This is a genomic window from Actinomadura sp. RB99, from assembly GCF_014706005.1.
Taxonomy (GTDB): Bacteria; Actinomycetota; Actinomycetes; order Streptosporangiales; family Streptosporangiaceae; genus Spirillospora.
On record NZ_JABMCA010000049.1, the window covers coordinates 1 to 55,520 of the forward strand.

Here is a 55,520-nt window from a genome sequence, read left to right on the forward strand (position 1 = left end):
CTGGTGGGCGCCGCCGCCGGGCTCGTCCTGCTGGCCGGCGCGCTCGGCACCGGGTACACCGTCGGCGCCGACCGGTCCCCCACTCCCGCGCGCGCGTCGGGGGCGGCCGACGGCGCCGCCGCGCTGCTGCGCGACGGGCACCGCACGGCCGCCTCCGACGCGGGGACGGGGGCGTCCGGGACCGTCGCGACGCAGGGGACCCCGTGGGGCAGCCGGGTCGCGCTGCAGCTCAGCAAGGTCCGCGGGCCGCTGGAGTGCGAGCTCGTCGCGGTGGACGGCGCGGGCCGCGCCCACACCGTCGCCGGCTGGTCCGTCCCCGCCAAGGGGTACGGCCTGCCCGGCTCGCCGCAGCCGCGGCTGACCGTGCAGGGCGGCGCCGCGGTCAAGCCCGCCGACATCAGGCGCTTCGAGGTCCGCACGATCGGCCCCGGCGGGCGGACGCTGCTCACCGTCCCCGCCTGACCCCGGCCCGCCCGGCCTGGGGCGGCGTGACGGGGACCACGGAGGCGCGTCCCCTAGGCTGGTCGGATGAGCAGGACCCGACCGTCCCCCGGCCCGCGGCTGATGCTTCCCGGCCTCCGCGAGGTCTACGCGGCGTTCGTCCGGGAGGCGGACGCGCTGCCCGCGCTGCCCGGCGCACTGCAGGCCGAGGTGTGGACGTCCGCGCAGCTCGGGACGCTGGAGGCCGCCGCCCCGCACGAGGCGGGCCGGCGCGCCGCGCTCGGCGACCTGATCATGTCGCTGCGGGCCGCGGCGACGCCCGGCGCCCGGACGTTCCTGCGCGCGCTCGCCGCGATCGGCCCGTCCGTCGGGCGCACCGCCGCGGGCAAGGCGGCGGACGCGCTGCGCGATCTCCCGGCGCCGCCGTGGGAGGGCTCGCTCGGCCGCGTCGTCCCCGGGCAGGCGTGGCTGATCCAGGAGGGCCCGCTGGACGGCGACCGGCTGGTGTGCGAGTTCCGCTACGAGGACGCGGGCACGGCGGGCATGCACGCGCTGGCGGTCCGGCTGTCCTACGGCGACTCCCCCACCGAGGTCGTGATCGTCGGTGACGTCCCGGCGCTGATGACGGCGGCGCGGCAGGCGATGCAGGCCGAGTTGTGCGTCGTCCAGCCCTACGACGCGGCGGCCGTGGGCGAGCGGCTCCGCACCGCGCTGAACGACGCGGAACCGCTGCCCGAGGCGTGCTACCCCGCCCTGGCCCTGGCCCGGCACCGCGCCGAACTGCTCGGCCGCGCCCGCTAAAGCGCGCTGGAGGCAGCGCGTTGGAGGCGGCGCGCCCAAGGCAGGGAGCCGGGGGGCGCTAGCGGCCGAGCGCGCGGTGGCGGCGGACGGCCAGCGGGAAGAACACCGCCGTGATCGCCAGCGGCCACGCGACCGCGAGCAGCGCGCTGTGCCCGGCCGCCCACGAGCCGCTCGCCAGCGCGTCCCGCGACGGGTCGCCGAACAGGTCGCGGCACGCGGTGACGGTCGCCGACATCGGGTTCCACTCGGCGACCGCGCCGAGCCAGGCCGGCATGGTGCTCGGCGCGACGAGCGCGCTGGACAGGAACCCGACCGGCCACACCAGGATCTGGATCATCATGACCGACTCGGGGCCCTTGGCGACCAGGCCGAGGTAGATCCCGACCCAGACCAGCGCGAACCGCAGGAGCAGCAGCAGGCCGAGGCCCGCGAGCGCCGCGCCGGCCCCGCCGTGCACGCGCCAGCCGATCAGCACGCCGCACACCGCCATGACCGCGAGCACGAGGAGCGCGTCGACCAGGTCGGCGGCGCCGCGCCCGACGACGACGGCCGACGGCGCCATCGGCATGGCCCGGAACCGGTCGGAGACGCCCCGGGCGGCGTCGACGGCGATCGCGGTGAAGGTGCTCTCGACGCCGAACACCATCGTCATGGCGAACATGCCGGGGACGATGAACGCCCGGTAGTCCCCGCCGGGGACGTCCATCTGGCCGCCGAACAGGTAGCCCATCATCAGCACGACCATCACCGGGAACAGCAGGCTCATCGCGAGCTGCTCGGGGCGCTTCGCCCAGTGCGCGAGGGCACGCAGGGTGAGCGTCCAGCCGTCGGCGGCCGCCCAGCGCAGCCGCCCGAGTGGGGTGCGCGGGACCTGCGGGACGTACGTGGGCGCGGTCACGCGGAGACCTCCTCGTCGTCGTGCGCCGGCTCGTCGCGGGCCGGCCCTTCGGATCCTGCGGCGGGGCCGCCGGTGAGGTGCAGGAACACCTCGTCCAGGGTGGGGCGGCGCACGCCGATGTCGGCGACCCGCACGCCCGCCTCGTCCAGCGCGCGGACGGCGCCGGTGAGCGCGGCGACCGGGTCGGTGACGGGCGCGCCGACCGCCAGGGCGCCGGCGTCCACCTCCGGTTCGGCGCCGGACACCCGGCCGGCGATCGCGGCGGCGGCGCCGAGCGCGCCGGGGTCCTCGACGACGATCCGCAGCCGGTCGCCGCCGAGCCGGGACTTCAGCCGGTCCGGCGCGCCCTCGGCGATCACCCGGCCGCGGTCGATCACCGACACGGCGTCGGCGAGCCGGTCGGCCTCCTCCAGGTACTGCGTGGTGAGGACGACGGTGGTGCCGCCGCCCGCGAGCGCGCGGACCGCGTCCCACACCTCGATGCGGCTGCGCGGGTCGAGGCCGGTGGTGGGCTCGTCGAGGAACAGCACGGCGGGCGCGAGGATCATCCCGGCGGCGAGGTCGAGGCGCCGCCGCATGCCGCCGGAGTACGTCCCGGCGGGGCGGTCGGCGGCGTCGGCGAGCCGGAACCGCTCCAGCAGCTCGTCCGCCCGCCGCCGCGCCCCGCGGACGCCGAGGTGGTGGAGGCGGCCGAACATGACGAGGTTCTGCCGGCCGGTGAGCACCTCGTCGACGGCGGCGTGCTGCCCGACGAGGCCGATCCGGGTCCGGACCAGCTCGGGGGCCCGGACGACGTCGTGCCCGGCGACGGCGGCGCGGCCCCCGTCCGGGCGGGCGAGCGTGGTGAGGACGCGCACGCAGGTGGTCTTGCCCGCGCCGTTGGGGCCGAGCAGGCCGTGCACGGTGCCGGCGGGCACCCGCAGGTCCAGCCCGTCCAGGGCGGCGGTCCCGCCGTAGGTCTTGCGCAGTCCGGCCGCGTCGACCGCGGCCCGTGGCTCTGTCATGGGTCTCCCGAAACTCCGTACGCAATACGGATTAACCATCGCGGAGACTATAACGTACGTCGTACAGAGTTTCATCCCTGGGAGGATGCGGGCGTGACGACCGAGTACAGCGGGGGCGGTGACCCGCGGCGCAGCCTGGAGCTCCTGTGGGGCGTGCCCGACCGGCCCAAGCGCGGCCCCAAGCCCAAGCTCAGCGCCGAGCGCATCGTCCGCACCGCGATCGCCCTGGCCGACGCCGAGGGGCTGGACGCGCTGTCCATGCGCCGCATCGCCGACGAGCTCGGCGTCGCGCCGATGTCGATCTACACCTACGTCCCCGGGAAGGCCGAGCTGATCGACGTCATGCTCGACCGCGCCATGGCCGAGCTCACCCCCGCCGACGGCGTGCCGGGCGGCTGGCGGGCCAGGCTCGAGCACATCGCCCGCGACAACTGGGACCTCTACCACCGCCACCCCTGGCTGCTGCACGTCGCCGCCGTCCGCCCGCCCATGGGCCCCGCCGTGTTCGCCAAGTACGAGGCCGAGCTGCGCGCCGTCGACGGCATCGGCCTCACCGACCTGGAGATGGACTCCGTCGTCGCGCTCGTCACCGGCTTCGCCGAGAGCTCGGCGCGCGTCTCGGTCAACGCCGCCGAGGCCGAGCGGCGCAGCGGCATGACCGACGCCCAGTGGTGGGAGGCCCTCGCGCCGCTGCTGGAGGAGATCGACACCGGCGGCCAGGACTATCCGCTCAGCTCCCGCGTCGGCACCGCCGCCGGCATGGAGCACAACGCCGCCGTCGCCCCCGCGCACGCCTTCGAGTTCGGCCTCGCGCGCATCCTCGACGGCATCGAGGTCCTCGTCGCCTCCCGCGCCTGACACCGGCGGCGCAGCCGGGGTCCCCGGCGGCGGGCGCGGGGGTCAGCGGCGGGGGTTGGTACGGCGGGTCGGCGCCGCCGTGGTGGGGTCTTCGGGCCAGGGGTGCTTCGGGTAGCGGCCGCGCAGCTCCGCCCGGACGGCCTTGTAGCCCTCGCGCCAGAACGTCGCGAGGTCCGCGGTGACGGCCGCCGGCCGGCCCGCCGGCGACAGCAGGTGCACCACCAGCGGCACCCGCCCGCCCGCGAGCCGGGGCGCCGCGTCCCAGCCGAACAGCTCCTGCAGCTTGACCGCCAGCACCGGGCGCTCGCCGCCGTAGTCCACCCGGATCCGCGACCCCGACGGCACCTCGATCCGCTCCGGCGCGTACTCGTCCAGCCGCGACGCCGCCTCCCACGGCAGCAGCCCCCGCAGCATCGCCGCCACGTCGACCCGCCGCAGGTCCGACCGCCGCCGCGCGCCCGCCAGCCACTCGGGCGCGCGGTCCAGCAGCGCCGCGTCGCCGACCGCCGGCCACGGGTCGCCGAGCGCGCCGTGCAGGAACGCCAGCCGCTCCCGCAGCGCGACGGCCGCCGGCGTCCAGTCCAGCAGCCCGAGGCCCTCGGCCCGCACGCCGTCCAGCAGCGCCGCCCGCACCAGCTCCGGGTCGGGGTCGCGCAGCGGCCGCGCGTCCAGCTCGATCGCGCCGAGCCGCTCGACCCGCCGCGCCACCACGTCCCCGTCCCGCCAGGCCACCTCGTCCGCCGTCTCCAGCAGGGGCGCGGCCGCGGCCCGGGCCACGTCCTCGTCGATCACGACGGCCTGCCGCACCCGCGCCGACGCCGACCCGGCCGGGCGGTCGGCCGCCGCCACCGCCAGCCACCGCGCCCGCGCGCCGGCCAGCGCCGACCCGTCCGCGAGCACCGCCCCCGTCCCGGACGCCATCAGGTAGCCGCCGCCGCCCGGCCGCGCCCGCGCCACCCGCTCCGGGAACGCCAGCGCCACCACGCTCCCCGCCACCAGGTCGTCGCCGCCGCGCGCGGGCTCGCCGGGCCGGTCCGCCGCCGCGGGCAGGGACCTGGCGAGGCGGCGGGTCTCGTCGCGCCAGCGGGCGGCGTGGCCGTCGGCGGGACGGGACTGGCGGCGCAGCCCGCGCCAGGCCGCGGTGAGGTCGTCGCCGGCCGCGCGGGGCGGCGGCTCGGACAGCAGCGCGACGATCTGGGCCGCGTCGCGCGCGCCGACCTCGCGGGCGCCGTCGAGCAGGGCGCGGGCCAGCCGGGGGTGCAGGCCGACGCTCGCCAGCAGCCGCCCGCGCGGGGTGACCCGCCCGTCGCGGACGGCGCCGAGGGCGTGCAGGACGTCGCGGGCGGCGTCCATCGCCGCGGCGGGCGGCGGATCGGGCAGGGCGAGGCCGCTCGCGTCCGGGTCGCCCCAGCACGCGACCTGGAGCGCGAAGCCGGCGAGGTCGGCCAGCTCGATCTCCGGGCGGGGGCGGGCGGGCAGCCGGTCGTGCTCGGCTCGCGTCCAGCACCGGTAGACGGTGCCGGGCGCCTCGCGCCCGGCGCGGCCCGCGCGCTGCTCGGCGGTGGCGCGGGACGCGCGGACGGTGGTGAGCGCGCCGAGCCCGCGGGCGTGGTCGGTGCGCGGCTCGCGGGCCAGGCCCGCGTCCACGACGATCCGCACCCCGGGGACGGTGAGGCTGGACTCGGCGACGGACGTGGCGAGGACGACGCGGCGCCCCGTGCCGGGCGCGAGGACGGCGTCCTGCACCGCCTGCGGCGCCTGCCCGTGCACCTGCAGCACCTCGGCGGGGACGCCGGCGAGCTGCCCGGCGACGCGGCCGATCTCCCCCACGCCGGGCAGGAAGCACAGCAGGTCGCCGTCGTGTTCGGCGAGCGCGCGCCGGACGGTCGCGGCGACGTGCGCGAGGAGCGCGGGGTCGACGCGCATGCCGTGCGGCGGCGGGACGGGGCGCGGCGGCGGCGCCCACACGACGTCGACGGGGTGCAGCGCGGCCTCGGTCTCCACCACCGGCACGGGGCCGTCGCCGCCGCCGAGGAGCCGGGCCCACGGCCCGGTGTCGGCGGTCGCGGACGCGGCGACCAGGCGCAGGTCGGGGCGGAGGGCCGCGCGGACGTCCAGCAGGAACGCCAGCGCGGTGTCGGCGTCGAGGTGCCGCTCGTGGCACTCGTCGAGGATCACCGTGCCGACGCCGTCGAGGCCGGGATCGTCCTGCAGGCGCTGGAGCAGCACGCCCGTGGTGACGACGTCGACGCGGGAGCCGGGCCTGGACTCTCCCCGGACGATCACGCCGACGCTGCCGCCGACGCGCTCGCCGAGCAGCCAGGCCATGCGGCGGGCCGCGGCGCGGGCGGCGAGCCGGCGCGGTTCCAGCACGAGGACCTTGCCCGCCGGCCCCGGGGCCGCCCCGTGGCCGGCGGCGAGGGCGAGGCCGGCCAGCGCGAGCGGGACGAGGGTGGTCTTGCCGGTGCCGGGCGGCGCGGCGAGGACGGCGGCGCCGCGGGCGGCGAGCGCGGCGCGCAGCCCGGGGACGGCATGGCGGACCGGCAGGGCCTCGGCGGCGCTGATGTGCATCCGTCCAGTGTGGCGGCAGACGACCGTACCGGTGGCCGCGGGTGATCGTCCATGTGAGAAATGCCACCGCCCCGAAAGGCCCTCTGCGGGTTACGGTGATAGTTGCATCGCGCATTTCATAAACCACGCAGAACGCTCTAAAGTTCTGCCCGGGAATCGCCCCGGCAACCTCCGCAAACTACCAGGTAAGCAATGCTCCGGACCCGGAAGTTGCTTTACCGTTTGGTTTCCCTCACCTCGCCACGTGTGGCGGCAATCGGCCGCCTTTCGCCATAATGAGGCCGTCGTCGCTGGTGCTGGAGGTTCGGTGATGCTCGGCGAGTCCATCTATATCCGCGGCCGTGAGGCGTTCACCGGCGGATCGCCCCAGGCGGTTTACGAGGAGCTCTGGCAGCGCGGCCGAAAAGGCCGGTTGCGGACCCGCGCAATTCTGGCGCTCGCGGCGCTGCTGTTGTGCGGGCTGCTGGTGAACGCTGTTTTCGGAGTCGTGGCGGCCGTCCTGCTTGCGTCCGCCGACGCGCTGGTGCACTGGCGGCTGTACAACGCCTCCCGGGTGTGGCGGCGCGGGCGGCGCGGCGTCGAGCGGATGGACCGGACGCTGCGCCTCACGCTGGAGCGGCGCGGCCACCGGGTGCTGCACGGCCGGGTCGTGCCCGGGCACGAGACCGCGGACGAGCTGGTCGTCGGGCCGGGCGGGGTGTGGCTGGTGCACAACGAGGCGTGGGCGCCGGACGCGGAGATCTCCCATCACGGCGGCCGCCTGTTCATCGACGGCCGCACCCAGTCCAAGCTGGTGGGCGGGCTGACCGCGCGGGCCGCGGAGGCGGGGCGGCTGATCTCCGGCAGGTACGGCGCCCCGGTGACGGTGACGCCCGTCCTGGCCGTCCACGGCGGCAAGCTGGTCCGGTCGCCGTTCACCGCCGACGGGATCGTGTTCGCGCCGCCGCTGCGGCTGGTGCGCTGGATGCGCCGCAACCCGGTCGCCGAGCACTCCGCGGAGGAGGTCGAGGCGATCGCGCGGGCCGCGGTCCACGGCCTGCCGATCGGCGGCCGCATCATGACCGACGCTCCCCCGCCGCCGTCGCGGGTCGCCGCGAAACCGGCGGCCGACAGCCCCGTGACCGCCGAGCCCGCGAAGGCGGGCCCGGTGACGGCCGAGCCCGCCGGCCCGTCCCCGGCGGACGCCGCTCCCGCGGAGGTCGCCGCGGGTGACGCCGGTGGCGGCGACGCGGTCACCACGGCGGCCTGACCCGCCCCGCCGACGACGGGACGAGGACCGATGATCGTGTTGGAGACGAACGAGCTCCGCGCGCCCCCCGGGACCGGCGCGGGACCGGCGGGCGCGCGGTTCCAGACCGTCCGGCCGGGGCGGCCCGGGGGATCAGCCGCCGGCGCGGGCGCGGCGGGCGGTGCGGCGCAGCCACAGCAGCCCCACCACCGGCAGGACCAGCGGGACGAACCCGTACCCTTCGCCGTACCCGGACCAGACCGTGGCGTCCGGGAACGCCGCGCGGTCGACGAGGCTGAGGGTGCCGATCGCCAGGACGCCGGCCAGCTCCACCGAGCAGGCCGTGACGGCGACCCGGAACGACGTCCGGCCGCCGCGGGCCAGCGCGACCGTCGCCAGAACGTAGACGGCCGCGGCGAACGCCGACAGGGAGTAGGCCAGCGGCGCGTCGGAGAACTTGGTGCCGATCTGCACGCCCGCGCGCGCGCCGGCCGCGAGCGCGAAGATCGCGTAGACGGCGACGAGCAGCCGGCCGGGGCCGCTGCCGGTGCCGGTGCGGACCCGCTCGCCGTCGGGACGGGCGGCGGCCGGTTCGCCGGTGACGCCGGTGTCGGGCTCAGGCACTGCCGCTCCACAGCTGGTTCATTCGGACGATCATGACGGCGACGGCGACGCCCGCGACCACCAGCACCGCGGAGCCCCACCGGGTCCGCTCCAGCAGCCCCCACACGGCGCCCGCGACCGGGATCACCAGGACGGCCAGCAGGTAGCCGATGAACGTGGCGGGGTGCTTCGGCCCCTCGTCCCCCGACAGCTTGACGAACCCGACGGCGGCCTGCGCGATCAGCAGCACCTCCAGCACCCCGAGCCCGATCAGGTCGGGAAGCCCCATCGCCCGCCCGCGCAGCGCCGTCACCAGCGCGTACACGGCGATGAGGAGCGCCACCACGATGATCGCGGCGGCCAGGGCGGTCGTCACGCCCTAGAGAGTACTACCGGCTGTAGAGCACGCGGTCCGCGCATGGCTCCGGCCATGGCAGCATGGCGACCGTGAATTCGCTGCAGTGGCTCAACCTGACCCGGCACGGTGAGAGCACCGGCAACCTCGCCTACCAGGCGGTGGAGGGCACGGACGCGGAGGAGACGGGGATCCCCGAGCGCGACGCGGACGTCCCGCTGTCGGAGCGGGGCCGGGCACAGGCGGCGGCGCTGGGCCGCTGGCTCGCCGCGCTCCCCGAGGACGAGCGGCCGACGCTCGTCGCGGTGTCCCCGTACCTGCGGACCCTGGACACCGCGCGCCTCGCGCTCGCCGAGACGTCCTACGCCCGCCCGCAGGACCCGGGCGGCCTGCGGATGACGGTGGACGAGCGGATCCGCGACCGCGAGCAGGGCATCCTGCAGGGCCTCACCTGGATCGGGGTGCAGCGCCGGTACCCGGACGAGGCCGACCGGCTGAAGCGGCTCGGCAAGTTCTACTACCGGCCGCCCGGCGGCGAGTCCTGGGCGGACCTGGCGCTGCGGCTGCGCAGCTTCTACCGCGACCTGGAGGCCGAGGCCCCCGGCGGCCGGGCGCTGGTGGTGACCCATGACGCGATCGTGGTGATGACCCGCTACCTGGTCGAGGACCTCACCGAGCAGCAGGTGCTCGAAGTGGAGAAGGAGCCGGTCGCGAACGCGTCGGTGACGCGGTGGCGGCACGACGACGGCGGCGGGCTGCGCGCCGTCTGCTACAACGAGTGCGGGCACCTGGTCAACGCGGGCGTCGGCTCCTAGTCGTCGAGCAGGCGGGCGCGGCGCGTGGCGACGGCCGCCAGCCGCGGGTCGTCCTGCGGCAGGACCTCTCTGAGCCGCTCCAGCGCCTCCAGGTCCCCGCGGCCCTGCTCGGTCTGGGCGTAGGTCCACAGCGCGTCGGCGCCGCCCCGGTCCAGCGCGGACCGGCGGATCCGCACCGCCAGCTCGTCGCGCTCGGCGCGCACGGCGGGCGCGTCCGAGCGGGGCAGCAGCTCGCCGTCGTACAGCCGGACGGCCCCGGCGACGTCGCCCTCGTCCAGCAGCCGCCGGACGGTGAGGAAGTCGGCGTCGATCGCGCAGTCCAGCCGGTACGGCTTGGCGCGGACGATGCCGCCGAGCTGCGCCCGCAGCCGGTGGATCTCGGCGCGGACCGTCACCGGGCTGCCGTCGTCGCCGTACAGGTGCCAGGACAGCCGGTCGCCGCTGAGGCCCTCGGGGTGCAGCGCGAGCAGCGCGAGGATCTCGGCGTGCCGCAGCGTCAGCGGCAGGTGGACGCCGTCGAGCCGCGCGGACGGCTGGTCGGTGCCGAGCAGCGCGAGGGTGAGCAGCGGCCGCCGGTCCGGGACGGGCCGGTCCGCGGCGGGGCCGGGCGCGCCGCCTGCCCCGGCACCGGTCGCCGGCCGCAGCAGGTACACCTCGCCGAGCGGCTCGGCGAACGCGACGCGGCCGTCGGGCAGGGTGACGGCGCCGCCCTCGGACGGCACGGCCAGGCGCAGGCCCCGCCAGTCCTCGCGGCGGGCGGCGAGGATCCGCCCGGACGCGGTGACCAGCACCCCGGCGCCGCGCAGCTGACCGAGGAACCGCTCGCGCAGCCGCTCGTCGCGCCGCCGCATGTCGACCTCCAGCCGCGCCTCGGCGAGCCGCGCGGCGGCGGCGACCAGCGCGACCGTCGCCGGGTGCAGCGCCTCGACGGTGGCGCTGACGTCGATACAGCCGATGATCCGGCCGGTGTCGGGGTCGGTGATCGGGGCGCCGGCGCAGGACCAGCGGTGCAGGACCTGCGCGACGTGCTCGGTGGCGTAGACGTACTCGGCGCGGCCGGTGGCGAGGGCGGTGCCGATGCCGTTGGTGCCGACGGCCGCCTCCGACCAGCAGAACCCCTCCATCAGCCCGATCCGCTCGGCCTCCCGGCGGACGGCGGGCGGGCCCTGCGTCCACAGCGCGCGCCCCGCCTCGTCGGTGATCACCATCAGGTGCTCGGTCTCGTCGGCGACGTTGCGCAGCAGGTCGCGCAGCAGCGGCAGGTGCGGGTCGAGCGGGTGGACGCCGCGGGCGTCGACGACGGTGTCGCGGTCGAACACCAGCGGCGCCGCCGCGATCTCGGCGGCCACCCCGGCGGCGCGCGAGCGCCGCCACGACTCGGCGATCGGCGGGCGCGCGGCGACCACCTGGTTCTGCACCACCATCAGCGCCTTTCCCCTGCGGAGACAACGTCGACGGGTTTGAGGATCGGCCCATCGGGCGGGCCGTGCAACCGGTTCGACGGAACCCGAACGGGCCGGTTACGGCACCGTGTGTGATCGGTCGGTCGCAACGTGCATGCAACGTGGGGGCGCCTAACGTTCCGTCCGCTGGGAGCCGAGGGCCATCCTGTGGGCCCCGCCGCCCCGAGCGCGTCCGGGGGGAATGCGCACGGGGCGGCGGGCCGGGCCCGTGCGCGCCGCTCCCGCGCATGAGGGGGGAATGGAGATCTATGCTCTGCCTGACGTGTCACCGGGTGCGCCCGGCGCTCGACCGGACGGACTACACCGCCGACCGTGCCCTGCTCATCGTCCGCCGCGGCCTGTGCGCGTGCGGCACCCCGCCGGCGCGCCCGGGACGCAGACGGCGGTCGGGCGGCGCGCCCGCCGAGGCGCCCGTGAGCGCGTCCGGGACCGCGCCGGGGGCCACGACCGTTCAAACCCCGGGAACCGGTCCGAAACCGGCGAACAACACCGGAAGTACACCTCCCGTTTCCCAGCGGTTCGCCTAGAGTTTAGAGAAACACTCGACAGCCCCTGGGGGGAGCCATGACCGTGATCCCGGGTCTCGTCCGCCGCGCCGCCACCGAGGCGGAGCACCGGCTGCGCGCCGGTGCCGGTCTGCTCGTCAGACTCGGCCGGGACCTGGAACGGTCGGCGGAACTGGAACGGTTCCTGCCCGCGCACGGGGAACGGGTGCGCCGCCTGGAGGATACCGTCCGGGAGCAGGACGCGGCGCTGCGCACCCGCGAGGAGGAGGTGCGCGGGCTGCGCGCCGAGCTGGACTCGCTGGTCGCGCAGCTGAACGACCGGCTGCTGCCGCGCATCGACGAGCGCATGGACGACACCGAGCGCGACCTGGCCGCGGTCGCCACCAGCCTGATCCGCACCGGCCGCGACACCGCCGGGCACGGCACCCGGATCGAGGCGGCCGAGCGGCGGATCGGCGACCTGCGCGCCAAGCTCTCGCAGCTGGAGCAGCGCGCGGGCCTGTGGCGGGACCTCCAGGCGACCATGGCGCGGCTCGGCGAGGACGTGGACGCGCTGCGCGCCCGGACGGCGCTGCGCGCGGCCGAGCCACCCGCCGCCGAACCGGCGGTCGCGCCCGTCGCCCCGGTCGCCCCGGTCGTCACCGACCGCGTCGCCGACCGGGTCGTCGAACGGGTCACCGACCGGCCCGCCTGACCCGGGGGCCGGTGCCCGCGCCCGCGGCCTTCGGGACAATGGGGACATGACCTTCGCCATTCCCGATCCCAAGCGCGGCTTCGCCAGCGACAACCAGGCCAGCGTCCACCCCGACATCCTCGCCGCGCTGGCGGCGGTGAACGACGGGCATCAGCCCGCCTACGGCGACGACGCCGTGACCGCGCGGCTGCGCGAGGTCGTGCGGGGGCACTTCGGCGCCGCGGCGGAGGTGTTCCTGGTGTTCAACGGGACGGGCGCGAACGTGGTGTCGCTGCAGGCGATGTCGAAGCCGTGGAGCGCGGTGGTGTGCCCGGAGTCGGCGCACATCAACACCGACGAGTGCGGCGCGTCCGAGAAGATCGCCGGACTGAAGCTGATCACGGTGCCGGCGCCGGACGGGAAGCTGACGCCCGAACTGGTCGAGCGGTACGCGGCGGGGTTCGGCAACATCCAGCGCCGCCAGCCGTCCGCGGTGTCGATCACGCAGAGCACCGAGCTCGGCACCGTCTACACGCCCGAGGAGGTCGCGGCGGTCGCCGCCGCGGCGCACGAGCGGGGCCTCGGCGTGCACATGGACGGCGCCCGGATCGCCAACGCGGCCGCCGCGCTCGGGGTGCCGATGCGGGCGTTCACCACCGACGCGGGCGTGGACGTGCTGTCGTTCGGCGGCACCAAGAACGGGCTGCTGCTGGGCGAGGCGATCATCGTGCTGAACCCCGACGCCGTCGAGGGGCTGGCGTTCCTGCGCAAGTCGAGCATGCAGCTGGCGTCGAAGATGCGGTACGTGTCGGCGCAGCTCGTCGCGCTGCTGGACGGCGACCTGTGGCTGCGCAACGCCGCGCACGCCAACGCGATGGCGCGGCGGCTGGCGGACGCGGCGGGCGCGCTGCCCGGCGTGCGGATCACCCAGGACGTGCAGGCGAACACGGTGTTCGCGATCGTGCCGAAGGACGCGGCGGAGCGGCTGCGCAAGCGGTTCGCGTTCTACACCTGGGACGAGCGGACGGGCGAGGTCCGCTGGGTGTGCTCGTTCGACACCACCGAGGACGACGTGGACGCCTTCGCGGCCGCGCTCGCGGAGGAGCTGGACGGCTGACCCGCGGGGCGTCCCGGCGGCCGGGCCGGGACGTCCCGATCATCGGGAGGCAAGCGAACGCTTCGTAGGTCCGGCGGGTTATCGTGGCCCCGAACTGGATTCGGTATCAGGAGGGCGAGCCCGAGATGACCAACCGCACCTTCGTCGTGGGCGTGGGCATGACCAAGTTCGAGAAGCCGGGCTCCCGCGACTGGGACTACCCCGACATGGCCAAGGAGGCCGTCGGCAACGCGCTGCAGGACGCCGGCCTCCCCTACGACAAGATCGAGATGGCGTACGCCGGCTCGATGTACGGGTCGATGGGGCAGCGCGCCCTCTACGAGACCGGCATGACCGGCATCCCGGTGATGACCGTCATGAACGCCTGCGCCACCGGGTCCAGCGCGCTGTTCCTGGCCCGCCAGGCCGTCCGCGGCGGGCTCGCCGACTGCGCGCTCGCGCTCGGCATGGAGAAGATGAAGAAGGGCTCGCTCGGCGCGGGCGTCGGCGAGTCCAAGGTCACCATCATCGACCACCACCTGCGGTCGATGACCGCGGGCCGCGAGTGGGAGCTGGACAAGGCGCCGATGCCGCAGATGTTCGGCAACGCCGGCCGCGAGCACATGGAGAAGTACGGCTCCACCCCCGAGCACTACGCGTGGATCGGCTGGAAGAACCACAAGCACTCGGTGAACAACCCGTACGCGCAGTTCCAGACCGAGTACTCGCTCGACGACGTCAGGAACGCCACGATGATCTTCGATCCGCTGACCAAGCTGCAGTGCTCCCCGACCTCCGACGGCGCCGCCGCCGCGGTCGTGGTCAGCGAGCGGTTCGTCGACGAGCACGACCTGTGGGACCAGGCCGTCGAGATCGCCGGCCACCACATCGCCACCGACACCCCCGAGAGCTTCAACGACCACTCCTCCATCCAGGTCGTCGGGTTCGGCGTCTCGCAGCGCGCCGCGAGGAAGGCGATGGACGAGGCGCAGGTGTCGATCGAGGACGTCGACGTCATCGAGCTGCACGACTGCTTCAGCGCCAACGAGCTGATCACCTACGAGGCGCTCGGCATGGCCGGTGTCGGCGAGGGCCACAAGCTGGTCGACGACCAGGCCACCACCTACGGCGGCAAGTGGGTCGTCAACCCGTCCGGCGGCCTGATCTCCAAGGGCCACCCGCTGGGCGCGACGGGCCTCGCCCAGTGCGCGGAGCTGACCTGGCAGCTGCGCGGCAAGGCCGGCAATCGGCAGGTCGAGGGCGCCCGCGTCGCCCTGCAGCACAACATCGGCCTCGGCAGCGCCTGCGCCGTCGCCGTCTACAAGCCCGCGTCCGCCTGACCCGGCACGCCACCGCGAGGCCCCGGCGCGACGACCGCGCCGGGGCCTCCCGCGTCGCCGGGGTCAGGCGTCCGGGGCGGTGTGGACCCGGGCGCCGTCGACGTAGGTGAGGTGGACGCGGGTCTCGGCGATGGCCGCAGGGGGGCCGGCGAACGGGTCGCGGTCCAGGACGACGAGGTCGGCGCGGTTGCCGGGACGCAGCGAGCCGGTGTCGTCGAGATGGTTCACGTAAGCGGAGCCGGCGGTGTAGGCGGCGAGGGCGGTGGCCAGGTCGAGGGCCTGCTCGGGCAGGAACGGCTCATCGCCGCCGCCGGGCAGGACCCGGTTGACCGCGACGTGGATCCCCTCGATCGGATCGGCGCTGCTGACCGGCCAGTCGCTGCCGGCCGCGAGCGTCGCCCCGGCGCGCAGCAGGTCGCCGAACGGGTACTGCCAGGCGGCGCGCTCGGAGCCGAGGAACGGGATGGTCAGCTCGTCCATCTGCGGTTCGTGCGCGGCCCACAGCGGCTGCATGTTGGCGGTCGCGCCGAGCGCGCGGAACCGCCCGACGTCGCCCGGGTGGACGACCTGGAGGTGCGCCAGGTGCGGCCGGGTGTCGCGCCACCCGTTGGCGACGCGGGCGGCCTCGACCGCGTCGAGCGCCTCGCGGACGGCGCGGTCGCCGAGCGAGTGGAAGTGGACCTGGAAGCCGTGGGCGTCCAGGGCGGTGACGTACCCGCGCAGCGCGTCGGGGTCGACGAAGCTGAGGCCGCTGTTGGCGGTGGCGCAGCCGCAGGCGTCGAGGTACGGGGCGGTCATGGCGGCGGTGAAGTTCTCCGCGACCCCGTCCTGCATGATCTTCACGCTGGTACAGCGCAGCCGGCCGCGGGTGAGCCGCTCCCGCTTGTCCAGCAGGTCGGGGATCTGCTCCTCGCCGCGGGCGCGCGACCACCACAGCGCGCCGACGACCGTGGCGGTCAGCGACCCGTCGGCGGCGGCCGCCGCGTAGGCGTCGGACACGTCGGGGTAGCCGTCCGAGCCGCACACCAGGGCGTCCTGCCAGGCGGTGATGCCGAGGCCGTGCAGCATCTCCTGGGCGCGCAGCAGCCCGGCGACCCGGTCCTCGCGGGTGCGGGCGGGCAGCAGGCGGCCGACGAGGATCATCGCGCCCTCCTGCAGCATGCCGGTGGGGCGGCCCGCGCCGTCGCGCTCGATGCGCCCGTCGGACGGGTCGGGAGTGTCGGCGGTGATCCCGGCGAGCTCCAGCGCCCTGCTGTTCGCCCAGGCGCCGTGGTGGTCGCGGTTGACCAGGTAGACGGGCCGGTCGGGGACGGCCGCGTCGAGCGCCTCGCGGGTGGGGGTGCCGCCCGCGAAGCTCTCCATCGACCAGCCGCCCCCGGTGATCCACTCCCGGCCGGGGTGGGCGTCGGCGTAGGCGCGGACGCGCCGCAGGTACTCCGCCGGGTCGACGGTGCCGGTCAGGTCGCACTCGCCGAGCTCGATGCCGCCCATGACGGCGTGGACGTGCGCGTCCTGGAAGCCGGGCAGCAACGGCCGGCCGCGCAGGTCCACGACCTCGGTGCCGGGGCCGGCGAGGTCGTGGACCTCGTCGTGGCCGACGGCGGTGATCCGCCCGCCGGTGACGGCGAGCGCGGTCGCCCGGCTGCGCGCCGGGTCCATGGTCAGCATGGGGCCGCCGGTGAACAGCAGGTCGGCGGTCTGGCGGGTCATGAAGGCGGTCTCCCTCGAACGGGCGGGAACGGCGGGACGGGACGTCCCGCGTTCGTCTGCGGGACGGCGGGGCACGGTTCGGCGGGTCACGGTTCGGCGGTGCGGGCGGCGGGTCCGGGCAGCAGGTCGGGGGCGTCGGCGTCGGTGCCGCGCCCTCCGTTGAAGTACGGGGACCGGCGTCCCCACTTGGCCCAGCCCGCCGCGACGAGTCCCGAGCCGATCATCAGCGCGGGCATCGACAGCTCGAACCAGCCGTTGTCGGCGCGCAGCTCGAAGTGGTCGGTGGAGGTGGCGAAGTCCACGCACAGCAGCGTGCCCAGGACGAACAGGGTGAGCGCTCCCGCGACGGGCAGCACCACCGCCCGCACCCCCTCCCGGAAGGACGTGCGCAGCAGCCCCCGGAACCGGACCGCGGCGGCCAGCGCCGTCAGCCCGTAGTACAGCGCGACCACGATGCCGATCGCGTTGACGGCGGCCTCGATGAGCGTGCTGACCTTCGGGATGACCAGCGCGAACCCGGCGACCAGCGCGGCGATGGCGCCGATCAGCACGGTCCCGGCGGCGGGCGTGCCGTAGCGGGGGTGCACCCGCGTCCACACCCGCCCGAGCGTCCGGTCGCGGCCCATCGCGAACATGCCCCGGACGGTCGGGATGACGCCGGCCTGCAGCGACGCCACGGCGGAGAAGGTCAGCGCGACCAGCGGCAGGACGGCCAGCGGCTGCCGCGCGAGCTGCGCGCCGAAGTAGGTGAGGCCCTGCGCGCCGTGGTCGGCCATCTGGTCCGCCGACAGCACCCGCTGGAAGGAGACCGAGCCGAGCAGGAACAGCGCGAGCATGGTGAACAGCGAGATGAGCCCGGCGCGGGACGCGTCGCGGTGGTCGCGGACCTCCTCGCTGACGCTGAACACCGCGTCGAACCCCCAGTAGGTGAAGACCGACAGCACCATCCCCTGCGCGAGCGCGTGCAGGGACGGGAAGCCGAACGGGTTGAACCATTCCAGGCTGAACGGGTGGTCGCCGACGACCAGGCCGTACCCGCAGAAGCCGAGCAGCACCAGGTACTCGAAGACCAGCAGCCAGCGCTGGAACCGCGCGGCGAGGTTCACCCCGGCGACGGCCGTCAGGGTCACGGCCACGAGCACGACCATCCCGAGGAGGGTGGCCTGGAGGTTGGAGTCCGGGTCGAGCGCCAGCCCGCCGAGGCGGTGCACGTGGGCCTCGCCCGCGAGCAGGATCAGCGCCGAGCCGGTGACCGTGGTGGTGTAGGCGAGGAAGACGATCGTGCCGACGATGTTGACCCAGCCGACGAGGAAGCCGAGCCACGGGCTCAGCACGCGCCCGACCCACACGTAGGCGTTGCCGGCGTTCGGCTCCACCCGGTTGAGCCGGGCGAACGCGCCGCCGATGCACAGCACCGGCAGGAAGGCCAGCAGCGCCAGGATCGGCCCGTGCAGCCCGACGACGCCGACGATGACGCCGGTGCCGATGCCGATGCTGGTGGTCGCGGCCGTGCTGGACGCGGCGATGACGACGCCGTCGAGGACGCCCAGCGACCGTTTCAGGGACGCGCCGGGCGGGGCGGGGGTGGGGTGCATGGGCTGCCCGATCCGTGAGGGCGGGGGCACGGGCCCCGCGGGACGACGGTGGCGATGGCGACGGGTGGCGATGGCGACGGGTGGCGAGCGGGCGACGATGGTGCGCGCCGGCCGGTTCGCCCTGGTAGGCGGCCGGTGGATCCATATGAAATAGCCCGCGCGCTTTTGTGGTCAATGGTGTTGTCATAAGGTGTCGCCCGTCCCGACCCCGCCCCCAGGAGCTCCCCATGGACCGCACTCCCCCGCAGCCCGACCGCGTCATCGCCCGCAAGCGCCGCCGCCGTCCCACCAGGTCGGGCGTGGTGCTGTCGCACGAGCTGATCGTCGACACCGCGATCCGGCTGCTCGGCCAGGGCGGCGACGGCGCCCTCACCGTCCGGCGGCTCGGCACCGCGCTCGGCGCCGACCCCTCCTCGATCTACCGGTACTTCCGCGACACCGACGACCTCGTGCTCGCCGTCGCGGACGAGCTGATCGGCCGCACCCTCGCCGGCACCCGCACCGGCGGCGGCTGGCGCGACCGGTTGCGCAGCATCGGCGAGCACCTGCACGCCACCTACGTGGCGCACCCGCAGGTCGCGCTGCTCGCCGCGTCCCGCGTCACCCGCCGGCCCAACGAGATCCGCGCCGTCGAGGCGGGCCTCGGCGTCTTCCGCGAGGCCGGGTTCCCGCCGGCGCTCGCGGCCCGCCACTACCACCAGTTCGTCGACCTCACGCTCGGGTTCGCGGCGCTGGACGCGGCGGCGAACGCGCTGCCCGCCGAGGCCGCCGCCGCCGACCGCGCGGCGTGGACGGCCACCTACGCCCGGCTGGACCCGGACGCCCACCCGCACATCAGCGCCTGCGCGGGCCCGCTGGCCGCGACCATGGTCACCAGCGCCTACCCCGGCGCGCTCGCCCTGTTCCTCGACGGCCTGGAGGCGCGCCTCGCCGCGGTCACGGCGCCTGGCACAGGTCGATGAACGTCGTGCACAGGTCGAGGTCGAAGGTGTCCACTCCCCTGCCGAGCAGGGTGCCCTCCGGTCCCGGGACGCGGATCAGCCCGCCGAGGCCCCGGAACAGCTCGTTCAGCACGTCCATCAGCACCGGCAGCCGCCGGTTCTGCCAGGCCAGGACCTGCACGGCGTTCGCCGTCCCGTCGACCAGGCGGCCCATGTCCGCGCCGTGGTCGCGGAGCGTGCCGCCCACCCGGTCCGACAGCTCCCCGGCGGCGTCCAGCAACCGCGACACCTTGTCGGGGCGCTCGTAGACCACGGGCGCGAGCCGGTCGAGGTCGCCGGCCGCGCCGGTGACCGCGCCGCCGCGGTCGGCGAGCGTCCCCGACAGCCCCGCGACGTCGCCGATCAGCCGCCGGATCTCCGGCTCGCGCGCGTGGACGGCGTCGGCGAGCGCGGCCCCGTCGACGATCGTCCGGTGCAGCGCGGGCCCCTCGCCGCCCAGGCCGGACGCCAGCGTCCGCATGACCGTCGCGACGTCGGACGGGTCGATCGCGGCGGTGAGGCCGTACGCGCGGTCGGTGATCCCGGAGAGTTCCACCGGGTCGGACGTGCGGGCGATCCGCGCGCCGTCGCGCAGCGCGGGCCCGGTGCCGAGGTCGAGGGTCAGGTCCTTCGGCCCGAAGACCGACACGGGCTCGATCGCCGCCCGCGTGGTCGCGGGGACGGCGACGCCCGCCTCCACCCGCAGCCCGACGGCGACCCGGCCGTCCCGCCGCAGCCGGACGGACTCGACGCGCCCGACCGCGATTCCCCGGACCTTTACGTCCGACCTGCCGGGGTCCAGGCCCTCGCCGGCAGGCGAGAACACCGCGGTGAACCGGTGCGCCCGTCCCGGCGAGGGGGCTCCGGCCACCACCATCGCCGCCGCCGCGACCGCCAGCGCCGCGAACCCGGCCGCCGCGTACAGCAGCCGGTTGCGCGCGGACAGGTGCTCATCGCCCATGGCGAGGTCCCTTCGCGAGGTCCCTTCGTGTGGCCGCCATTGCACCCGCGCGGGCCCCGGCCGGGCTATGCGCCCGGCGACGAAGCTCGGGCGGCGCGCTGTGGCCCGGGCCACAAAAGTACGCTCACGGAGCATTTGAACATGCGACAAAAATTGACTCGTGTCTCAATCCGGGTACGCTGGATGTAAGTGAACACTGGCCAGGAGGTGCGATGCCCGCCCCAGCATCCGGCCCCGCCGTCACCGCCGCGCCCCCGCACGCCCGCGCGGCCGCCACCGCCCCGCTCGGCCCCGGCACCCTGCTCTGGCGGCACGCCGCCGACCTGCGGTCCCTGCTCCCCGGCGCCGCCGCCGGGCTGATGCAGCTCCTGCACCCCGGCATCGGCGCCGGCGTCACCGAGCACTCCGCGTTCTTCGACGCCCCCTTCGACCGCATCCACCGGTCCGTCCCGCAGATCTGGGCGACGATCCTCGCCCCCGACGGCGACGCCCGCGCCCGCGCCATCCGCGACCTGCACCGCGGCATCGGCGGCGTCGACGAGCTCGCCCGCCGCTACCACGCCCTCGAACCCGAGACGTTCTGGTGGGCGCACGCCACCTTCACCTGGGAGATCTTCAAGGCCGCCGAGCTGTTCCACCCCGGCACGCTCACCGCCGAGGACCACGAGCGCATGTACGCCGAGACCGTCACCTGGTACTCCCGCTACGGCGTCAGCATGCGCCCCGTCCCCGCCGACTACGCCGCGTTCCGGTCGAAGTTCTGGCACGTCTGCGCCGAGCGGCTGGAGCTCACCCCCGCCGCCGCCCGCGCGCTGGAGATCGCCAAGCACGGCTCCGACACCGTCACGCTGCTGCCCGTCGGCGGCCCCCGCCTCGACCGCGCCGGCCGCCTCGTCGCCGAACGCCCGCTGCGCCTGATCACCTTCGGCTGCCTGCCCGCCATCGTCCGCGACCGCTTCGACATCCCGTGGAGCGCCCTCGACCAGGCGCGGTTCACAGCACTCGCCATCGCGAACCGGCAGGGCTACCGGATGATCCCCAGCGGCGTCAACCACTGGGCGCTGCGCAGCATGCTCCGCTACATCGGCGCCCACACCCGCGACCAGCGCTACGTCTTCACCCAGGGCGGCGGCCCTCTGGAACCCCCGGCACGGCGCGGCCGCGTTCCGCGCCGCCGCGCACGGGTGTCGTGACCGCGCGGACCGCCCCGACGCGGTCCGGCTTTCAGCGGCCGCTGTTCAGCGGGCCGGGGTCCGGCGGGCCGGGGTCCGGCGGGCCAGGGTTCAGCGGGCCAGGGTTCAGCGGGCCGGGGCGGGGGCCGCGGGCCGGTCGCTCAGCTCCTTGCAGGCGCTGAGGACGCGGTCCACGTCGTCGTCGGTGAGGCCGGCGTGCACCGCCAGGCGGAGCAGGGTCCGGGACGAGGACATCCCCGAGAACAGCGCGGCACTGAAGATGTCCCGCCCGGCCAACTCGTCCCGCAGCCGCACCGCGTCGGCCTCCGCGGCGATCTCCAGCGCGATGATCTGCGTGTCGGCGTCCACCGCGCCGAACCCCAGCGCGGCCAGGCCGCCGCGCAGCCGCCCCGTGGCCGCGCGGACCCGGTCCCGCCGCCAGCCGTCGGCGTGGACGACGTCCAGCGCCGCCGCGAGCCCCGCGACCTCCTGCGCCGGCAGCGGCGGGCCGGACGCCGAGGCGCCGAGAGCGCCGGCGAACGCGGGATGGTCGCAGGCGATGAGGCCGGCGCGCGCGCAGAACGCCTTGCCGAGACCGGCGGTGCGGAAGGCGACCCGGCCCGCAAGCCCCAACTCGCCCACGAGGCCCTCGCCGCGCGCCCCCCGGACGCCGATCGCGTGCGACTCGTCCACGACCAGCAGGCACCCGTGCGTTTCGGCGATCTCCACCAGGCCGCTCAGCGGGCACACCGACCCGTCGGTGCCGTAGACCGCGTCCACGCAGATCACCCCGGGCCCGCCCGCCTCGACGCGGCGGCGCAGGTCGGCCAGGTCGTTGTGGTGGAAGCGGACCGTGCCGGCGCCGGCCGCCCGCGCGCCCGTCCACAGCGACGGGTGCGCCAGCGCGTCCAGGTAGACGGGCGTGCCGGGGCCGGCGGCGAGCTGGAGCGCGACCGTCCCCGCGTCCTTCCCCGACGGGCACAGCACACCGCGCCGCGCCGCCAGCAGCCCGGCGAAACGCGCGCCGAGCAGGACCTGCGGATGGTCGGCGGGGAGGCCGGCGCCGTGCGCGGGCGCTTCCGGTGCGGCGCGCAGCCCGGCCGCCATCGCCCTGACGACCCGCGGATGCTCGCCGATGGCCAGATAGTCGCCGCAGGTCAGCACGATGCTCCGCGCGCTCCGCCGGGCCCGGCCGACGGCCGCGAGCCGGCGCACCCTGCGGCCGTCCACGGTTCCGCGCAGATGCCTGATGCGCTCGCCCAGTCGCTGGTGGGCGCTGGTCATGGTCGTCACTCTCCCCGGTCCGCGGGACGGCCACACAACGTAGTGCTCTCTAATCATAGGGTGAAAAGAATCTATTGCGTGGACCAATGCCCGGGCCTGCCGGCAAGGAGATCTGAGTGGAACAGATCATTCCGTTCTGGTATACTCGTCCTCATGAACGAGATCACCGTCTCCGGCTGGACCGTCCTCGACACCGCCCACGAGGCCCTCCGCTCCACCGTCCGCGGCATCACCGCCGCCGACCTGGACCGCCCCACCCCCTGCTCCGAGTGGACGGTCGCCCAGGTCCTCCAGCACGCGGCCGGGGACCAGCTCGCGTTCGCCGCCTCCCTCACCGGCGGCCCCGGGCCCGACTTCGACCCGTTCGCCCCGTCCGGCAGCCTCGACGCCGAGCCGCTCGCCCTGCTGGAGCCCGCCCTCACCGCCAGCGCCGCCGCATGGGCCACCGTGGACCGCGACGCCGCCGAGGCACCGGTCCCGGTCCCGCCCGGCTCGCTCGCCCCGTGGCTGGGCGCCGGCGCCGCCGCCCTCGACGCCGCCGTGCACGCCTGGGACATCGCCCTCGCGACCGGCCAGGAGCCGCCGCTCACCGCCGGCCTCGCGCGGGACCTGCACAAGGTCGCCACCGAGATCGTCGAGCCGCTGCGCCGGTTCGGCGCGTACGCGGCCCCGATCGACGCGCCCGGCGACGAGATCGCCGACCTGCTGCACTACCTCGGCCGCGACCCCGCCTGGACGGCCTGATCCTCCGTCGCCGGACGCCGCGCCCCCGCCCCGACGCGCAGCGTCCGGCGACCATTCCCCTGCAGGGCGGGCGCCGGTCGCGCGTTCGTCAACCGCGTGGTCCACAACGGACGGTGTGGACACGATCGCCGCCGACGCCGAACGCCCGGCGTCCGCCGAGGCCCCCCGCCTACCCACCGCGCGCCCGCCCTTCGCCCGGTGGACCGCCCTCGCCGCCCTGCTCGCCGCCGGTGCCGCCACCGCTCCCGTGCTCCTGCGCTCGACGCCCCTCCCCGCGGCGCTCGCCGCCGTCGGCGACCTGCGCTGGGGGTTCCTGCCCCTGCTGCTGGTGCCCGCGGGGCTGCACTACGTCTTCGCGGCGATCGCGCTGCGCGGCGCGTCCGGCCGCGCGCTCCCGCTCCGCGAGACGACGCTCGCCCAGTTCACCGCGGCCGCCGCCAACCGCGTGACGCCCGGCGGGTTCGGCGCCGCCGCCGTCAACACCCGGTACCTCGTGTGCCGCGGCCTGCCCCTGTCGCGGGCGGCCGTCGCCGTGACCGCGCAGCAGGCCGCGCGCCCGGTAGGCGGGTTGCTGCTGATGGCGGCCGCGCTCGCGGCGGGCGGCGGGGGCGGCCGGATGCCGGACGCGATCGCGGACCACGCGGCGCGGGCGGCGGGCCGGGTGGCGGCCCTCGTCCCGCCGGTCCCGCTGCTCGCCGTCACCGGCGTGCTGCTCGCCGCGGCCGCGCCATGGGTACTCAGAGCCCTGCGGTCGCCAGCGGTGCGGCGGGCCGCCGCGGGCTTCACCGAGCTGCGCCGGCGGCCCCGCGACCTCGGGATCACCCTCGCCGCCTCAGCCGCGGGCACGTTCGTCCTCGGCGCCGCGTTCGCTCTCAGCGCGCTCGCCGTCCCCGGCACGGGAGCGGGGACGGCCGACGCGGCCGCGCTCCTCACCGCCTACCTGGCCGGCGCCACCGCGGGCGCGGCCGTGCCGGTGCCCGGCGGCATCGGCTCCACCGAGGCCGCGCTGGTGGCGGCGCTGGCCGCCGGGGGCGTCCCGCCCGGCCCGGCACTGCACGCGGTGCTGGTGTTCCGGGCGGTCACGTTCTGGGCGCCCGTCCCGGTCGGTCTGCTCGCCTGCCGGATGCTGCGCCGGTGACCGCCTTTACGTTGTAGATCACTAGATCCGGAACACGGCGCGGGCGTTGCCGGACAGGAACGCCTCCCGCGCCGCGTCGTCCAGGCCCAGCTCGTCCAGCCCCCGCAGCGCCCGCTCCGGCGTGATCATCGGGAAGTTCGTGCCGAACATGACCTTGTGGTGCCGGTCCTGCGCCATGTACCGGACGAGCTCCGGCGGGTACCGGCGGACCGTGTACGCCGAGGTGTCGATGTAGACGTTCGGGTGCTTGCGGCACACGGCGACCATCTCCTCCGTCCACGGGTACCCGACGTGGCCGCCGACGATGACCAGCTCCGGGAAGTCCAGCGCCACCTGGTCGACGTACGGGATCGGACGCCCCGTCTCGCTCGGCCGCAGCGGGCCGGTGTGCCCGACCTGCGTGCAGAACGGGACCCCGAGCTCCACGCATTCGGCGAACAGCGGGTAGAACCGCCGGTCCGTCGGCGGCAGCTCCCACAGCCACGGCACCACCCGCAGGGCCTTGAACCCCAGCTCGTTCACGCACCGCCGCAGCTCCCGCACCGCCTCCATCGGCTTGCGCAGGTCGACCGACGCCACCCCCGCCAGCCGGTCCGGCGCCTGCTCGACGAACGACGCGACCTCGTCGTTGCTCACCAGCGCGCCCTCCGGGCCGTACCAGGCGCTGATCAGCCCGACGTCCACCCCGCCGGCGTCCATCGCGCCGACCGTGACCGAGACCGGCACCTCCTCCTCCGGCGGCTTCTGCCCGGTCCACCGCCACAGCGAGTCCAGCATCTCGTGCTGGAGGAACCGGACCGTCCCATGCTGCATCCACGCGTCGACGATCATCATGTCTCCTCTCGACCAGGTGATTATCGTGTGCGGCCCGCGGGGCCGCGCTGGTACCCTCGCGATCATGTCCAGCCCGGAGGCGAACAGACGCTGACCCCCGGCGCGCCCGGCCGTGACGGCCGCCGCGCCGCGGTGCGGGCCGCCCACCGACGCGATCGCGTCGCCACGAGGGCTCCTTCCTCACGCCGCCGCCGTCGATGACGGCCGTCCGCGGCACCGCCCCCACCGGTACAGCGCACCCCTGTTCGCCGTCTCGGGAGTTCCACCTTGCCTCTCGCCGTCTACGTCCTCGGGCTCGCCGTGTTCGCCCAGGGCACCTCGGAGTTCATGCTGTCAGGCCTGCTGCCCGGCATCGCCGCGGGCCTGCACGTGTCCGTGCCCGCCGCCGGGCTGCTCACCTCCGCCTTCGCCGTCGGCATGGCGGTGGGCGCGCCCGCCATGTCGCTGCTCGCGCGCCGCTGGCCGCGCCGCCGCGCCCTGCTCGCCTTCCTGTCCGCGTTCGTCGCCGCGCACGTGCTCGGCGCCGTCACCACCAGCTACGCCGTCCTGCTCGCCACCCGCGTCGCCGCCGCGCTCGCCAACGCCGGGTTCTGGGCGGTGGCGCTCGCCGCCGCCGTCGCGCTCGTCCCGCCGGACGCGCGGGCCCGCGCCACGTCCGTCGTTGTCGGCGGCGTCACCGTCGCCTGCGTCGCGGGCGTCCCCGCCGGCGCCCTGCTCGGCGACCGCCTCGGCTGGCGCGCGGCGTTCTGGGCGGTGGCCCTCGTGTCGCTGCCCGCGCTCGCCGCCATCGCCCGGACGATCCCGGACGACCGCTCCCCCGCCACGAGCGCGGCCGGTGAGCTGCGCGTCCTGTCGTCGCGTCCGCTCCTGGTCACGCTCGCGACGAACGCGCTGTTCCAGGGCGCGACATTCTGCACCTTCACCTATCTCGCGCCGCTCGCGACGCACGTCACCGGCCTCGGAACCGCCTGGGTGCCCGCGCTGCTCGCGCTGTTCGGGCTCGGCTCCTTCGCCGGCGTCACGCTCGGCGGCCGCGTCGCCGACGCCCACCCGGGCGCCCTCATCGCGGCCGGCATGACCGCCCTCGCCGCCGGCTGGACGGTCCTCGCCCTCACCGCGGGCTCCCCCGCCGCCGTCGTGCCGCTGGTGTTCGTCCAGGGCATGCTCGCATTCGGCACCGGACCCGCGCTGATCGCCCGCGTCCTGCACCTGGCGGCGGACGCCCCGACGCTCGCCGGCGGCCTCACCACCGCCGCGTTCAACGTCGGCGCGACGATCGGCCCGTGGCTCGGCGGCCTCGCGATCGGCGGCGGGCTCGGCTACCGCGCCCCCGTCTGGGTGAGCGCCCTGCTCATGGCGGGCGCGCTCTGCCTGTCCCAGGCGAGGACCCGGGCGCTCGACCGCGCCTGAACGGGTGAGGCCGCGCCCTCCAGGCGCGGCCTCACCCGCTCGCCTAGGTCTGGTTCTGCAGCGCCGCGCTCGCCGACCCGGTGAGCGCGGGCAGGTAGCCCAGCCGGTGCCCCTTGGCGGTCGGGTGGTAGCTGGAACCGATCGGGATCGTCACCGCGTGCAGCCAGTCGTCCCCGGAGCACAGCTCGTGCCCGGCGAACTCGTCGCGGACGTCCGACCAGGTGAACCCGGCCCGCCCCGCCGCCGCCTTCACCGTTCCGTCGAGCACGTCCGCGGCGTCGTTCAGCGCCGTCCGCTTGGCGTTGCTGAGCCCCACGCACACGCTCACGATCTTGTAGAGGTGCGGGTACCCGAGCACCACCACCCGCGCGCCCGGCGCCTTCGCCCGGATCTTGCCGTACAGCGAGTCGAGCCTGCCCGGCAGCGTGTTCCTCATGAAGCTCTCCGCCGACGCCACCGCGCTCTGGCACGTCGACGCCGAATGCAGCACGCACGTCTCCATCACGTCGCTGAACCCGGCGTCGTTCCCGCCGACGGTCATGCTGACCAGCGTCGTCGCCGAGCTCAGCGCGCCGAGCTGCCCCGACGCCACCGTCGCGGTCGTCGCCCCCGAGCACGCGACGAACTGGAACGAGCTCGTCGCATGGGCCGCGGCCCACAGTTTCGGATAGGCGTTCGCACTGCGGTTGCACGACCCGCTGGCCGGGTCGTAATCCCCCGCCCCCGTGCCGGACGAGTAGGAGTCGCCAAGGGCGACGTAGTTCGTCCCGGCCGCCGAAGCGGACCCGGACCAGGTGATCATACCGGCGGCGAAGGTCACCGCACCGAAAACGGCCATACAGGGGCGGGAGAGGCGCATCTGCACTCCGGGGCGACGGACGAATGGAGTCCCCTGCAACCTACCCACCCCACCATTCCCCCAAGCCGGCAACCTGATCACCTTTCTTTGTCACTATTCGCCATTGAAATGGCAGATAACCGAGCATCCTCGCATACGCCGCAAACCTGACGACCACCCTGGTCACGCGAGCACCACGGGCACCGCCGGCAACGCGGCGCCGGCCTCCGCGAACACGCACCGCTTCGGACGCACGGAACCCGCCGTTTCCACCGAGCCGGAGAAGGCGAAACAGGAAACGCGTCCATTCCCCTTGCGAGCCGTCCGCCGCGAACGCACTCTTGCTCCCGATGACTCCCGCTGTTCGGATGGACGGCATGACGGCTCGTATGAACGACGGTCCGGCGGATTTCGGGAAAGAGCTTCGGAGAAGGCGGCTCGCGGCGGGCATGTCGCTCGCCCGCCTTGCCGCCCGCGTGCATTACAGCAAGGGGCACCTGAGCCTGGTCGAGCGCGGCGTCCGGCCTCCGGCCAGAGATCTGGCACGGCTCTGCGACACCGAACTGCGGGCGGGCGGCGCGCTCGCCGCCCTCGCGGACGGTCCCCCCGGACCCGTGCCGCGGGGAGCAGGCGATGAGGACCGCGAAACGGAGGTGTGGCTGATGCGGCTGTCGGCGGACGGACCGAGTTGGTTCCAGCCCGTAAGCCGGCGGCAGGCGGTGGCCGTCGGCGCCGCGTCCCTCGCGGGAATCGGGATCGGCCGCGCCGGCCCGGCGGCCGCCGACGACACGACGCTGCCGGACGTCTACCGGTCGATGCTCGCGCAGTACCGGCGGCTCGGCCAAGCGGTGGCTCCCGGCCTCGTCCTGCCGGTCCTCATCGCACAGACTCACACACTCCGCGAACTGGCGTCGCACGCTGGCCCGCGCACGCGCGCCGAACTGCTGCGACTGGCATCGCGCTACGCCGAATACGTCGGCTGGCTGGTGCAGGAGACCGGCAATGACGAGTCCGCGCTCTGGTGGACCCGGCACGCGGTAGAACTGGCGGCCGCCGGCGGCGACCGTGAACTCACAGCGTACGGGTTGGTTCGCCACGCGCTCATCACCCTGTACCGCGACGACGCCGAGAGCACGATCGACCTCGCCAGGCGGGCCCAGGCCGGACGGGTCTCGCCGCGCGTCTCGGGGCTGGCCGCGCAACGGGAGGCCCAAGGCCATGCCCTCGCGGGCGACCATGACGCCTGCATGCGCTGCCTCGACCGGGCTCAGGACCTGCTCGCGACCGCGTCACGAGAACAGGACGCACCGATCCTCGGCACCAGCAATGTGGCCGACCCGGCGGAGATGGGACGCGGCTGGTGCCTGTACGAGCTGGGACGTCCCCGAGCGGCCGCGGAGATCCTGGACGCCCAGCTCGCCCGCGTTCCGGCCGACGCCGTCCGCACCCGCGTCCGGTACGGAACGCGCCGAGCACTGGCGGTCGCGGCTTCCGGGGAGATCGACCGCGCCTGCGAGCAGACCCGCGAACTCCCCGGCGGGGCGACCACCGTCGCCTCCGCCACCATCGCCACGGACCTGCGCAGACTCGCGCGGACGCTGGCACGCCATCCGGGGAACCGGGCCGTGCGCGACCTGGCCCCCGAACTCGGAACGGCGCTGCGGAACTCGAGCCCATGAAAGGGGACGGAACATGCACGAGGTATTCATCAACTACCGCACCGGGGACGGCGACGAAGCCGCCTTCGCGATCGAACGCGAACTATCCCGCCGCTTCGGCGACAAGGCCGTCTTCCGGGCCTCGAAATCCATTCCGCCCGGAGGCGACTTCCCCGAGGGACTCCTGCGCGCCGTCCAGAACTGCACCGTCCTGCTCGCCGTCATCGGCCCGGAGTGGCACAACCATCCCCGCCTCCGGGACGCCGGTGACTGGGTTCGGCGCGAAATCCTCGAAGCGTACGCCAGCGCGGCGATCGTCATCCCCGTGCTCAAAGGCAGGACCACCGAACGGCTCCGCAAGGACCTCCTGCCCCCAGAGCTCGAGCGCCTCGCCGACGCCCAGTCGCTCCGGCTGGACGTCCGCGACGGCGAATCCGGCCTCGCCCGCATAGCCCAGGTCGTTGCCGGCGCGGTGCCGGCAATGGTGGACGCCACCTCAGGTGACGCGTCCGAGGACGGCACGGTGCGCAATACGTCCGGCGGCGCATCCGGAACCGTCATCCAGGCGCGTGACACCTCCGGAACCGCCGGCAACTCCGGTCCTGTCATACGCGACGCCCATGGCCCCGTCCATGCCGGATCCGGTGACATGAACAACTATTCCCAGACCTTTTCCGGCGACGGCGCCACCTACGTCCAAGGCGATCACCGCGGCGACATCTCCCACCGCTTCGGCGGAAAGAACGACGGCGGAGCCGAACGATGACCACATCCACCGGCCCCTTTGTGTTCGACAGCAGCGGGCCCGTGAACACAGGTCCAGGGGACCAGAACAACACTTTCACCACTGTTTTCCTCGAAGACGCGAAAGGACGATCTCCTCGACAGGAGGCCGCTGACCAACTGCGATGGCTCTGGCGGCGTTTCGTCGAGCCGCCGGGTTTCGGAGCGGCGGCCGACGCTTTACAGCGGAACGGCACCGTCTTCCTCGACGGTGAACCGGGGAGCGGCAGATTCGCGGCGGCGAAGATGCTGCTGTGGAGCCCTGAGCACGCCGGCCGGGCGCTTCACGAAATCGTGCTGCAGGAGGGGCGCGGCGACTATCTGGACCTCGATCACGTCGGCGACGACGACCACGTGTGGCTCGACCTGTCAGCCGTCGACCCGGACGTCTGGATCAAGGTGCACGGCGAGTTGTCCGGTCTGCGGAGCCGCGTCTGGACGCGGGGCGCCCATCTCGCGGTCGTCCTGCCTCATGCGAGCACCCCGGCGCGGCGGGCCTTGGACCTGCGGTCCGACCTCGGTCAGTTCCGCGTGCGGATCGGACGTCCCGGCGATAGGGAGGTCCTGTTGCGCCACCTGCGGTCGGAGGGCGTCCCCGTCCCACGCCCGCTTCCGCCGATCCCCTACCTGGACACCGGACTCACCCTCGACCGGATAGCGCATTACGCCCGCCTGATCGCCGAGGCGTACGAGGACGCCCGGGACGGTGAATTCGCGGCGTGGTGCCGTGTCGCCCACAAGGCGCTCGCCGGGTGGCGAGAACAGGTGGCCGAGCGCATCGACGCCTTGGAGGGAGGGAAACGTCGAGCGTTCCTCCTCGTAACGGCGATGCTCCACGGCGCCCACTCCGAGGTCGTGCACCGCGCCGCCGCCGCCTTCCTGCGAACGGCGCGTGCGGCGCCCGCCGAGGAACCGGCGATCGAGGACGCAACGCTTCGTCGGCGGCTCGAAGAGATCCACGCCGCATTGGACGAATCCGGGCACGTGCGTTTCGTCGATCTGGATTACGACGCGGCGGTCCGGGCACATTTCTGGACCCACCTGCCCGGGCTCCAGCAAGACCTGTTGGAGTGGGTGGGCGAGACCGTCCCGCAGCCCGACCTCTCCGGCGCCGAGCGGAGAGAGCTGGTCGACCGTTTCGCCGAACTGTGCCTCAACGACCGGCACCGCGAAGCGCTCCTGAAGCTGCTGGAGACATGGACGGCATCACCGCCGTCGAAATCCCGCATCGAGGCCGCGGCACGGATCCTCCAACGTGGTTTGCGGGACCGCCGCCACGGTCGCTTCTTCCGCCAGAAGATCTACGACTGGGCGCAACGAAGTGACCTTCCGGAGAGCCTCCTCACGGTGCTCGTCGTGGCCTGCCGTGATGAGATGGCGGTCGGCCACCCCGACGAGGCGATCGTCCGCCTGCATCACATGGCGCGGCGTGAGCGGGTCACGCGGGCTCGCGACGCCCTCGTCGGCCTCGTCCGGGACGATCCGCGGCTCCTGCGCCGGATGCTCGATCGGCTCGCGATGCCGAGCACGGACGAACGAAGGCAGGTCTCCGACGCACGGATCTTCCTCGCGCTCGCCGACCCGGCGCTGCTCACCGATCCCGGTGCGGGCAAGCGGCCGCTCCTGGCCGAGGCGTCCGTCCAGGAGCGACTGGCCGACGGGTGGAGTCGCGCTCTCGGGTCCCTCACCGAGGGCGAGTGGGCGCCGTCCGCACGCGACTGGCTACGCCGCGCCGCCGATGACGAGCGGCACCGGGACCTGCTGCTCGACCTTCTCCTTTTGGGATGCGCGCATCGTCCGCGCGTCCTCGCCCGCATGTACACGCTGGCGCGCGAGGCCGCGCCGCGCACCGATCTGGAGGATCTCGTGCTCCGCAAAATCAGGACGGGCAGGAGGGCCGCATCCGCATGAGCGAGTCCGAAGGGGCGGGTCCCCTGCACATGGGCCGCGTCCTTCCGATGTTCTTCCCGCTGCTGATCGGCGGGTTGCTGCTGGCCGCATTGGTGCTGCTGGCACCGGCGTTCGTCTGGGCACCCGTGCTCGCGATAGCGGCGCTCGGCGGGCTCGCGTCCTTCTTCCGCCGGACGTTCAGCCCCGCGCCGCCGCCCGAGTTCGGGTACGTGCAAGAAGCCGCGCCGTCCACGGAGGTGGGCCGCATCGCCGAAGTGCGTTTGCCGAGCAACCGCCCGGACTACTTTTTCGTCTTCTCGGCGAACGTCGTCTGGACGCACGAGGGTCTCATCGAGGGCCATCCAGCGGTGAATCTGGACGCGCTCGCCCGGAACGCGATCGTCCGGCGCGCGCGTGACCTGGTCCGGCGCTGGGATCCCGAGTACGTCTCACTGGCGGCGCACGAGCTCGCCGACGCGCTCGCCGAGATGGTCTCCGACGCCACCGGCCGCGTTCGGGCGATGGCCCAGGCGGTCAAGCTCTCCCTGCCCGAAGACGACCGCCAACGGCTCGACGAGCTCGCCACGGTGCGCAAGACGGAGGCCGTCTGGGAGCACCAGCGCAAGCAAGAGCAGAGCCTCCGACGCTACCTCGGTGACGATGTCCTCAAAGACCCTGGCAGCGCCGTGGTGTGGTGGCTCGCCCGGAACGACGAGAGCCTGGACGGCACCGTGGAGCGGATTTCCGACCTGCGCTACCTGGCCGACACCGCGAACAACGTCCCGCCTCCGCGCGAGCCGGAAAGATCCGCCACCGATCATTTCGGCGCGATGCTGGATCGCCTCGGGCTTTCCGGCGACGATCCGCAGCGCAACCTGTTCGCCCGCGAGGTCGCCGACAGCTTGGCCGAAAACGGTTTCCACGACGTGGCCGACGAGATCAAGGACCGCTTCGACCCACCGCGCGGCTCTGCCGAAGAGGCTCCCGGGCCAGAGGCCCGGCCGCCCACCGGGTCCGAACAATGACGGCGGAACTAACGGAGTATGGCGAACGCCATGGTCCTGGATCGATCGTTGCGGTTTCTCTCGCGACGTCCACAGAGGGTGAGGGATTGAGGCGATGACGGATCCCATGACTGTCGCCATAGCCACCGCGATGGCGGGCAAGACTGTTGAGGTGGCGGGCGAGCCGATCCGAGCGGCCGTGGCCGAGTTGGTGGACAAGGTCCGCAAGCGGATAGCGCGGCGTCCGGAGAGACGGGAAGCGGAACTGGCTCGTGCCGCCGCATCCGACCCGACGCCAGAGCACATCGCAGCCCTGGCCGCGGCGCTCCGGCTGCTGATGGACGACGACCCGCAGTGGGCCGCCGAACTCACCTCAGTGTGGATGCAGGCGCAGATGCATGCCGCATCTCACGACGACGGCGTGGTGAATGTCGTCAACGGTGGAGCCGGCAGAGTCGTTCAGCTCCGCGATGTCCAAGGCGATCTCACCATCGGCTAACCGGCGCCCCAGACGAAGCGAACGCTTCACCGCAAACCCACTGACCCGACTGAACAAGACACGGTCACACTTGCAAAGAAGGGCACTGAGGACGATCAGGCCCCGTTCGACGACCCGGCTGTGCGGGACGAACTCCGCAGACGGCTCAATGAGGCACCGGGCATCGACATTCCCGCCGCGAAGCTGGCCCTGTACCCCAACTTCCCGATCTCGCGTCTGGCGGACGAGGCGGTTTGGGACGTGGTGGTCGCCACTCTGGACTGGTTCGTCCACATGACCCGGAGCGGATAGCGACGGCCCGCGACTGCCCTGAGCGCCGATCGGACCCGAATGCGGGCGTGGGAGGATTCGGGGGTGGGTGGTCTGGGTGTGGTGCGGCGGGGGCTTGTTTGGGTGTGGAGGAGGTTGGGCGGGCGGGTGCAGTGGCGGCTTGCTCGGCTCCGGCATGACACGTTCCTGGTCTATGCGGCCGGGGTCGTCCGAGACGAGCAGGGGCGGATCCTGCTGCTGAGGCACCGGCTCTGGCCGGAGTACCGCGCCTGGGGGCTGCCGGGCGGTTACGTCAACGCGGGCGAGCGGCTGGAGGACGGCGTCGCCCGCGAGATACGCGAGGAGACCTCCTTGGAGGTCGAGGTGGAGGGGACTCCGCTTCGCGTCGCCAGCGGTTTTCGCCACCGGGTGGAGACGTACTACGAAGCCCGCGTCACCGGCGGGCGACTCGAACTCGATCCGGCGGAGATCCTCGAGGCACGCTGGTGCGGGCCGGGTGAGGTTCCGGACGAGATGTCGGTCAGGCTCCGCCCCCTCGTCACTTCGCTGTTCTCCTAGTGGCGGCGTCCGTCCATACGCTGGCGCCGCACCGTCGCGTTCATGACGGGCGGGCGAGTTCTGCGAGTGCGCTCTGGGCGGCCTCGGTGACGTGGCTCCAACCCGGATCCCGCAGCACCTCGGCATCGGTGGCGGCGGGAGGAACCTGATCCAGGACGGCGTCCAGAGCCGAGAGCAGGCTCGCCACCTTGGCCGATTCCCGGTGATTGCGAAAGATCTCGGAGGCGGGCGAGGTGAGTTCCCGCTCCAACTGCGGCCCCAACGGCATCAATGTCTCCGTCAGATCATCGATTGCCCCGGTCGCGATCTTCCGGACGCTGTCGACGAGTACAGCGCGCGGATCGCTGACGCTCCTGCGATGGACCGTCTCGACATCGGAGAGGGCGTCTTCGACGTAGGGCGCTATTTCAGCGTCGGCCAGTCGCTCTTGCAAGGCGCGGACGATGTCATCGACCGGCATGTCCAGATGGAGGCGGACCAGGTTTCCCATGCCACGGGCCGCGGCGCCGCGGACGTCGGGGGCCGCATGGTCGATGCACCGCATCAGCAGGCTCAGCACTCGGTCCCGGTCCTGGTCCTGGTCTTGGTTCGACAGGTAGTCGATGCCCGCGACGACGGTGCCGACATCGCCTTCCCTCAGCGCGGACTCCACGGCCTCGCGCTCAATCGGTTCCAACCTCCGATAGCGCATCTAATTCCCCTATGCACTTCCCTCGGCGATTGAACATGCCCGCCTTTATGAGCGCGTTTCGCATCGCCTGGTCAAGCCCCTCCCATGACCTGACATGGCCGTGGAATACCCCGTCGCTGGTCTTGTCCAGCACCACTATCTCTCCACTTTCCTTATCGTAGCCGACCCTGCGCGGCGAGGTATCTTTGACTTGCTACGGAATCGTCCAGCGCGGACTGGCCGTCCTCGGGTTCCTTCGAGTTCTCGCCGCCGCGGCGTGCACGGGTACTTGTGGGCTTGTTTTCCGCTCGGCTCGTAGACGCCGTTCGGGTGCTCCGTCTCGGCTTCGAGGATGCGAAGGTTCGGAGCGTTGGCGGCGCCGGTGGTAACCGAGGTGACGAGGTGTTCGGCGAGGGCACCGGTGGCGATCACGGAGACGGCCTGGAGGAGCCGGCCCGCGGCCGCCGCCATGGCGGCGCGGATCGCGGCCATTTCAACGAGGGCCGCGACGGGGTTCGGGGCGGCCCGCGCGATTCCGGCACAGAGTTGGGGCAGGGCCTCCCGCAGGGAGGGCGGAGAGCCGTCCAGCCGTCTCCAGTAGTCACCGAACGCCGCTATGTCGGGCGCGTCGCTGTGGCCGGTGACCTTCTTGACCTCGGCGGCGAGCGGACCTCGGGCGCCGCTGAGCCCGGTGTGGGCGTTTTGCCAGGCGTTGGCGGCCGCCTTGAGCGCGAAGGGATCCCCTGTCGGCCAATATTCGGAGATGTCGAAAGGGTCGAACCTGATGCCGGGAAGGCTCTCCAGCAGCGACTTGGGCGGCGATTTGCCGGGGCCGGCGGCCGACGGAGGCGGCGCCACGTTCAGTGAGCGGGGGACGCTACCGCGCAGCAGTTGGTCCAGAAGAGTTCCGCGCTGCTGGGGAACCATGGAGAAGCGGCCGTTGATCATGGAACTGTGATCGGCCTTGATGTGGTTATGACCGTCTGTGTCAGCCCCCACGACATGTCACCGACGGATCGGTGCAGTGCGGCGAATCCGTGCCATGCGGCTTCGACCGCCGGTTTGTAGGCGGCGATGAATCTGGCGGCCGCCCGGTCCTTGCCGGGATTTCCGGCCATGCCATGCGTGGGCGCCAACGCCTTTCCGAGGTCGCCCCAAACGACGCCGATCCCGTTCTGCGAGGCGGCCCGCTCCCACCGCGTGCGCCGTCTCGTAAACGTTCCTCGCGTTGCCCGATAGCGTTATCCGGCCGGATAGTAAGACCACCTGTCCAAGACGGTCAACCATTGTGTCGAGCGCGGGGAACCGGTTCCTCCGCTACCGTCGAATGCCGCACGCCAAGGAAAGCGCTGCGCGCGGGACGTGACCTGGATCTCGAGCTGCGCCGGAGGAGATGTCCGTCCGGCTTCGGCCGTTCGTGGCGTCCCTCTCCCGAGGCTGAACGGACGGGCGCTTCGTAGCGTCCTATCCGTTATGCGGATCATGCGGTGGAGTGTGCTCGGCGCCGTCCTCCTGACCGTTGCCATGGCCTGGCCCGCGCGGGCGGCCACGGTCACGGAGCACATCCGCGATTACCGGGCCGACCTCACGGTTCGCGCCGACGGGCTCCTGCACGTCCACGAGGTGATCGTCTATGACTTCGGTGGCGCGCGGGACCGGCACGGGATCGAGCGGGTGATCCCCTACCGCGACGGCAGGCGCCTCTACGACATCGACCGCGTCCAGGTGACGGTGGGCGGCAAGCACGCCAAGACGCAGATCGACCATGGGACGAGCACGCTGAAGATCCGGATCGGGGACGAGAACGTCAACGTCAAGGGGGTGAAGACCTACGCCATCGACTTCGACGTGGCGCGCGCGCTGACCCCGTACAAGGACCACGACGAGTTGTACTGGGACGCGATCGGCACCGGCTGGAGCGTGCCGATCGACTCGGCGGCGGTGCGTGTGAGCGCCCCGGCGGCGCCGACGTACGCCGACTGCTTCGCGGGGGATGAGGGGACCCACGGCTCGTGCGGCGGCCGGACCGTCACGGGGAGCAGCGCGTCGTTCGTGCAGAGGCTCGGTGCGCACGAGGGCATCACGGTGAGGATCGGCCTGCCGAAGGGCGCCGCTCATGTGCCGCCACCGCACTACGCACGGCCCCGGTACGCGGTGACGTGGGTGGGGCACGCGGTGCTCGGCGCGGTGTGCGCGCTCCTGGCCGCCGCGTGGGGGTGGGTCCGTTGGCGGCGGCGTCCGCGCCCCGTTCCGGACCTGCTCGAGTTGGTGGGGCCTGCGGAGCTCCGGTACTTCCTGCCCCTGCGGAGGTCCAGCGAACGCGAGGCGATCCTGGTCGACCTCGCTGTCCGCGGCCATCTCCACATCCACGACGACGGGGAGAAGGTGACGCTGACCCGGCGCCCCGTCGAGGCGCCGCTTCGGTCGTATGAACAGGCATTTCTGGAAAAGCTGTTCGGATCCAGAAAGAAGGTGCGGGTCGGTGAGGCGCGGCGGAGTGACGTCGCGTCTCTGCAGCTCTCCAGCATGATTTACGCCGCCGTGTGCGACCGCAGGCTGGTCCGCAGGTTCGACCTGTACAACTGCGAATTGGTGCTGCGCACGCTGGGGTTCGTCGGCCTGCTGGCCGGCGCCCTCCTGGTCGTCGTGGACCTGTGGGGGAATTTCGACATGCGCGTGTTCTCCGTGGGCGACCTGACGGCGGTGGGGGTCGCGGTCCTCATCGCCGGAACGGTCGCGCTCATCGTTCAGGACCGGGTCGACAATCTCACTTTCGCCGGCGCGCGGCTCCGGGCGCTGCTGGAGGAATACGCGCCGGGCCGCCGGCTTGAACGACCGGATGGCGAGCGCCATCTGCCCTACGCAGTAGCGCTCCGATTCTGGTCGGCCGTGGAGCAGTTCGGTACCGCGTACGCCGATCGGCTCGACTGGTACACCTACAGCGGAGACGAGGCGGAGGCGAGCGACCGGTTCACCGCGCTCGGCTGGCTTTTCACGGCTTCCAGCGATGCCCCGACGCGGTCTTCCAACGGTTACTGGTCCTATCCTTCTGGGCGCTCCTCCACGGGCTCGTACAGCGGATATTCGAGCACGTACACGCCTCCGTCGTACGGAGGCGGAGGCGGCGGTCACGTGGGCGGTGGTGGCGGCGGAGGCGGGGGCGGTAGCTGGTAGCCATGCGGCCCATGGCCAGGGATGCGGCGCCGGGCGAGCAGCGCTATGCGTAGTCCGCGAAGGTTCCGATCACCTGGCACGTCCGGTCGTTCAAGGGGACGTCCGCGACGACGCGGCTGCGCGGGTCGTGTTCGTCGTTCGTCCACACGTTGGTCGCGGGGCCTTCGGGCAGGCGGCGTCCGAGGTCGCCGGCCACCGTCTGGAGATCGCGCACTTCGAGCGTGACGCTCTGTTTCCAGCGGACGCGCCGCAGATCATTGTCGGCGGCGAATTTCGCGACGGCCGGGCAGGGAACGGCGAAGGCGAGATGCAGGAAGTAGGGGCTGGAGTCGTTCCTGGTCATGTACCGCACGGAACTCATGGACGCGGGGAGGTGCAGTCTCAGGTCGCCGGCGGCCCGTTCGAGGGTGAGGCGCGGGTCGGAGCCCTTGACGGGGCGAGGGTCTCGGTTGCTTTCGGCGAGCGGTCCGTCCGACGTCGACAGCAGCGCGTAGCCCACCGTTCCGGCGGTCGCCAGAACCGCGACGCCGACGAGCGCCGCGAGCGCGTAAAGCAGATGACGTGCTTTCACCGCTGGTATCCCGATGACCCATAGACGTCGAAGTCGCGCACCATGCCGACCGTATGGAGGTGGGAGATGTCGGGCTGCTTGACGGTGCCCACGAGTGGCGCCTTGAACGGCAGCCGTTGCTCGTCGGCGGTGCCGAAGTTGTACCGCTTGTAGAACTCGACCGTGTAGTGGTTCCCTTCTCCGCGGACCCTGTACTGGTAGCCGTTGAAGGCGTAGTACATGTCCTGGTTCGTGCGGTAGTCGAAGTTGGCGCTCTTCCAGCCGGAGTCGAAGGTCCCGTCCCCCGGATGCTCCGCCAGGGTCTTCTCTATCTCCCGCCTCATCTCCGGACTGCGTTTCATGATCTCTTCTGGGTCGACATGCCGAGTGTCGCCGCTCCCGTCGAGCCAGTGGGACAGGAGCGTCGCCGCGGTCGGCCACTGCTTGGCGATGCCGCCGAGCGCGATCAACTCCATCTGCCCGTAGACCTTCCGGTCATGGGCGGTCGGCGGCTCGACGCCCCACGGCCGTCCGTAGTCCGTCACCGGCCACAGCGGCGGAGCATCGGACAACTCGGTCGGGAGGTCCTCCTTCCAGGCCCGCTCGGCGAAGAGCTTGGGAAGTTCGGCGGCGAGTTTCTGGTCGGTCTTGGTGGCGTTGTCGACCGCGGTCCGCATCGCGCCGCTGAGACGCTGGAGGGTGGCGTTCCACTGCCTGCGGCTCTCCGGGTCGTTGCGGTCCGCCCCCACGAGCGGCGGCATGGTGAGCGAACCGTCGTCGCCGACCCTGATGTGCAGGCTGTGCGCTTCATTGACCGCGTTCTGGAGGTCCTTCTGGGCCTGCCGGAATTCGTGTTCGGCCTGCGCGAGGGTGTTGTAGATGCTGAAGGCGCTGAACGCGGCGCGCTTCAGCCGCTGCGCCTCCGGGGTGATCTCGCCTTTCGCGACCTGCGACGCGACGCCTTTCCAGCCGGAACGATCGATGCCCCGGACGACGTCGGTCTCGTAGACCTGCGCCGATCCCTGGAGGTATTTCGAATAGGTCAGCCATGCCTGGCCCGCCGTCTTGAGACCGTCCAGGCGGGCGTCCCTGAGCGAGGCGAAGTCGACCACGTCAGCCCTCCACGTGCCAGACCTTGTTGATGGCGCCTCTGATCTTGTCCTCCGCCCGGCGGTAGGCGGCGGCCGTCCTGGTGAGCCGCGGCCCGATGCCGTCGATGTGGTCGGCCATCGTCTTGCCGTTGGCGTGCCAGGAGTCGACGAGCGCGCTCAGTTGCCCGGCCGAGCCGAACCCCTTGAGGTCCTTGGCCGCGGCGTCGGTCGGACGCCCCGCCTTGCCGAGACCGGTCCGCACGAAATCCGCGACGACGCCGCACGCCCGCGCGCCGGACTCGAGCTCTTCCAGCTGCCGGTACTCGAGCTTTCCGGGGTCGTCCAGGATCGGAGCGAGGTAAGGAGGGACCTGGGCCGCGGGCGGCGACGGCTTTCCGGGATTGAGCAGTTTCTCTAGGCCAGACGGATCGGACATGTCCTCCGGACTCCTCCCGTCACGCGCCACCGTCCGCCCGCGGGGTGGACACCGACGCCCGGGTCAAGGATGGCGCGACTCCGGCAATGTCACATGATCAGCCAATTTATCAGCTTCGTCTTTGCCTGGGCAGAGGGCACCCGATTCACCGGATCCATCTGGTCGGACGCAGTTGACCCGGCTGTCAAGAGGAAGAATTCACATAATGCGCCGGGCAGTGCGCACTACGCGTGAACCGGAGCCTTCGATGAGAAGGTGCCCGCGCCGCACTCAAGACGGAGCGAATGGACGGCGAAGAGTGCGCTGCTCCGGAGGCCCGCCTCTGCGGGTGTTCGAGAAGTTGGTCTGGGTCGGTGCGGCGGCGTGATGTTGTGCACCGGTACGTGCAGGGTGTGGCGATGGCTCGGACGTCGCGTCACCCCTCGTACCTGACGGACTCACGCTGTGGCTTCCCGCCCGCAGCGGCACCGGCGAGCCGGGGAGCGATGCGCGACCGGGTCCTCCACACGATCGCGGCGGTGCTGGCGGCCGCTGCACTGGCCTCAGGGTGCGGCGTGCGGCCGACCGGCGTCGTCAGCGCGGGCAGCCTGCCGGTCGCCGAGGGGCGCAGCATGACGATGACGCTCTACCTGGTGGCCGGGGACAAACTGGTCCCGGTCACCCGCCAGGGGCTGGCCGGCCACCCGATGCTGCCGCTCGTCCAGTTGAGGATCCCGGTCACCGCGCAGGAGAGCCGCAAGGGCCTGCACACCGAGGTGCCCCACACGGAGGACATATCGGGATATGTGGTGCAGGCTTCCAGGGTGCTCGTCGCCTCGGTGACCGGCATCGACATCGGGCCGGGCGGACTGAAAGCGGGCGGCGACTGGAGCCGCGTCGCGCTGGGGCAGCTGGTGTGCACCGCGCAGGCCGTTCCCGGGGTGTCGCGGGTGAAGGTGGAGGACGCGCTCAACCCCGACACCGAGTCGGCGACGCTGACCTGCGACGACTTCTCCGACCTGCTCGCCGGCTGACCCGGCTCTCGCTCGTGCCCGTTCGAGAAGGATCCCGTCCGGTGACGACTTCTCCGGCCTACGCGTCAGAGGGCGTTCATGAGGCGGTGGACGGCTTCGGCGAGGGCGGCGACCGGCGCCACGCGCGCGGCGAGGCGGGCGAGCGCGTTGTCGCGGCGTTCGGCGTCGCCGTCGTCGGCCTCCGCCTCCTCCCGCGCGTCGGCCAGGTCGCGGCGGGCGCGGCGGGCGTCGGGCAGCGCGGCCTCGTGCTCGTCGATCAGCGCGGCGACGCGGTCGAAGAGGTCGGTGCTCGCGGACGGTGCGGACGAGCGCTGCACCTGTGACACGTTGCGTCCCATGGCGACCTGGCCGCCGATCTGCGCGCCGTCACCGATGTACATGTTGCCGGACATGCCCTCTCCCCTGGTCAGCCCGCGGCCTCCTGGCGGACGTCCCCGCCGGGCGCGAACCCGAGCTGGCCGTTCACCGTGCCGCCGTTCATGATGAGCGAGTTGCTGATGATCGACGCCGTCTCGGTGCGGTAGTCGGAGACGTCGATGTTGCGGTCGTGCTGGAGGTGGTCGAGGAGGGCGCCCATGACGCGGCGCTCGATCAGCCGGGTGTGCTTGTTGACGTCCAGTTCCTGGAGGAAGGTCGTGAACGCCGGTTCCGCGGCGCGTTCCCGGACGGACATGCGGGCGCCGTAGTCGAAGGCGAAGAACCGCCGCCGGTGCCGCTCCGCGCCCTGCTGGAAGATCTCGGCCCACGGCACCGCCGCGACCAGCCGCAGCGGCCCCGCGATCGCCTCGCCGACGGCGGCGGCGCCGCCCTGCCGGAGCGCCTCCAGGACGACCTCCGCCGGGGTGAAGGACGGCAGCACGTCCACCAGCTTGAAGTCCTTGCGGATCGGCGGCAGCGCGTTGCACACGAACTGCGCGTAGAGCATGCGGCCCTGCACCGCGAGGTAGAGGAAGCCGGTGATCTGCACGCCCTCGTCCCTGGCCGGCACGACGTGCCACCGCCCGTCGTCCGTCACGGAGGCGGCGTGGGCCTCGACGGTGATCCGCTGGTAGCAGCGGAGGTCCGCCTGCGGATTGCGGACGAGCACCTCGACCGCGGCCTGCGACGCCTTCGAGAACGGCCGCCACGTGTTCGGATCGATGAGCGGATGCCCCTCGTACCGCACGCCGGGGTGCGCCGGGCCGAACGGGCGGCGGCCCTGCACGCACTCGCCCTCGGCGACGACGTGGTCGTTGACCAGCAGGTCGACGGACTCGTTGGGCGGCAGGTCGTCGCGCATCGCGGTCAGCCTCCGCTCGATGGCCGCGCGCATGTCGACGGGGTCGACGGCCAGGGCCGGACGGTCCGCCCGCGCCGGGCGGACCCGGTCCAGTTCGATGACCAGCGACCAGACGCGGGTGCGCTTGTCGTCGACCTTCCCCGAGCCGACGAACGGGTTCTGCCGCGAGTACAGCGTGACGTTCCCGTACTGGGCGGCGCCGACCCGGTCGATGCGGTCGCTCCGGGCCTGCGAGCGCACCCTCGGCACGGCGACGGGGGCGTCCGGCCCCAGCGACCGCAGCAGCCAGACCACCGCGAGCCGGTGCACGAACGAGATCCCGAGGAGCAGCGCGAACAGCCCCAGGCCGCCGATGAACCAGTGGTCGTGGCGGACGGGCTCGGCGAACCCGTCGCCGCCCGCCTCAAGGCCCGGCCCGCTCGTCGCCTTCAGCATCGTCGTGCCGATGTACAGCAGCAGCGGGCCGCCGGCGACGGGAAGCGCGATGGTGACGGCGGTCTGGAACCGTCCGGCGCGCTTCGGCAGCACGGCCAGGGCGACGGCGAGCAGCGTCAGCGTCCCGAGCACCAGCAGGGTGACCTGCCACGACAGCACCAGCCCGACCACGATCGCAGCGGTGATCATGGTGTCCCGGACCAGCCGCATCTCCCGGGCGTGCAGGCAGTGCGCCAGCACCGGCCGCAGGTCGAACCCGTAGGAGGGGACGACGGCGCGGTGCTGGTCGTAGAGGAACTCCTTGATGATCTCCTTGGACAGCGCCTCGTCCCGGTAGGCGGCGCAGCACAGATAGCGCGTCGCGTTCTGCATGCGGACGCGCTGCCCCGGCGTGTGCGTGAAATAGCCCCGCAGCGTCCGCACGACCCCGTCGTCGTCAGCCGGCATCTGCACTCCCGTGAGCGGTGTGGGCGGGCGGACGCTCAGTGAACTACGCGTGACGGACCGAGCACAACCGGCTTTACCCGGGATCATGCGAAGCGTTATACGGCCGGTGGAGTGTCTAGAGCCGGACATAGTGGTAAAGCTTCAATAATCGGGGCGAGGCTTTTCCAGAAATGGCTCTGTTGAGGGCCTGTGCGCGCCGGTCATCCGTGTGGGGTCGCGACGCGGGTGGTGAAGGAGCCGTGGAAGCCCATCGGGATGTGGTGGCGCAGGTGGGCGACGGCGAGCGGCTCGGCCTCGACGTCCCGGGCGTCGAGGACGAGCAGCCGCGACCGGTGCTCGTCCGGGTCGTAGGCGAGGGTCAGGAGCCAGCCGTCGCCTTCGTCCGCGTCGGGGCCGCGGGGCACGAACACCGGCTCGCCGAAACCGTGCCCGGACGGCAGTTCGTGGGTCGTCCGGCGGCCCGTGACGTGGTCGTAGGCGTGAATGCCCGTGCTGGATTTCGTCCGGCCGGCGAAATAGGTGTAGCGGTGCGGATTGCCCGCCTGCCGGACGTCGGCGTGCGGCAGTTCCATGGGCCCGCTGCATACCTCTTGCTCTTCGACGTTTCCGGACGGGGAGACGCGATAGCGCATCAGCGCGTCGCCCCACGGGAAGTCGCTGGTGCGGAATTCGCGGAACCTCGTGGCCACCTGGTCCCAGTCGGCGAAGCGGACGAACTCCACGACCACGTCGTCACCGTCCTCGAAGGCGTTGACGAAATGGAAGCCGAGCAGGGCGTCGTGCTCGATGACCCGCGCTTCGCCGCCGTCGCGGGGGACGATCGCGAAGCACGTCGGACGGTGCGGCTCGTAGGTCAGGGCGTCCGCTATCGATCCGGTTCCGAGCAGGATCGGCGCCGCCTTCGGGATCACCGGGTTGATGACGAACACCAGATACCGGCGGGTGAGCGCGAAGTCGTGGTTCCACGGACTGTAGGGCAGCGATATCCGCGGCATGTGGTGCAGCTTCCCGTTCGGATCGACCCGGTAGCAGCGCAGGCTCCGCAGCCGCGTGAAGTCCATTCCGAAGTTGAACAGCTCGCCGGTCACCAGGCAGCGCGACGGGTGCGCGGAGAAGGCCGACATCAGTTTCAGCCGCCCGTCGAACGAGTGCTCGCCGAGCGTCTCCAGGCTGTCCGGGTCGAGCCGGTAGGGCCGTCCGCCCTCCCATAGCGCGAGCAGTTGGCCGCCGTGCAGGACCACGCCGGTGTTGGCGACGTTCGCCGGCGGGCGGAGCATGTTGCCGAGCACGCCACCCGGCCGCTGGGTACCGAGGCCCCGCAGTCCGGCCCGCCCTTTCCGCTGCCCGTAGCGGTAATGCCTCGTCCTTACGTACCGGTTCCGGTAATGGATCCGGCCGTCCCCGGGGAACGCGAACAGCGACAGCATTCCGTCGCCGTCGAAAATGTGGTCGAGCAGGGTCTCGCCGACCTGCCAGCGCCCTGGGCCATTGCGGTACAGCGTCCCGACCAGGCCGTCGGGAAGGCGCCCGTCGATCTCGTCGATCTCGTAGTCGTGCTCCTCGGCGAGCGCATCGTAGAGCCCATGCCACGCCTCGGCGCCCTCGGTCGCTGCGGCCACGTCCGACTCCTCACCCGAAGAGGTCCCCGGTCGAGGAAGCGTGCCACACCGCCGGTACGTAGTTCAATGCCTAACGACTACGGCCCACCAGGCAACTCCCCTCATGGTCGCGGAGCGTCTACTCGGTGCGGGTTCGGGGGCGGGGAGAGAGGGCGGCGCGGAGGACGCCGCCGAGGCCCTTGGCGGAGGCGGCGAGGAAGGTCGTCCAGTCGAAGTAGTCGCGCCACAGGGTGATGAGGCCGTCGTGGACCTCGAAGGTGCCGCAGACCCAGAACTCGGCGCGCCACGCGCCCGCTTCGAGGACGTCGGTGCGCTCGGTGAGGACGACGGGGCCGTTCGCGGCGATGTTGTGCACGCGGGCCTCGAACCCGGTGCCGTAGCGGGTCATGGCACGCAGCGTCTTCTCGACGGCGGGGAGCCCGCGCGCGGGCGGCAGCGGGACGTTCTGGTAGACCATGCCCGGGGCGGCGAGGGCGAGGGCCCGGTCGACGTCGAGGGCCTCGAGGGCGGAGAGGAACTCGCGGACGATCTGGATCTCGGTCATGGACGACCACGGTACTTGAGGGGATACGCCACAATCGGGGCCATGCTGTTCGGCATTCTGGGGCCGGTCGAGGTCCGTGGCGGCGAGGCGGAGACCGTACCGGTGGGGGGTCCGCGGGTGCGGGCGCTGCTGGCGATGCTGGCCCTGGACGCCGGGCGCCTCGTGACGGGCGAGCGGCTCATCGACGGGCTCTACGGGGAGGAGCCGCCGGCCGGGGCGGCCAACGCGCTGCAGTCGCAGGTGTCGCGGCTGCGGCGGGGCCTGGGCGACGCCGCGCTCGTCGAGGGGCATCCCGCCGGGTACCGGCTGCTCGCCGACCGGGACGCGGTGGACGTGCACCGGTTCGAGGCGCTGGCCCGCGACGGCCGCCGCGCGCTCGGGACGGGCGACCACGTGCGGGCGGCCGCGCTGCTGCGGGAGGCGCTGGAGCTGTGGCGCGGCCCGGCGCTGGCGGACGTGCGGTCGGCGCCGTTCGCGGAGGCGCAGGCGGCGCGGCTGGAGGAGGCGCGGGCGGCGGTCGCCGAGGACCACGCGGAGGCGCGGCTGGCGCTCGGCGAGTTCGACACCGTGATCCCGGAGCTGCGCGCCCTGCTGGACGAGCGGCCGTTGCGAGAGCGCGCGCGGGCGCTGCTGATGCGGGCGCTGTACGGGGCCGGGCGGCAGGCCGAGGCGCTGGAGGCGTTCGAGGACGGCCGGCGCGTCCTCGCCGACGAGCTGGGCGCCGACCCTTCGCCGGAGCTGGCGGACGTGCACATGGCGATCCTCCGCGGCGATCTCGAAGGACCGGCGACGGAGGCTGCGGAGAACATCCGGCTGAACCTGCCCGCGCAGTTCACCAGCTTCGTCGGCCGCGACGACGAGGTCCGGCGGGTGGGGGCGATGCTGGCCGGGGGCCGGCTCGTGACGCTGCTCGGGCCGGGCGGCGCGGGCAAGACGCGGCTGGCCGTCGAGGCGGCGGCGCGCGAGGACGGCGAGGTCTGCTTCGTCGACCTGGCGCCCGTCGACCGGGCCGAGGTGAGCCGGGCGGTGCTCGGGGCGCTCGGGCTGCGCGAGGCCGGGATGATGGCGGGCCCCGGCGAGCGCCCGGCCGACGCGGCGGAGCGGCTGGTCACGGCGCTGAGCGGGCGGCGGATGCTGCTCGTCCTGGACAACTGCGAGCACGTCGTCGCGACCGTCGCGCCGCTGGCGCACCGGCTGCTGAGCGCCTGCCCGCTGCTGCGGGTGCTGGCCACCAGCCGGGAGGCGCTCGCCATCACCGGGGAGGCGCTGTGGCCGCTGCCGCCGCTGGCGCTGCCGCCCGAGGGCACGCCCGCCGCGGAGGTCGTCCGGTACCCGGCGGTGCGGCTGTTCGCCGACCGGGCCGCGGCGGCCCGCCCCGACTTCGCGGTCGACGAGGCCAACGTGGACGCGGTGCTGCGGATCTGCGGGGCGCTCGACGGGCTGCCGCTGGCGATCGAGCTGGCGGCGGCGCGGCTGCGGTCGCTGCCGGTGGAGCAGGTCGCGAACCGGCTGGACGACCGGTTCCGGCTGCTGTCGCGCGGCAACCGGACGGCGGCGCCCCGGCACCAGACGCTGCGCGCCGTCGTCGAGTGGAGCTGGGAGCTGCTGGACGAGGAGGAGCAGACGCTCGCGCGGCGGCTGACGGTGTTCTCCGGCGGGCTGACGCTGGAGGCCGCCGCGGTGGTCTGCGACCTGGTCGACGCCGACGAGCTGCTCGTCGAGCTGGCCGACAAGTCGCTGCTGCAGAGCGACGGGACCCGGTACCGGATGCTCGACACCGTCCGGGCGTTCTGCGCCGAGCGGCTCGCGGAGGCCGGCGAGGACGAGCGGTTCCAGCGGGCGCACGCCGCGTACTTCCTCGACCTGGCGCGGCGCGCGGAACCGCACCTGCGCGGCGCCGAGCAGCTGGAGTGGCTCGGGCTGCTGGCCGCCGACCACGGCAACCTGCACGCGGCGCTGCGCCGCAGCGTCCGCCTCGACACCGTGCTCGCGCTGCGGCTGGTCGCGGCGCTGTCGTGGTACTGGTGGCTGCGCGGGCGGATCGAGGGCGCGTCGATCTCGTCCGAGCTGCTGGACGTCGTGGGCCTCGACCCGCCGGAGGGGTGCGAGGAGGAGTACGTCCTGTGCGTGATGAACGCGGTGTCGGCGGGGGCGACGGGCGACCGCGCGCAGACCTGGCTGGACCGCGCCGAGACGCTGCTGCACGGCATCCACCGGGTGCTGACCTACCCGTCCACGATCGTGCAGTACGCGCTCACGGCCGGGCCGAGCCGGACGCAGTTCGCGGTGTTCGCGATGCACGTCGGCCAGGACCCGTGGGCGCAGGCGCTGATCCACATGAGCGACGGGTTCCTGCGCCAGTTCAGCGGCGAGATCGACCGCGCCGAGGAGGCGTGCACCGCGGCGGTCGCGAAGTTCCGGGAGTGCGGCGACCGGTGGGGCACCGCGAACTCCCTCGACCCGCTCGCCCAGATCGCCGACTGGCGCGGCGACCGGGAGCGGGCGCTGGAGCTGCTGGACGAGGCGCTCGAACTGACGGGGCAGCTCGGCGCGCTGGAGGACACCGCCGACCTGCTGTACCGGCGCGCGGAGGTCCTTATCCATGCCGGCGACCCGGACGGCGCCGCCGCCGAGCTGGAGCGCGGCATCGAGCTGGCGCGCCGTGCGGGCGCCCCCGACAAGGTCGCGGGCGGGTACAACGGGCTCGCGGGGATCGCGCGGACCCGCGGCGACCTCGCCGAGGCGCGGCGGTTGTACGAGACGGCGCTGACCCAGTACGCCTCGGAGCGGTTCATCGCGCGGGCGGCGCGCGGGACGGCGCTCGTCGGGCTCGGCTGGGTCGCCGCCGCCGAAGGCGACGCCGCGCGGGCGCGGGAGCTGTTCGGGGAGGCGCTGACCATCTCGTCCGACCACCCGATCTTCACCTACCAGGCCGGTGCCGCGGTCGGGCTGGGCGGCGCCGCGCTCGCCGAGGGCGACGCCGAGCGCGCGGCGCGGCTGGCGGGCGTCGCGGCGCGGCTGCGGGGCCCGCAGGTCCCCGGGGACGCCGACGCCGACCGGGTCGAGGCGGGCGCCAGGGCCGCGCTCGGCGACGCCCGCTACGACGCCGCCTACGCCGAGGGCGCCGCCCTCACCCGCGACGAGGCCCTCGCGATGCTCGACGTCGGCGCCGGCCTCCCGTCGCCCGGCTCCTGGCGGGAGCTCACCGCCGACTGACCCGCCTCCACGGACCCGGTCGTACGCCGCTGACGGTCGCGCGCACGGCCCCGCCCGGGACGGTCAGCGGACGGTGCGCGCCCCGTCAGCGCGCCCCGCGAACCTTGCGGACATGTACTCCTCAGCCCGCAAATGGGGCACGTTCGCGATCTGCTGCCTGCTCGCCATCGTGCCGAACATCGACCTGACCGCCCTCAACCAGGCCATCCCGCACCTGAGCGCCGACCTGCACCCGTCGGCGACGCAGATCCTGTGGATCGCCGACGCCTACGGGTTCGCGCTCGCCGGACTGCTGATCACCATGGGCGGGATCGGCGACCGGATCGGGCACAAGAAGCTGCTCCTGACGGGCACCGCGCTGTTCGCCGTCGCGTCCACCGTGACCGCGTACGCGCCGAGCGCCGAGCTGCTGATCGCCGCGCGGGCGCTGCTCGGCGTCGCCGGCGCGACGCTGATGCCGTCCGGGCTGTCGCTGATCCGCCGGGTGTTCAGCGACCCGAAGGAGCGGACGATGGCGATCGGCGTCTTCAGCGGCATCGGCGGCCTCGCCGTCGGCCTCGGGCCGGTCATCGGCGGCGCGCTGCTGGACCACTTCTGGTGGGGCTCGGTCTTCCTGATCAACGTGCCGATCATGGCCGTGGCGTTCGTCGCCGGGGCCTTCGTCCTGCCCGAGACGCGCTCCGCCGTGACCGGGCGGCTGGACCTCGTGAGCGTGCCGCTGTCGATCGCCGGCGTCCTCGGCCTGGTGTACGCGGTCAAGGAGGCGGCGGCGCACGGCGTGGACGAGCCCCGGGTGGCGGTCGCCGCGGTGGTCGGCGCCGCCGCGCTGGCCGCGTTCTGGATCCGGCAGACCCGGATCGCCGAGCCGCTGATCGACGTCCGGCTGTTCCGCCGCGCCGCGTTCTCCGGCTCCGTCGGCACCAACATGTTCGCGATGTTCGCCCTGGTCGCCCAGTCGCTGATCTTCTCGCTGTTCTTCCAGCTGGCGCTCGGCTGGTCGCCGCTCAAGGCCGGCCTCGCCGGGCTGCCGGGCGCCGCGGGCGCCATGGTCGGCGGCGCCGCCCTCGCCCCGCCGCTGATCAACGCCCTGGGCCGCGCCCGCGTCGTCGCGATCGGCATGCTGGTCGCCGCCGGCGGGTTCTCCCTCTTCGTCACCGTCGGCCTCGACAGCGGCTACTGGGTGATGCTGGCGGGGATGCTGATGTCCGGCATGGGGATGGGCATGGCGCTGACCACGACCGCCGACACCGTCCTCGCGTCGGTCCCGCAGGACCGCTCCGGCGCCGCGTCCGCGATCTCCGAGACGGCCACCGAGCTGGGCGGCGCCCTCGGCATGGCGATCCTCGGCAGCGTCCTGAACGCCGTCTACCGCGACTCCCTGCACCTTCCGGCGAACGTCCCCGCCCCCGCCGCGTCCGCGGCCCGCGACTCCCTCGCCGGCGCCTTCGAGGCCGCGTCCGCCCTGCCCGCCCGGGTCGGCGGCCCGCTCCTCGGCGCCGCCCGCGACGCCTTCGTGGACGGCATGCACGGCGCCCTGGTCTGCAGCGCGGGCCTCGCCGCCCTGGTCGCGGTCTTCGCCCTGGTCACCCTCCGCTCCGTCCCCAAGGTCATCCCCGACGACACCCCCGCCGAGCCCCCCGCCCCGGCCCCCGTCCAGAACACCCGGTGACCCATGCCGGCCCGTACGGCCCGGTCCCTCTCCAGGGGCCGGGCTTCCCCATTTGGAAAAAGTGATATCACTTTGCTATGTTGGTGATACTCACGGAGGAGGTGGCCGGCGTGGTGGACGCTGGGGCGAAGGTGGAGATGCCGCGGCCGCGGGTCGAGGAGCGGGCGGCGCGGGACCGCGGCGGGTGGCCGATGCTGGGGCTGGCCGTGGTCGTGGCGCTGGTGGGGGTCGCGGCGCTGGTGGCCGGAGTCAACGGGACGGGCGCGGCGTCGGTCGCCGGGGTCGCGGCGGGGATCGTGCTGATCATCGTCGGGATCGTGCTAGCGCTGGGGCTGACGCCGGTCGCGCCGGGCGAGGCTCGGGTGCTGCAGCTGCTGGGGCGGTACAAGGGGACGGTCCGCGAGGACGGGCTGCGGTGGGTGAACCCGCTGACGGACCGGCGGAAGGTGTCGACCCGGATCCGCAACCACGAGACGGGCCTGGCGAAGGTCAACGACCTGGACGGCAACCCGATCGAGATCTCGGCGGTGGTCGTGTGGCAGGTGCGCGACACCGCGCGGGCGGTGTTCGAGGTGGACGACTTCGTGGAGTTCGTGGCCTTCCAGACCGAGGCGGCCGTCCGGCACATCGCGGGCAGCTTCCCCTACGACGCGGCGGAGCGGACGTCGCTGCGCGACAACGCCGACGAGATCACCGGGCGGTTGTCGGAGGAGCTGCGGCAGCGGGTCGCCTCGGCGGGCGTGGACATCGTGGAGTCGCGGATCACCCGGCTGGCGTACGCGCCGGAGATCGCGCAGGCGATGCTGCGCCGGCAGCAGGCGGGCGCGGTCGTCGCGGCGCGGGAGCGGATCGTGGACGGGGCGGTCGGCATGGTGCAGCGGGCGCTCGACCGGCTGGACGAGGAGGACGTCGTGGAGTTGGACGAGGAGCGCAAGGCGGCGATGGTCAGCAACCTGCTGGTCGTCCTGTGCGCCGACCGGGACGCGCAGCCGGTGGTGAACACCGGCACGCTCTACCAGTGACCGCGGGCAGTGGCGACCGAGCGCAAGAAGATCCTGCTGCGGCTCGACCCGGCGGTGCACGACGCGCTGGCGCGGTGGGCCGGGGACGAGCTGCGCAGCACGAACGCGCAGATCGAGTTCCTGCTGCGGCAGGCGCTGGCCGACGCCGGGCGGATGCCGGGGTCGGCGGGACGGATGCGGCGGCCGGGCCGGCCGCGCAAGGCGCCCGGCGAGCAGGAGGCGCCGGACGTGCAGGGGGCGCCCGGCGAGCAGGGGGCGCCGGACGTGCAGGGGGCACCGGGCGAGCGGGGCTCGGGGCGGGGTGAAGGCGAGGGGTAGGGGATGGTCGAGGTTCCGGAGACGCTGCCGGCGAGGATGTACCTGCTGGCCTACGACCTGCGCAAGCAGCGGATGACGGCGCGGGGCGCGCGGCTCGGGTACGTGCTGCGGGGCGCGGCGCTGACCGAGCTGTTCCTGGACGGGCGGCTGGAGGAGCGGCGGGGCAGGCCGGTGCCGGGCACGCCCGGCGAGGACCCGTACGGGCTGGTGGCGCAGATCTCGGCGTCGAAGCCACGGCCCTGGCACCACTGGGTGCGCAGGGAGGCCCGGTCCGCGGTGCGGACGGTGCGCGACGAGCTGGAGCGGGGCGGCTGGATCCGGGTGCGGGGGCGCCGGGTGCTGGGCGTGTTCCCGGCCGAGGAGGTCACCGTCCGGGACCCGCGGGTGGTGAAGCAGCTCTGGGGCGGGGCGTCGTCGGCGCTGCGGGGGCGTCCGGTGGCTCACGTGAACAGCTACGACGCGGCGGCGGTGGCGCTGGCGGCGGCGGGCGAGCTGAAGTCGGTGCTGCCGGGGCCCGAGCGGCGGCGGCACAAGCGGCGGATCGCGGAGCTGACGGCGCGGTCGGGCCCGGCGGCGCCGGCGGTGAGCAAGGTGATCCGGTCGCAGCGGGCCGCGATGGCGGCGGGCGCCGCGTCGGCCGGCTCCTGACCCGGACCGCGTTCAGCTGCGGCGTGCCTCCCTCGCGAGGGCGGCACGCCGCGCGTCGGCGGTCACTCGATGACGAGCTCGACGGGGATGTTGCCGCGGGTGGCGTTGGAGTAGGGGCAGACCTGGTGGGCGCGCTCGACCAGCTCGCGGCCGTTCTCCAGGCCGTCGGGGAGCTCGACGCGCAGCACGACGCTGAGGCCGAAGCCCTTCTCGACGCTGCCGCCGATGCCGACCTCGGCGGTGACGGAGACGTCGCGGACGTCCTGGCGGGAGCCGCGAGCGACGGCACCGAGGGCGCTGGCGAAGCAGGCGGCGTAGCCGGCGGCGAACAGCTGCTCGGGGTTGGTGCCGGCACCGCTGCCGCCCATCTCGCGCGGCGGGGCGAGGGTCAGGTCGAGGCGCCCGTCGGAGCTGACGGCGCGCCCCTCCCGCCCGTTGGCGGTGGCGACGGCGGTGTAGTGGGTGTCCATGCCGGTCCCTTCGATTGGTTGCCTCCAATTCAATTTGACACACTTAAAGTCGGTCCAGTGCGGAGACCTACAAACTTCCAAGGGTCGAACTTGTAACGGCCCACCACCGCCGGGGCGGGGGCGGGCGCCATAGCGTTCTCGGACATGGACCCCGAACGCGTTGTCTATCCCCTGATGAAGTACGTCGTTCTCGGACCCGCGATGCGGGTGGCCTTCCTCCCCCGCGTGAGCGGCCTGCGGAACGTCCCGCGGACGGGGCCGGTGATCCTGGCGGCCAACCACCTGGCGTTCATCGACTCGTTCGTGCTGCCGCTGATCGTGCCCCGGCGGGTCCACTTCCTGGGCAAGCACGAGTACTTCACCGGGACCGGCGTGAAGGGCCAGGCGACCGCGACGTTCTTCCGCGGCGTCGGCGCGATCGCGGTGGACCGCTCGGGCGGGCGGGCCGCGCTCGACGCGCTCGACACCTGCGCGTCCGTGCTGGAGCGCGGCGACGTCTTCGCGATCCACCCCGAGGGGACCCGGTCGCCGGACGGGCGGCTCTACCGGGGCCGGACCGGGGTGGCGCGGCTGGCGATGCGCACCGGCGCGCCCGTCGTGCCGGTGGCCATCAAGGGCACCGACCGGGTGCAGCCGCGCGGACAGGTCGTCCCGAAGCCGGGCCGCATCGAGGTCCGGATCGGCGAGCCGATGCGGTTCGCGGGGCGCGACGCCGGGATGCCGCGCGGCAAGGTCGCCCGGGTCGTCACCGACGAGATCATGGAGGCGATCCAGAGCCTGTCGGGGCAGGAGTACGTGGACGACTACGCGCCGCGCCCCGCCGACACCCCCTGAAAAACCGGTCGTGGCGCCGGCCCGGGCGCGGGTACGGTCCCGGTCCATGGACGAGCGGTTCGGACGGTACCTGAACGTCGTCGACGTCGAGGCGACGTGCTGGGAGCGCAAGGCGCCCGGGCAGGTGAACGAGATCATCGAGATCGGGCTGTGCGTCGTCGACCTGGAGGAGCGGCGGCGCGTCGCGAAGCACCGGGTCCTGGTGCGGCCGGAGCGGTCGGTGGTCAGCGCGTTCTGCACCGAGCTGACCGGGCTGACCCAGGAGGAGGTCGACGGCGGCATCTCCTTCGCCGAGGCGTGCGCGCTGCTGGAGCGCGAGCACCGGTCCCACTACCGGGCCTGGGCGAGCTGGGGCGACTACGACCGCAAGCAGTTCGAGCGGCAGTGCGCCGGGGGCGTCCGGTACCCGTTCGGGCGGCGGCACACCAACGCCAAGGCCGCCTACTCCGCCGCGCACGGGCTGCCGCGCCGGCTGGGCATGGCGGGGGCGCTGCGGCACGCGGGGCTGCCGCTGGAGGGCCGGCACCACTCCGGCGCTGACGACGCGTGGAACATCGGCGCGCTCGTCCTCGACATCGTGGGACGCGGCGCCTGGCCGGACGGGACGGGTGCGACGCCGGGGACCGGAGGGGCCGGCGGGCCCGGTCTCCGCTGAGACGGGGGTTTGAGCGCGGGGCCCAGGGCACCCATCAAGGAGACGGACGCCGGAGACGACGGAGACGCGACATGGACATCAGCCTGGACCTCCTGCTCCCCCGGGAGACGGCGAGCGTCCCCGCGACGCGCAAGATCCTCGACGCGTCGCTGCAGGCCCTCGGGGTGGCCGAGGACATCCGGGACGACATCGAGGTGATGCTGACCGAGGCCTGCACGAACGTCATCAAGCACGCACGGCACGGCGACGACTACACGGTGCGCGCCCTGATCCACGACGACCGCTGCGTGATCAAGGTGATCGACTCGGGCCGGGGGTTCGACGCCGAGCGGATCCCGGAACCCGACCCGGTCTCGGAGGCCGGCCGCGGCCTGATGATCATGCGGTCGCTGGCCGACGACGTGCGGTTCGACTCCTACCCGGAGGACGGCGCGCTCGTCGCGCTGGAGAAGCACCTGGACTACGCCGCCGGCAGCATCGGAGGCCGGCTGGCCGAGCGGACCCCGCAGAGCTGACCCGAGCACCGAAGACCAGAGCCGCGAGACCGAAGCCGCGAGACCGGAGCCGCGAGACCGGAGCGCCGAGGACCAGAGCGCCGAGGACCAGGGCGGCACGGAGCGGAGCGGTCGGCCGGCGCGGGCGGGGAACCGGAGACGGCCCCCCGCCCGCGCCCGTCTACCGCTCGACCCGGAGCACGACCACCGCGACCAGCAGCGCCGCGGCGGCGAACCCCGCGCCGGTCGCGAACGCGGCGTCCATGTCGTGCAGGAGCGCGGCCATGTCGGCGTGCCCCGACCCGTACACCGTGACCATCACGGCCGACCCGAGCGACCCGCCCGACCACAGCATCGTCTGCGCGACGCCGGACGCGGCGCCTGAGTCGGCGGGCTCGACGCTGCCGAGGATCGTCGCGTTCAGCGGCATGATCGACAGGCCGCCGCCCGCGCCCATCAGCATGAACGGGCCGAGCACCCCGGCGGCGTACCCGTCGCCGGGCGAGAGCCGCGTCAGCCACAGCAGCCCGGCCAGGGCGCACGCCATCCCGGCGATGACCAGGACGCGGGCGCCGAACCGCTGCAGCAGGCGCGGCGCGGCCCGGACCGTCGCGAACTGGAGCCCGACGAACGGCAGGAACGCGGCGCCGGCCTTGAGCGGCCCGTAGCCGAGGACCTGCTGGAGGTACAGGGTGCAGAAGAAGAACGCGCCGAAGTTCGCCCCGACCAGCAGCAGCTGGCACAGGTAGGACGCGGCGCGGTCGCGTCCGGTGAGCAGCCACAGCGGCATGATCGGCTGCGCGGTACGCGCCTCCACGGCGACGAACCCGGCGAGCAGGACGGCGGCGGCGCCGAACGCGGCGAGCGCCCGGCCGTCGCCCCAGCCGTCCGAGCCGACCCGGATCAGCGCGTAGACCAGCGCGGTCATGCCGGTGGTGGCGAGGACGGCGCCGGCC

52 protein-coding genes and 1 pseudogene (1 of these 53 running past the window's edge) are annotated in these 55,520 nt (G+C 73.5%); 30 read left to right on the forward strand and 23 right to left on the reverse strand.

Annotated elements, in window-relative coordinates; translation table 11 throughout:
• Both amrb99_RS33320 and amrb99_RS33325 read left to right on the forward strand, forming a co-directional pair.
• Positions 1–462 (forward strand): annotated as a pseudogene (locus amrb99_RS33320) (hypothetical protein); the annotation flags it as partial.
• A gap of 66 nt (positions 463–528) precedes the next feature.
• Positions 529–1,242 (forward strand): hypothetical protein, encoded by a 714-nt coding sequence (locus tag amrb99_RS33325; protein WP_190863693.1) that lies wholly within the window; start codon positions 529–531, stop codon positions 1,240–1,242.
• Positions 1,243–1,300: 58 nt separating this feature from the next.
• On the opposite strand, the gene amrb99_RS33330 is transcribed toward amrb99_RS33325, so the two are convergent.
• Together amrb99_RS33330 and amrb99_RS33335 are read right to left on the reverse strand one after the other, a co-directional pair.
• Complete coding sequence (locus amrb99_RS33330) at positions 1,301–2,140, reverse strand: ABC transporter permease (protein WP_190863695.1); 840 nt, start codon at positions 2,138–2,140, stop codon at positions 1,301–1,303.
• Entirely contained in the window at positions 2,137–3,144 is a 1,008-nt protein-coding gene (locus amrb99_RS33335) for an ATP-binding cassette domain-containing protein (RefSeq protein ID WP_190863697.1), read from the reverse strand. The genes amrb99_RS33330 and amrb99_RS33335 overlap by 4 nt, the downstream gene beginning before the upstream one ends.
• A gap of 93 nt (positions 3,145–3,237) precedes the next feature.
• Between amrb99_RS33335 and amrb99_RS33340 the strand changes: the two genes are divergently transcribed.
• Entirely contained in the window at positions 3,238–4,002 is a 765-nt protein-coding gene (locus tag amrb99_RS33340; RefSeq protein ID WP_190863699.1) for a TetR/AcrR family transcriptional regulator C-terminal domain-containing protein, read from the forward strand.
• Positions 4,003–4,044: 42 nt separating this feature from the next.
• Here amrb99_RS33340 and hrpB read toward each other — a convergent pair whose 3' ends face one another.
• The gene (gene hrpB / locus amrb99_RS33345) at positions 4,045–6,573 is read right to left on the reverse strand and encodes an ATP-dependent helicase HrpB (RefSeq protein WP_190863701.1); all 2,529 of its coding nucleotides are present in this window, start codon (positions 6,571–6,573) and stop codon (positions 4,045–4,047) included.
• A 310-nt stretch (positions 6,574–6,883) separates the two neighbouring features.
• Between hrpB and amrb99_RS33350 the strand changes: the two genes are divergently transcribed.
• Positions 6,884–7,822, forward strand: coding sequence for an NERD domain-containing protein (locus amrb99_RS33350; protein ID WP_190863704.1), 939 nt, complete (start codon positions 6,884–6,886; stop codon positions 7,820–7,822).
• A gap of 132 nt (positions 7,823–7,954) precedes the next feature.
• Here the strand turns inward: amrb99_RS33350 and amrb99_RS33355 are convergent, their stop codons facing one another.
• On the reverse strand, positions 7,955–8,329 hold the full coding sequence (locus amrb99_RS33355; protein ID WP_190863821.1) for a hypothetical protein: 375 nt from the start codon (positions 8,327–8,329) through the stop codon (positions 7,955–7,957).
• 88 nt (positions 8,330–8,417) lie between these two features.
• Positions 8,418–8,780 carry a hypothetical protein gene (locus amrb99_RS33360; protein WP_190863706.1) on the reverse strand — a complete coding sequence of 121 codons (363 nt, stop codon included), beginning with the start codon at positions 8,778–8,780 and terminating at the stop codon, positions 8,418–8,420.
• 62 nt (positions 8,781–8,842) lie between these two features.
• Here amrb99_RS33360 and amrb99_RS33365 point away from each other — a divergent pair, with 62 nt between their 5' ends.
• Entirely contained in the window at positions 8,843–9,574 is a 732-nt protein-coding gene (locus amrb99_RS33365) for a histidine phosphatase family protein (protein ID WP_190863708.1), read from the forward strand.
• On the opposite strand, the gene amrb99_RS33370 is transcribed toward amrb99_RS33365, so the two are convergent.
• Positions 9,571–10,998 (reverse strand): helix-turn-helix domain-containing protein, encoded by a 1,428-nt coding sequence (locus amrb99_RS33370; RefSeq protein WP_190863710.1) that lies wholly within the window; start codon positions 10,996–10,998, stop codon positions 9,571–9,573. The two genes, amrb99_RS33365 and amrb99_RS33370, sit on opposite strands and share 4 nt — an antisense overlap.
• A gap of 603 nt (positions 10,999–11,601) precedes the next feature.
• Here amrb99_RS33370 and amrb99_RS33375 point away from each other — a divergent pair.
• The 3 genes from amrb99_RS33375 to amrb99_RS33385 all read left to right on the forward strand — a co-directional run bounded on the left by amrb99_RS33375 (position 11,602) and on the right by amrb99_RS33385 (position 14,652).
• Positions 11,602–12,237: a hypothetical protein gene (locus amrb99_RS33375; protein ID WP_190863712.1), complete on the forward strand. Its 636-nt coding sequence runs from the start codon at positions 11,602–11,604 to the stop codon at positions 12,235–12,237.
• Between the two features lie 46 nt (positions 12,238–12,283).
• Positions 12,284–13,333: a beta-eliminating lyase-related protein gene (locus amrb99_RS33380; protein WP_190863714.1), complete on the forward strand. Its 1,050-nt coding sequence runs from the start codon at positions 12,284–12,286 to the stop codon at positions 13,331–13,333.
• 125 nt (positions 13,334–13,458) lie between these two features.
• A complete protein-coding gene (locus amrb99_RS33385; protein WP_190863716.1) occupies positions 13,459–14,652 on the forward strand; it encodes a lipid-transfer protein in 1,194 nt (397 codons plus the stop codon).
• Positions 14,653–14,715: 63 nt separating this feature from the next.
• On the opposite strand, the gene amrb99_RS33390 is transcribed toward amrb99_RS33385, so the two are convergent.
• Together amrb99_RS33390 and amrb99_RS33395 are read right to left on the reverse strand one after the other, a co-directional pair.
• On the reverse strand, positions 14,716–16,362 hold the full coding sequence (locus amrb99_RS33390; RefSeq protein ID WP_190863718.1) for an amidohydrolase: 1,647 nt from the start codon (positions 16,360–16,362) through the stop codon (positions 14,716–14,718).
• An 86-nt stretch (positions 16,363–16,448) separates the two neighbouring features.
• Positions 16,449–17,957: an APC family permease gene (locus tag amrb99_RS33395; RefSeq protein ID WP_190863720.1), complete on the reverse strand. Its 1,509-nt coding sequence runs from the start codon at positions 17,955–17,957 to the stop codon at positions 16,449–16,451.
• Between the two features lie 227 nt (positions 17,958–18,184).
• Between amrb99_RS33395 and amrb99_RS33400 the strand changes: the two genes are divergently transcribed.
• Positions 18,185–18,919: a TetR/AcrR family transcriptional regulator gene (locus amrb99_RS33400; RefSeq protein WP_190863723.1), complete on the forward strand. Its 735-nt coding sequence runs from the start codon at positions 18,185–18,187 to the stop codon at positions 18,917–18,919.
• Here amrb99_RS33400 and amrb99_RS33405 read toward each other — a convergent pair.
• Entirely contained in the window at positions 18,894–19,898 is a 1,005-nt protein-coding gene (locus amrb99_RS33405; RefSeq protein WP_190863725.1) for an MCE family protein, read from the reverse strand. The two genes, amrb99_RS33400 and amrb99_RS33405, sit on opposite strands and share 26 nt — an antisense overlap.
• A gap of 212 nt (positions 19,899–20,110) precedes the next feature.
• On the opposite strand from amrb99_RS33405, the gene amrb99_RS33410 reads away from it, so the two are divergent.
• Complete coding sequence (locus tag amrb99_RS33410; protein ID WP_190863727.1) at positions 20,111–21,091, forward strand: oxygenase MpaB family protein; 981 nt, start codon at positions 20,111–20,113, stop codon at positions 21,089–21,091.
• 105 nt (positions 21,092–21,196) lie between these two features.
• Here amrb99_RS33410 and amrb99_RS33415 read toward each other — a convergent pair whose 3' ends face one another.
• On the reverse strand, positions 21,197–22,354 hold the full coding sequence (locus tag amrb99_RS33415; RefSeq protein WP_190863729.1) for an aminotransferase class I/II-fold pyridoxal phosphate-dependent enzyme: 1,158 nt from the start codon (positions 22,352–22,354) through the stop codon (positions 21,197–21,199).
• A 153-nt stretch (positions 22,355–22,507) separates the two neighbouring features.
• Between amrb99_RS33415 and amrb99_RS33420 the strand changes: the two genes are divergently transcribed.
• Both amrb99_RS33420 and amrb99_RS33425 read left to right on the forward strand, forming a co-directional pair.
• On the forward strand, positions 22,508–23,098 hold the full coding sequence (locus amrb99_RS33420; protein WP_190863731.1) for a TIGR03086 family metal-binding protein: 591 nt from the start codon (positions 22,508–22,510) through the stop codon (positions 23,096–23,098).
• A 115-nt stretch (positions 23,099–23,213) separates the two neighbouring features.
• On the forward strand, positions 23,214–24,236 hold the full coding sequence (locus tag amrb99_RS33425; RefSeq protein ID WP_190863733.1) for a lysylphosphatidylglycerol synthase domain-containing protein: 1,023 nt from the start codon (positions 23,214–23,216) through the stop codon (positions 24,234–24,236).
• Positions 24,237–24,257: 21 nt separating this feature from the next.
• On the opposite strand, the gene amrb99_RS33430 is transcribed toward amrb99_RS33425, so the two are convergent.
• Complete coding sequence (locus amrb99_RS33430; RefSeq protein ID WP_190863734.1) at positions 24,258–25,070, reverse strand: amidohydrolase family protein; 813 nt, start codon at positions 25,068–25,070, stop codon at positions 24,258–24,260.
• Between the two features lie 267 nt (positions 25,071–25,337).
• Here amrb99_RS33430 and amrb99_RS33435 point away from each other — a divergent pair, with 267 nt between their 5' ends.
• Entirely contained in the window at positions 25,338–26,480 is a 1,143-nt protein-coding gene (locus amrb99_RS33435) for a Cmx/CmrA family chloramphenicol efflux MFS transporter (RefSeq protein WP_190863735.1), read from the forward strand.
• A gap of 43 nt (positions 26,481–26,523) precedes the next feature.
• On the opposite strand, the gene amrb99_RS33440 is transcribed toward amrb99_RS33435, so the two are convergent.
• Positions 26,524–27,339: an SGNH/GDSL hydrolase family protein gene (locus amrb99_RS33440; RefSeq protein WP_190863736.1), complete on the reverse strand. Its 816-nt coding sequence runs from the start codon at positions 27,337–27,339 to the stop codon at positions 26,524–26,526.
• 356 nt (positions 27,340–27,695) lie between these two features.
• Between amrb99_RS33440 and amrb99_RS33445 the strand changes: the two genes are divergently transcribed.
• The 7 genes from amrb99_RS33445 to amrb99_RS33475 all read left to right on the forward strand — a co-directional run bounded on the left by amrb99_RS33445 (position 27,696) and on the right by amrb99_RS33475 (position 33,980).
• Positions 27,696–28,997, forward strand: coding sequence for a helix-turn-helix transcriptional regulator (locus amrb99_RS33445; RefSeq protein WP_241756171.1), 1,302 nt, complete (start codon positions 27,696–27,698; stop codon positions 28,995–28,997).
• 13 nt (positions 28,998–29,010) lie between these two features.
• Entirely contained in the window at positions 29,011–29,742 is a 732-nt protein-coding gene (locus tag amrb99_RS33450; RefSeq protein WP_190863737.1) for a toll/interleukin-1 receptor domain-containing protein, read from the forward strand.
• Complete coding sequence (locus amrb99_RS33455) at positions 29,739–31,670, forward strand: hypothetical protein (protein ID WP_190863738.1); 1,932 nt, start codon at positions 29,739–29,741, stop codon at positions 31,668–31,670. The genes amrb99_RS33450 and amrb99_RS33455 overlap by 4 nt, the downstream gene beginning before the upstream one ends.
• A complete protein-coding gene (locus tag amrb99_RS33460; RefSeq protein WP_190863739.1) occupies positions 31,667–32,674 on the forward strand; it encodes a hypothetical protein in 1,008 nt (335 codons plus the stop codon). Before amrb99_RS33455 ends, amrb99_RS33460 begins: the two co-directional genes overlap by 4 nt.
• 94 nt (positions 32,675–32,768) lie before the next feature.
• The gene (locus amrb99_RS33465) at positions 32,769–33,152 is read left to right on the forward strand and encodes a hypothetical protein (protein WP_190863741.1); all 384 of its coding nucleotides are present in this window, start codon (positions 32,769–32,771) and stop codon (positions 33,150–33,152) included.
• A 120-nt stretch (positions 33,153–33,272) separates the two neighbouring features.
• Complete coding sequence (locus amrb99_RS33470) at positions 33,273–33,443, forward strand: hypothetical protein (protein ID WP_190863743.1); 171 nt, start codon at positions 33,273–33,275, stop codon at positions 33,441–33,443.
• Between the two features lie 126 nt (positions 33,444–33,569).
• On the forward strand, positions 33,570–33,980 hold the full coding sequence (locus amrb99_RS33475; protein WP_347256960.1) for an NUDIX domain-containing protein: 411 nt from the start codon (positions 33,570–33,572) through the stop codon (positions 33,978–33,980).
• A 40-nt stretch (positions 33,981–34,020) separates the two neighbouring features.
• Here amrb99_RS33475 and amrb99_RS33480 read toward each other — a convergent pair whose 3' ends face one another.
• Both amrb99_RS33480 and amrb99_RS33485 read right to left on the reverse strand, forming a co-directional pair.
• Positions 34,021–34,671 carry a hypothetical protein gene (locus tag amrb99_RS33480; RefSeq protein WP_190863745.1) on the reverse strand — a complete coding sequence of 217 codons (651 nt, stop codon included), beginning with the start codon at positions 34,669–34,671 and terminating at the stop codon, positions 34,021–34,023.
• Positions 34,672–34,806: 135 nt separating this feature from the next.
• Positions 34,807–35,598: a hypothetical protein gene (locus amrb99_RS33485; protein ID WP_190863747.1), complete on the reverse strand. Its 792-nt coding sequence runs from the start codon at positions 35,596–35,598 to the stop codon at positions 34,807–34,809.
• Positions 35,599–36,123: 525 nt separating this feature from the next.
• Between amrb99_RS33485 and amrb99_RS33490 the strand changes: the two genes are divergently transcribed.
• Entirely contained in the window at positions 36,124–37,824 is a 1,701-nt protein-coding gene (locus tag amrb99_RS33490; RefSeq protein ID WP_190863750.1) for a DUF2207 domain-containing protein, read from the forward strand.
• A 43-nt stretch (positions 37,825–37,867) separates the two neighbouring features.
• Here amrb99_RS33490 and amrb99_RS33495 read toward each other — a convergent pair whose 3' ends face one another.
• The 3 genes from amrb99_RS33495 to amrb99_RS33505 are packed head-to-tail and all read right to left on the reverse strand — an operon-like array spanning position 37,868 to position 39,901.
• Positions 37,868–38,395 (reverse strand): hypothetical protein, encoded by a 528-nt coding sequence (locus amrb99_RS33495; protein ID WP_190863751.1) that lies wholly within the window; start codon positions 38,393–38,395, stop codon positions 37,868–37,870.
• Positions 38,392–39,486, reverse strand: coding sequence for a hypothetical protein (locus amrb99_RS33500; protein ID WP_190863753.1), 1,095 nt, complete (start codon positions 39,484–39,486; stop codon positions 38,392–38,394). The genes amrb99_RS33495 and amrb99_RS33500 overlap by 4 nt, the downstream gene beginning before the upstream one ends.
• Before the next feature lies 1 nt (position 39,487).
• Positions 39,488–39,901, reverse strand: coding sequence for a hypothetical protein (locus amrb99_RS33505; protein WP_190863755.1), 414 nt, complete (start codon positions 39,899–39,901; stop codon positions 39,488–39,490).
• Between the two features lie 485 nt (positions 39,902–40,386).
• Here amrb99_RS33505 and amrb99_RS33510 point away from each other — a divergent pair, with 485 nt between their 5' ends.
• A complete protein-coding gene (locus amrb99_RS33510) occupies positions 40,387–40,914 on the forward strand; it encodes a hypothetical protein (RefSeq protein WP_190863757.1) in 528 nt (175 codons plus the stop codon).
• Positions 40,915–40,979: 65 nt separating this feature from the next.
• Here amrb99_RS33510 and amrb99_RS33515 read toward each other — a convergent pair whose 3' ends face one another.
• The 4 genes from amrb99_RS33515 to amrb99_RS33530 form a co-directional block, all read right to left on the reverse strand.
• Positions 40,980–41,306, reverse strand: a complete 327-nt coding sequence (locus amrb99_RS33515) for a hypothetical protein (protein WP_190863759.1) — start codon at positions 41,304–41,306, stop codon at positions 40,980–40,982.
• A 14-nt stretch (positions 41,307–41,320) separates the two neighbouring features.
• Complete coding sequence (locus amrb99_RS33520) at positions 41,321–43,075, reverse strand: hypothetical protein (protein WP_190863761.1); 1,755 nt, start codon at positions 43,073–43,075, stop codon at positions 41,321–41,323.
• 200 nt (positions 43,076–43,275) lie between these two features.
• On the reverse strand, positions 43,276–44,694 hold the full coding sequence (locus amrb99_RS33525; protein ID WP_190863763.1) for a carotenoid oxygenase family protein: 1,419 nt from the start codon (positions 44,692–44,694) through the stop codon (positions 43,276–43,278).
• 118 nt (positions 44,695–44,812) lie between these two features.
• A complete protein-coding gene (locus amrb99_RS33530; protein ID WP_190863766.1) occupies positions 44,813–45,238 on the reverse strand; it encodes a limonene-1,2-epoxide hydrolase family protein in 426 nt (141 codons plus the stop codon).
• Positions 45,239–45,280: 42 nt separating this feature from the next.
• Here amrb99_RS33530 and amrb99_RS33535 point away from each other — a divergent pair, with 42 nt between their 5' ends.
• The 5 genes from amrb99_RS33535 to amrb99_RS33555 all read left to right on the forward strand — a co-directional run bounded on the left by amrb99_RS33535 (position 45,281) and on the right by amrb99_RS33555 (position 52,111).
• Positions 45,281–48,454 carry a BTAD domain-containing putative transcriptional regulator gene (locus amrb99_RS33535; RefSeq protein WP_190863768.1) on the forward strand — a complete coding sequence of 1,058 codons (3,174 nt, stop codon included), beginning with the start codon at positions 45,281–45,283 and terminating at the stop codon, positions 48,452–48,454.
• A gap of 112 nt (positions 48,455–48,566) precedes the next feature.
• The gene (locus amrb99_RS33540; RefSeq protein ID WP_190863770.1) at positions 48,567–50,123 is read left to right on the forward strand and encodes an MFS transporter; all 1,557 of its coding nucleotides are present in this window, start codon (positions 48,567–48,569) and stop codon (positions 50,121–50,123) included.
• Positions 50,124–50,260: 137 nt separating this feature from the next.
• The gene (locus tag amrb99_RS33545; protein WP_206700203.1) at positions 50,261–51,145 is read left to right on the forward strand and encodes an SPFH domain-containing protein; all 885 of its coding nucleotides are present in this window, start codon (positions 50,261–50,263) and stop codon (positions 51,143–51,145) included.
• Between the two features lie 9 nt (positions 51,146–51,154).
• Positions 51,155–51,463: a hypothetical protein gene (locus tag amrb99_RS33550; RefSeq protein ID WP_190863773.1), complete on the forward strand. Its 309-nt coding sequence runs from the start codon at positions 51,155–51,157 to the stop codon at positions 51,461–51,463.
• 3 nt (positions 51,464–51,466) lie between these two features.
• A complete protein-coding gene (locus amrb99_RS33555; protein WP_190863775.1) occupies positions 51,467–52,111 on the forward strand; it encodes a GPP34 family phosphoprotein in 645 nt (214 codons plus the stop codon).
• 62 nt (positions 52,112–52,173) lie between these two features.
• On the opposite strand, the gene amrb99_RS33560 is transcribed toward amrb99_RS33555, so the two are convergent.
• Positions 52,174–52,581 carry an organic hydroperoxide resistance protein gene (locus tag amrb99_RS33560; RefSeq protein WP_190863777.1) on the reverse strand — a complete coding sequence of 136 codons (408 nt, stop codon included), beginning with the start codon at positions 52,579–52,581 and terminating at the stop codon, positions 52,174–52,176.
• 144 nt (positions 52,582–52,725) lie between these two features.
• Between amrb99_RS33560 and amrb99_RS33565 the strand changes: the two genes are divergently transcribed.
• The 3 genes from amrb99_RS33565 to amrb99_RS33575 all read left to right on the forward strand — a co-directional run bounded on the left by amrb99_RS33565 (position 52,726) and on the right by amrb99_RS33575 (position 54,585).
• Complete coding sequence (locus amrb99_RS33565) at positions 52,726–53,415, forward strand: lysophospholipid acyltransferase family protein (protein ID WP_190863779.1); 690 nt, start codon at positions 52,726–52,728, stop codon at positions 53,413–53,415.
• 46 nt (positions 53,416–53,461) lie between these two features.
• On the forward strand, positions 53,462–54,070 hold the full coding sequence (locus amrb99_RS33570; protein WP_190863781.1) for a 3'-5' exonuclease: 609 nt from the start codon (positions 53,462–53,464) through the stop codon (positions 54,068–54,070).
• A gap of 71 nt (positions 54,071–54,141) precedes the next feature.
• Positions 54,142–54,585, forward strand: a complete 444-nt coding sequence (locus tag amrb99_RS33575; protein ID WP_190863783.1) for an ATP-binding protein — start codon at positions 54,142–54,144, stop codon at positions 54,583–54,585.
• A 160-nt stretch (positions 54,586–54,745) separates the two neighbouring features.
• Here the strand turns inward: amrb99_RS33575 and amrb99_RS33580 are convergent, their stop codons facing one another.
• Positions 54,746–55,520: the 3' portion of an MFS transporter gene (locus amrb99_RS33580; RefSeq protein WP_347256961.1), read on the reverse strand. It continues 650 nt past the right edge of the window; only the last 775 of its 1,425 coding nucleotides appear in the window; its start codon lies beyond the right edge, outside the window; it ends in the stop codon at positions 54,746–54,748.

Bases quoted from the DNA above. Each gene is read 5' to 3' on its own strand.
- amrb99_RS33325 (WP_190863693.1), top strand. From the start codon at position 529: ATGAGCAGGACCCGACCGTCCCCCGGCCCGCGGCTGATGCTTCCCGGC.
- amrb99_RS33335 (WP_190863697.1), bottom strand. From the start codon at position 3,144: ATGACAGAGCCACGGGCCGCGGTCGACGCGGCCGGACTGCGCAAGACC.
- hrpB (WP_190863701.1), bottom strand. From the start codon at position 6,573: ATGCACATCAGCGCCGCCGAGGCCCTGCCGGTCCGCCATGCCGTCCCC.
- amrb99_RS33350 (WP_190863704.1), top strand. From the start codon at position 6,884: ATGCTCGGCGAGTCCATCTATATCCGCGGCCGTGAGGCGTTCACCGGC.
- amrb99_RS33365 (WP_190863708.1), top strand. From the start codon at position 8,843: ATGGCGACCGTGAATTCGCTGCAGTGGCTCAACCTGACCCGGCACGGT.
- amrb99_RS33370 (WP_190863710.1), bottom strand. From the start codon at position 10,998: ATGGTGGTGCAGAACCAGGTGGTCGCCGCGCGCCCGCCGATCGCCGAG.
- amrb99_RS33375 (WP_190863712.1), top strand. From the start codon at position 11,602: ATGACCGTGATCCCGGGTCTCGTCCGCCGCGCCGCCACCGAGGCGGAG.
- amrb99_RS33380 (WP_190863714.1), top strand. From the start codon at position 12,284: ATGACCTTCGCCATTCCCGATCCCAAGCGCGGCTTCGCCAGCGACAAC.
- amrb99_RS33385 (WP_190863716.1), top strand. From the start codon at position 13,459: ATGACCAACCGCACCTTCGTCGTGGGCGTGGGCATGACCAAGTTCGAG.
- amrb99_RS33390 (WP_190863718.1), bottom strand. From the start codon at position 16,362: ATGACCCGCCAGACCGCCGACCTGCTGTTCACCGGCGGCCCCATGCTG.
- amrb99_RS33395 (WP_190863720.1), bottom strand. From the start codon at position 17,957: ATGCACCCCACCCCCGCCCCGCCCGGCGCGTCCCTGAAACGGTCGCTG.
- amrb99_RS33400 (WP_190863723.1), top strand. From the start codon at position 18,185: ATGGACCGCACTCCCCCGCAGCCCGACCGCGTCATCGCCCGCAAGCGC.
- amrb99_RS33405 (WP_190863725.1), bottom strand. From the start codon at position 19,898: ATGGGCGATGAGCACCTGTCCGCGCGCAACCGGCTGCTGTACGCGGCG.
- amrb99_RS33410 (WP_190863727.1), top strand. From the start codon at position 20,111: ATGCCCGCCCCAGCATCCGGCCCCGCCGTCACCGCCGCGCCCCCGCAC.
- amrb99_RS33415 (WP_190863729.1), bottom strand. From the start codon at position 22,354: ATGACCAGCGCCCACCAGCGACTGGGCGAGCGCATCAGGCATCTGCGC.
- amrb99_RS33420 (WP_190863731.1), top strand. From the start codon at position 22,508: ATGAACGAGATCACCGTCTCCGGCTGGACCGTCCTCGACACCGCCCAC.
- amrb99_RS33430 (WP_190863734.1), bottom strand. From the start codon at position 25,070: ATGATGATCGTCGACGCGTGGATGCAGCATGGGACGGTCCGGTTCCTC.
- amrb99_RS33440 (WP_190863736.1), bottom strand. From the start codon at position 27,339: ATGCGCCTCTCCCGCCCCTGTATGGCCGTTTTCGGTGCGGTGACCTTC.
- amrb99_RS33445 (WP_241756171.1), top strand. From the start codon at position 27,696: ATGACGGCTCGTATGAACGACGGTCCGGCGGATTTCGGGAAAGAGCTT.
- amrb99_RS33450 (WP_190863737.1), top strand. From the start codon at position 29,011: ATGCACGAGGTATTCATCAACTACCGCACCGGGGACGGCGACGAAGCC.
- amrb99_RS33455 (WP_190863738.1), top strand. From the start codon at position 29,739: ATGACCACATCCACCGGCCCCTTTGTGTTCGACAGCAGCGGGCCCGTG.
- amrb99_RS33460 (WP_190863739.1), top strand. From the start codon at position 31,667: ATGAGCGAGTCCGAAGGGGCGGGTCCCCTGCACATGGGCCGCGTCCTT.
- amrb99_RS33465 (WP_190863741.1), top strand. From the start codon at position 32,769: ATGACGGATCCCATGACTGTCGCCATAGCCACCGCGATGGCGGGCAAG.
- amrb99_RS33480 (WP_190863745.1), bottom strand. From the start codon at position 34,671: ATGCGCTATCGGAGGTTGGAACCGATTGAGCGCGAGGCCGTGGAGTCC.
- amrb99_RS33485 (WP_190863747.1), bottom strand. From the start codon at position 35,598: ATGATCAACGGCCGCTTCTCCATGGTTCCCCAGCAGCGCGGAACTCTT.
- amrb99_RS33490 (WP_190863750.1), top strand. From the start codon at position 36,124: ATGCGGATCATGCGGTGGAGTGTGCTCGGCGCCGTCCTCCTGACCGTT.
- amrb99_RS33505 (WP_190863755.1), bottom strand. From the start codon at position 39,901: ATGTCCGATCCGTCTGGCCTAGAGAAACTGCTCAATCCCGGAAAGCCG.
- amrb99_RS33510 (WP_190863757.1), top strand. From the start codon at position 40,387: ATGCGCGACCGGGTCCTCCACACGATCGCGGCGGTGCTGGCGGCCGCT.
- amrb99_RS33515 (WP_190863759.1), bottom strand. From the start codon at position 41,306: ATGTCCGGCAACATGTACATCGGTGACGGCGCGCAGATCGGCGGCCAG.
- amrb99_RS33520 (WP_190863761.1), bottom strand. From the start codon at position 43,075: ATGCCGGCTGACGACGACGGGGTCGTGCGGACGCTGCGGGGCTATTTC.
- amrb99_RS33530 (WP_190863766.1), bottom strand. From the start codon at position 45,238: ATGACCGAGATCCAGATCGTCCGCGAGTTCCTCTCCGCCCTCGAGGCC.
- amrb99_RS33535 (WP_190863768.1), top strand. From the start codon at position 45,281: ATGCTGTTCGGCATTCTGGGGCCGGTCGAGGTCCGTGGCGGCGAGGCG.
- amrb99_RS33540 (WP_190863770.1), top strand. From the start codon at position 48,567: ATGTACTCCTCAGCCCGCAAATGGGGCACGTTCGCGATCTGCTGCCTG.
- amrb99_RS33545 (WP_206700203.1), top strand. From the start codon at position 50,261: ATGCCGCGGCCGCGGGTCGAGGAGCGGGCGGCGCGGGACCGCGGCGGG.
- amrb99_RS33555 (WP_190863775.1), top strand. From the start codon at position 51,467: ATGGTCGAGGTTCCGGAGACGCTGCCGGCGAGGATGTACCTGCTGGCC.
- amrb99_RS33560 (WP_190863777.1), bottom strand. From the start codon at position 52,581: ATGGACACCCACTACACCGCCGTCGCCACCGCCAACGGGCGGGAGGGG.
- amrb99_RS33565 (WP_190863779.1), top strand. From the start codon at position 52,726: ATGGACCCCGAACGCGTTGTCTATCCCCTGATGAAGTACGTCGTTCTC.
- amrb99_RS33570 (WP_190863781.1), top strand. From the start codon at position 53,462: ATGGACGAGCGGTTCGGACGGTACCTGAACGTCGTCGACGTCGAGGCG.
- amrb99_RS33575 (WP_190863783.1), top strand. From the start codon at position 54,142: ATGGACATCAGCCTGGACCTCCTGCTCCCCCGGGAGACGGCGAGCGTC.